The sequence below is a fragment of the Pseudomonas sp. LAMO17WK12:I10 genome, from assembly GCF_900215185.1.
GTDB classification, from domain to species: domain Bacteria; phylum Pseudomonadota; class Gammaproteobacteria; order Pseudomonadales; family Pseudomonadaceae; genus Aquipseudomonas; species Aquipseudomonas chlororaphis.
Genome location: NZ_OBDX01000023.1, coordinates 51240 through 105392, shown reverse-complemented (window position 1 = coordinate 105392; position 54153 = coordinate 51240). Strand labels below are relative to the sequence as shown.

At 63.6% G+C, this 54153-nt stretch carries 60 protein-coding genes and 1 pseudogene (2 of these 61 running past the window's edge); 35 read left to right on the top strand and 26 right to left on the bottom strand.

The features are described from left to right. Together CRO75_RS23215 and hpaA are read right to left on the bottom strand one after the other, a co-directional pair. Positions 1 to 298, bottom strand: the 5' portion of a protein-coding gene (locus CRO75_RS23215; protein WP_097138496.1) for a DUF1176 domain-containing protein. Its footprint begins 797 nt before the window's first position; 298 of the gene's 1095 nt are visible here — the first part of the coding sequence; the start codon lies at positions 296 to 298; the stop codon falls past the left edge of the window. Between the two features lie 71 nt (positions 299 to 369). Continuing rightward, the gene (gene hpaA / locus CRO75_RS23210; protein ID WP_085530647.1) at positions 370 to 1281 is read right to left on the bottom strand and encodes a 4-hydroxyphenylacetate catabolism regulatory protein HpaA; all 912 of its coding nucleotides are present in this window, start codon (positions 1279 to 1281) and stop codon (positions 370 to 372) included. A gap of 236 nt (positions 1282 to 1517) precedes the next feature. Here hpaA and CRO75_RS23205 point away from each other — a divergent pair, with 236 nt between their 5' ends. The 8 genes and pseudogenes from CRO75_RS23205 (at position 1518) to hpaI (ending at position 8995) form a co-directional block, all read left to right on the top strand. Further along, positions 1518 to 2192, top strand: coding sequence for a fumarylacetoacetate hydrolase family protein (locus CRO75_RS23205; RefSeq protein WP_097138494.1), 675 nt, complete (start codon positions 1518 to 1520; stop codon positions 2190 to 2192). A gap of 9 nt (positions 2193 to 2201) precedes the next feature. Next, on the top strand, positions 2202 to 3002 hold the full coding sequence (locus CRO75_RS23200; protein ID WP_097138493.1) for a fumarylacetoacetate hydrolase family protein: 801 nt from the start codon (positions 2202 to 2204) through the stop codon (positions 3000 to 3002). After that, positions 3003 to 4463: a 5-carboxymethyl-2-hydroxymuconate semialdehyde dehydrogenase gene (hpaE, locus tag CRO75_RS23195; protein ID WP_097138491.1), complete on the top strand. Its 1461-nt coding sequence runs from the start codon at positions 3003 to 3005 to the stop codon at positions 4461 to 4463. A 140-nt stretch (positions 4464 to 4603) separates the two neighbouring features. Further along, positions 4604 to 5461, top strand: a complete 858-nt coding sequence (gene hpaD, locus CRO75_RS23190; RefSeq protein WP_097138489.1) for a 3,4-dihydroxyphenylacetate 2,3-dioxygenase — start codon at positions 4604 to 4606, stop codon at positions 5459 to 5461. A 77-nt stretch (positions 5462 to 5538) separates the two neighbouring features. Further along, entirely contained in the window at positions 5539 to 5928 is a 390-nt protein-coding gene (locus tag CRO75_RS23185; RefSeq protein ID WP_009049318.1) for a 5-carboxymethyl-2-hydroxymuconate Delta-isomerase, read from the top strand. 145 nt (positions 5929 to 6073) lie between these two features. Further along, positions 6074 to 7377: pseudogene (locus CRO75_RS23180) on the top strand (MFS transporter). A 2-nt stretch (positions 7378 to 7379) separates the two neighbouring features. After that, positions 7380 to 8183 carry a 2-oxo-hept-4-ene-1,7-dioate hydratase gene (gene hpaH, locus CRO75_RS23175; RefSeq protein ID WP_097138487.1) on the top strand — a complete coding sequence of 268 codons (804 nt, stop codon included), beginning with the start codon at positions 7380 to 7382 and terminating at the stop codon, positions 8181 to 8183. Positions 8184 to 8194: 11 nt separating this feature from the next. Then, the gene (gene hpaI / locus CRO75_RS23170; protein ID WP_097138485.1) at positions 8195 to 8995 is read left to right on the top strand and encodes a 4-hydroxy-2-oxoheptanedioate aldolase; all 801 of its coding nucleotides are present in this window, start codon (positions 8195 to 8197) and stop codon (positions 8993 to 8995) included. 163 nt (positions 8996 to 9158) lie between these two features. Here the strand turns inward: hpaI and CRO75_RS23165 are convergent, their stop codons facing one another. Together CRO75_RS23165 and CRO75_RS23160 are read right to left on the bottom strand one after the other, a co-directional pair. Beyond that, complete coding sequence (locus tag CRO75_RS23165; RefSeq protein ID WP_097138482.1) at positions 9159 to 10301, bottom strand: glycerate kinase; 1143 nt, start codon at positions 10299 to 10301, stop codon at positions 9159 to 9161. Positions 10302 to 10571: 270 nt separating this feature from the next. Then, complete coding sequence (locus CRO75_RS23160; protein WP_009044204.1) at positions 10572 to 11699, bottom strand: sugar diacid recognition domain-containing protein; 1128 nt, start codon at positions 11697 to 11699, stop codon at positions 10572 to 10574. A 182-nt stretch (positions 11700 to 11881) separates the two neighbouring features. Between CRO75_RS23160 and CRO75_RS23155 the strand changes: the two genes are divergently transcribed. Together CRO75_RS23155 and CRO75_RS23150 are read left to right on the top strand one after the other, a co-directional pair. After that, on the top strand, positions 11882 to 13192 hold the full coding sequence (locus CRO75_RS23155) for an MFS transporter (protein WP_097138480.1): 1311 nt from the start codon (positions 11882 to 11884) through the stop codon (positions 13190 to 13192). 203 nt (positions 13193 to 13395) lie between these two features. Next, positions 13396 to 15297 carry an acyl-CoA synthetase gene (locus tag CRO75_RS23150; RefSeq protein WP_097138478.1) on the top strand — a complete coding sequence of 634 codons (1902 nt, stop codon included), beginning with the start codon at positions 13396 to 13398 and terminating at the stop codon, positions 15295 to 15297. A gap of 118 nt (positions 15298 to 15415) precedes the next feature. Here the strand turns inward: CRO75_RS23150 and CRO75_RS32890 are convergent, their stop codons facing one another. Further along, the gene (locus CRO75_RS32890) at positions 15416 to 15826 is read right to left on the bottom strand and encodes a hypothetical protein (RefSeq protein WP_097138476.1); all 411 of its coding nucleotides are present in this window, start codon (positions 15824 to 15826) and stop codon (positions 15416 to 15418) included. A 162-nt stretch (positions 15827 to 15988) separates the two neighbouring features. Here CRO75_RS32890 and CRO75_RS23140 point away from each other — a divergent pair, with 162 nt between their 5' ends. The 3 genes from CRO75_RS23140 (at position 15989) to rarD (ending at position 19066) form a co-directional block, all read left to right on the top strand. Continuing rightward, entirely contained in the window at positions 15989 to 16888 is a 900-nt protein-coding gene (locus CRO75_RS23140; RefSeq protein WP_097138474.1) for a LysR family transcriptional regulator, read from the top strand. 103 nt (positions 16889 to 16991) lie between these two features. Then, on the top strand, positions 16992 to 17999 hold the full coding sequence (locus tag CRO75_RS23135) for an aldo/keto reductase (RefSeq protein WP_097138472.1): 1008 nt from the start codon (positions 16992 to 16994) through the stop codon (positions 17997 to 17999). A 185-nt stretch (positions 18000 to 18184) separates the two neighbouring features. Next, complete coding sequence (gene rarD / locus CRO75_RS23130; RefSeq protein WP_062826093.1) at positions 18185 to 19066, top strand: EamA family transporter RarD; 882 nt, start codon at positions 18185 to 18187, stop codon at positions 19064 to 19066. Between the two features lie 169 nt (positions 19067 to 19235). On the opposite strand, the gene hpaR is transcribed toward rarD, so the two are convergent. The 3 genes from hpaR to CRO75_RS23115 all read right to left on the bottom strand — a co-directional run bounded on the left by hpaR (position 19236) and on the right by CRO75_RS23115 (position 22081). Continuing rightward, positions 19236 to 19658 (bottom strand): homoprotocatechuate degradation operon regulator HpaR, encoded by a 423-nt coding sequence (hpaR, locus tag CRO75_RS23125; protein WP_007921772.1) that lies wholly within the window; start codon positions 19656 to 19658, stop codon positions 19236 to 19238. 144 nt (positions 19659 to 19802) lie between these two features. Continuing rightward, positions 19803 to 20879, bottom strand: coding sequence for a 4-hydroxyphenylpyruvate dioxygenase (hppD, locus tag CRO75_RS23120; protein ID WP_007921770.1), 1077 nt, complete (start codon positions 20877 to 20879; stop codon positions 19803 to 19805). 254 nt (positions 20880 to 21133) lie between these two features. Continuing rightward, positions 21134 to 22081: an EamA family transporter gene (locus CRO75_RS23115; RefSeq protein WP_097138470.1), complete on the bottom strand. Its 948-nt coding sequence runs from the start codon at positions 22079 to 22081 to the stop codon at positions 21134 to 21136. Positions 22082 to 22160: 79 nt separating this feature from the next. On the opposite strand from CRO75_RS23115, the gene CRO75_RS23110 reads away from it, so the two are divergent. From CRO75_RS23110 to CRO75_RS23100, 3 genes are all read left to right on the top strand, one after another. Further along, positions 22161 to 23036: a LysR family transcriptional regulator gene (locus CRO75_RS23110; RefSeq protein ID WP_097138469.1), complete on the top strand. Its 876-nt coding sequence runs from the start codon at positions 22161 to 22163 to the stop codon at positions 23034 to 23036. 120 nt (positions 23037 to 23156) lie between these two features. Continuing rightward, positions 23157 to 24695 carry an EAL domain-containing protein gene (locus CRO75_RS23105; RefSeq protein WP_097138466.1) on the top strand — a complete coding sequence of 513 codons (1539 nt, stop codon included), beginning with the start codon at positions 23157 to 23159 and terminating at the stop codon, positions 24693 to 24695. 244 nt (positions 24696 to 24939) lie between these two features. After that, positions 24940 to 25305, top strand: a complete 366-nt coding sequence (locus CRO75_RS23100) for a histone-like nucleoid-structuring protein, MvaT/MvaU family (RefSeq protein WP_009044214.1) — start codon at positions 24940 to 24942, stop codon at positions 25303 to 25305. Between the two features lie 216 nt (positions 25306 to 25521). On the opposite strand, the gene CRO75_RS23095 is transcribed toward CRO75_RS23100, so the two are convergent. Further along, complete coding sequence (locus CRO75_RS23095) at positions 25522 to 26049, bottom strand: DUF4946 domain-containing protein (RefSeq protein ID WP_097138515.1); 528 nt, start codon at positions 26047 to 26049, stop codon at positions 25522 to 25524. Between the two features lie 194 nt (positions 26050 to 26243). On the opposite strand from CRO75_RS23095, the gene gloA reads away from it, so the two are divergent. Further along, entirely contained in the window at positions 26244 to 26765 is a 522-nt protein-coding gene (gene gloA / locus CRO75_RS23090; protein WP_097138464.1) for a lactoylglutathione lyase, read from the top strand. A gap of 167 nt (positions 26766 to 26932) precedes the next feature. Here the strand turns inward: gloA and ahpF are convergent, their stop codons facing one another. The 3 genes from ahpF to CRO75_RS23075 all read right to left on the bottom strand — a co-directional run bounded on the left by ahpF (position 26933) and on the right by CRO75_RS23075 (position 30275). Next, on the bottom strand, positions 26933 to 28498 hold the full coding sequence (gene ahpF / locus CRO75_RS23085; protein ID WP_085530631.1) for an alkyl hydroperoxide reductase subunit F: 1566 nt from the start codon (positions 28496 to 28498) through the stop codon (positions 26933 to 26935). Positions 28499 to 28621: 123 nt separating this feature from the next. Next, positions 28622 to 29185, bottom strand: a complete 564-nt coding sequence (gene ahpC / locus CRO75_RS23080; protein ID WP_007921754.1) for an alkyl hydroperoxide reductase subunit C — start codon at positions 29183 to 29185, stop codon at positions 28622 to 28624. Between the two features lie 151 nt (positions 29186 to 29336). Continuing rightward, positions 29337 to 30275, bottom strand: a complete 939-nt coding sequence (locus CRO75_RS23075; RefSeq protein ID WP_097138462.1) for a site-specific integrase — start codon at positions 30273 to 30275, stop codon at positions 29337 to 29339. Between the two features lie 178 nt (positions 30276 to 30453). On the opposite strand from CRO75_RS23075, the gene CRO75_RS23070 reads away from it, so the two are divergent. Further along, positions 30454 to 31488: a DNA-binding protein gene (locus CRO75_RS23070; protein ID WP_097138461.1), complete on the top strand. Its 1035-nt coding sequence runs from the start codon at positions 30454 to 30456 to the stop codon at positions 31486 to 31488. On the opposite strand, the gene gorA is transcribed toward CRO75_RS23070, so the two are convergent. Then, a complete protein-coding gene (gene gorA / locus CRO75_RS23065) occupies positions 31485 to 32843 on the bottom strand; it encodes a glutathione-disulfide reductase (protein ID WP_097138458.1) in 1359 nt (452 codons plus the stop codon). The two genes, CRO75_RS23070 and gorA, sit on opposite strands and share 4 nt — an antisense overlap. Before the next feature lie 131 nt (positions 32844 to 32974). Beyond that, the gene (galU, locus tag CRO75_RS23060) at positions 32975 to 33814 is read right to left on the bottom strand and encodes a UTP--glucose-1-phosphate uridylyltransferase GalU (RefSeq protein ID WP_011061681.1); all 840 of its coding nucleotides are present in this window, start codon (positions 33812 to 33814) and stop codon (positions 32975 to 32977) included. A gap of 362 nt (positions 33815 to 34176) precedes the next feature. Here galU and CRO75_RS23055 point away from each other — a divergent pair, with 362 nt between their 5' ends. Together CRO75_RS23055 and CRO75_RS23050 are read left to right on the top strand one after the other, a co-directional pair. Then, on the top strand, positions 34177 to 34365 hold the full coding sequence (locus CRO75_RS23055; protein WP_007921742.1) for a hypothetical protein: 189 nt from the start codon (positions 34177 to 34179) through the stop codon (positions 34363 to 34365). A gap of 154 nt (positions 34366 to 34519) precedes the next feature. Then, positions 34520 to 34801: a hypothetical protein gene (locus CRO75_RS23050; RefSeq protein WP_007921741.1), complete on the top strand. Its 282-nt coding sequence runs from the start codon at positions 34520 to 34522 to the stop codon at positions 34799 to 34801. A gap of 12 nt (positions 34802 to 34813) precedes the next feature. Here CRO75_RS23050 and CRO75_RS23045 read toward each other — a convergent pair whose 3' ends face one another. From CRO75_RS23045 to CRO75_RS23030, 4 genes are all read right to left on the bottom strand, one after another. Next, complete coding sequence (locus CRO75_RS23045) at positions 34814 to 35044, bottom strand: hypothetical protein (protein ID WP_007921740.1); 231 nt, start codon at positions 35042 to 35044, stop codon at positions 34814 to 34816. Between the two features lie 68 nt (positions 35045 to 35112). Next, a complete protein-coding gene (locus CRO75_RS23040) occupies positions 35113 to 36036 on the bottom strand; it encodes a c-type cytochrome (protein ID WP_097138456.1) in 924 nt (307 codons plus the stop codon). Further along, positions 36033 to 36704: a c-type cytochrome gene (locus CRO75_RS23035; protein WP_097138454.1), complete on the bottom strand. Its 672-nt coding sequence runs from the start codon at positions 36702 to 36704 to the stop codon at positions 36033 to 36035. The genes CRO75_RS23040 and CRO75_RS23035 overlap by 4 nt, the downstream gene beginning before the upstream one ends. A 184-nt stretch (positions 36705 to 36888) precedes the next feature. Further along, on the bottom strand, positions 36889 to 37239 hold the full coding sequence (locus CRO75_RS23030; RefSeq protein WP_053261499.1) for a hypothetical protein: 351 nt from the start codon (positions 37237 to 37239) through the stop codon (positions 36889 to 36891). A gap of 176 nt (positions 37240 to 37415) precedes the next feature. On the opposite strand from CRO75_RS23030, the gene CRO75_RS23025 reads away from it, so the two are divergent. The 5 genes from CRO75_RS23025 to ada all read left to right on the top strand — a co-directional run bounded on the left by CRO75_RS23025 (position 37416) and on the right by ada (position 40578). Next, a complete protein-coding gene (locus CRO75_RS23025; RefSeq protein WP_009044224.1) occupies positions 37416 to 37718 on the top strand; it encodes a DUF1883 domain-containing protein in 303 nt (100 codons plus the stop codon). Between the two features lie 34 nt (positions 37719 to 37752). Further along, on the top strand, positions 37753 to 37923 hold the full coding sequence (locus tag CRO75_RS33055; RefSeq protein ID WP_007921734.1) for a hypothetical protein: 171 nt from the start codon (positions 37753 to 37755) through the stop codon (positions 37921 to 37923). Between the two features lie 110 nt (positions 37924 to 38033). Beyond that, the gene (locus tag CRO75_RS23015) at positions 38034 to 38750 is read left to right on the top strand and encodes a 2OG-Fe(II) oxygenase (protein WP_097138452.1); all 717 of its coding nucleotides are present in this window, start codon (positions 38034 to 38036) and stop codon (positions 38748 to 38750) included. Continuing rightward, positions 38740 to 39414, top strand: coding sequence for a DNA oxidative demethylase AlkB (alkB, locus tag CRO75_RS23010; protein ID WP_097138450.1), 675 nt, complete (start codon positions 38740 to 38742; stop codon positions 39412 to 39414). The genes CRO75_RS23015 and alkB overlap by 11 nt, the downstream gene beginning before the upstream one ends. 87 nt (positions 39415 to 39501) lie before the next feature. After that, positions 39502 to 40578, top strand: coding sequence for a bifunctional DNA-binding transcriptional regulator/O6-methylguanine-DNA methyltransferase Ada (gene ada, locus CRO75_RS23005; protein WP_097138448.1), 1077 nt, complete (start codon positions 39502 to 39504; stop codon positions 40576 to 40578). Here ada and CRO75_RS23000 read toward each other — a convergent pair. Genes CRO75_RS23000 through CRO75_RS32625 form a run of 3 tightly spaced genes read right to left on the bottom strand, consistent with a single transcriptional unit; the run spans position 40542 to position 42302 of the window. Next, positions 40542 to 41030, bottom strand: coding sequence for a GyrI-like domain-containing protein (locus tag CRO75_RS23000; protein WP_097138446.1), 489 nt, complete (start codon positions 41028 to 41030; stop codon positions 40542 to 40544). The two genes, ada and CRO75_RS23000, sit on opposite strands and share 37 nt — an antisense overlap. 49 nt (positions 41031 to 41079) lie before the next feature. Then, on the bottom strand, positions 41080 to 42063 hold the full coding sequence (locus CRO75_RS22995) for an MDR family oxidoreductase (RefSeq protein WP_097138445.1): 984 nt from the start codon (positions 42061 to 42063) through the stop codon (positions 41080 to 41082). 44 nt (positions 42064 to 42107) lie between these two features. After that, positions 42108 to 42302, bottom strand: coding sequence for a hypothetical protein (locus tag CRO75_RS32625; RefSeq protein WP_143504015.1), 195 nt, complete (start codon positions 42300 to 42302; stop codon positions 42108 to 42110). Here CRO75_RS32625 and CRO75_RS22990 point away from each other — a divergent pair. The 7 genes from CRO75_RS22990 (at position 42301) to CRO75_RS22960 (ending at position 49323) form a co-directional block, all read left to right on the top strand. Further along, on the top strand, positions 42301 to 43365 hold the full coding sequence (locus CRO75_RS22990) for a nitronate monooxygenase (RefSeq protein ID WP_097138443.1): 1065 nt from the start codon (positions 42301 to 42303) through the stop codon (positions 43363 to 43365). The two genes, CRO75_RS32625 and CRO75_RS22990, sit on opposite strands and share 2 nt — an antisense overlap. Positions 43366 to 43559: 194 nt before the next feature. Next, positions 43560 to 44327, top strand: coding sequence for a molybdate ABC transporter substrate-binding protein (gene modA, locus CRO75_RS22985; RefSeq protein WP_097138441.1), 768 nt, complete (start codon positions 43560 to 43562; stop codon positions 44325 to 44327). After that, positions 44328 to 45008, top strand: a complete 681-nt coding sequence (gene modB, locus CRO75_RS22980) for a molybdate ABC transporter permease subunit (RefSeq protein WP_097138439.1) — start codon at positions 44328 to 44330, stop codon at positions 45006 to 45008. Positions 45009 to 45011: 3 nt separating this feature from the next. Further along, positions 45012 to 46100 (top strand): molybdenum ABC transporter ATP-binding protein, encoded by a 1089-nt coding sequence (gene modC / locus CRO75_RS22975; protein WP_097138437.1) that lies wholly within the window; start codon positions 45012 to 45014, stop codon positions 46098 to 46100. Between the two features lie 87 nt (positions 46101 to 46187). Further along, complete coding sequence (locus tag CRO75_RS22970; RefSeq protein ID WP_009044234.1) at positions 46188 to 47216, top strand: DNA topoisomerase IB; 1029 nt, start codon at positions 46188 to 46190, stop codon at positions 47214 to 47216. 186 nt (positions 47217 to 47402) lie between these two features. Beyond that, positions 47403 to 49043 carry an ABC-F family ATP-binding cassette domain-containing protein gene (locus CRO75_RS22965; RefSeq protein WP_097138435.1) on the top strand — a complete coding sequence of 547 codons (1641 nt, stop codon included), beginning with the start codon at positions 47403 to 47405 and terminating at the stop codon, positions 49041 to 49043. A 70-nt stretch (positions 49044 to 49113) separates the two neighbouring features. Continuing rightward, positions 49114 to 49323, top strand: a complete 210-nt coding sequence (locus CRO75_RS22960; protein WP_023965801.1) for a hypothetical protein — start codon at positions 49114 to 49116, stop codon at positions 49321 to 49323. 222 nt (positions 49324 to 49545) lie between these two features. Here CRO75_RS22960 and CRO75_RS22955 read toward each other — a convergent pair whose 3' ends face one another. Further along, positions 49546 to 49866 (bottom strand): heavy metal-binding domain-containing protein, encoded by a 321-nt coding sequence (locus tag CRO75_RS22955; RefSeq protein WP_009044236.1) that lies wholly within the window; start codon positions 49864 to 49866, stop codon positions 49546 to 49548. A gap of 210 nt (positions 49867 to 50076) precedes the next feature. On the opposite strand from CRO75_RS22955, the gene CRO75_RS22950 reads away from it, so the two are divergent. Next, the gene (locus CRO75_RS22950) at positions 50077 to 50403 is read left to right on the top strand and encodes an isochorismate lyase (protein ID WP_097138433.1); all 327 of its coding nucleotides are present in this window, start codon (positions 50077 to 50079) and stop codon (positions 50401 to 50403) included. Positions 50404 to 50466: 63 nt separating this feature from the next. On the opposite strand, the gene CRO75_RS22945 is transcribed toward CRO75_RS22950, so the two are convergent. Both CRO75_RS22945 and CRO75_RS22940 read right to left on the bottom strand, forming a co-directional pair. Next, a complete protein-coding gene (locus CRO75_RS22945) occupies positions 50467 to 50667 on the bottom strand; it encodes a DUF2188 domain-containing protein (protein WP_097138431.1) in 201 nt (66 codons plus the stop codon). A gap of 114 nt (positions 50668 to 50781) precedes the next feature. After that, positions 50782 to 50985: a DUF6021 family protein gene (locus CRO75_RS22940; protein ID WP_037004783.1), complete on the bottom strand. Its 204-nt coding sequence runs from the start codon at positions 50983 to 50985 to the stop codon at positions 50782 to 50784. Positions 50986 to 51390: 405 nt separating this feature from the next. Between CRO75_RS22940 and osmE the strand changes: the two genes are divergently transcribed. Beyond that, positions 51391 to 51759 carry an osmotically-inducible lipoprotein OsmE gene (gene osmE / locus CRO75_RS22935; protein WP_097138429.1) on the top strand — a complete coding sequence of 123 codons (369 nt, stop codon included), beginning with the start codon at positions 51391 to 51393 and terminating at the stop codon, positions 51757 to 51759. A 480-nt stretch (positions 51760 to 52239) separates the two neighbouring features. Here osmE and CRO75_RS22930 read toward each other — a convergent pair whose 3' ends face one another. After that, the gene (locus CRO75_RS22930) at positions 52240 to 52752 is read right to left on the bottom strand and encodes a fimbrial protein (RefSeq protein WP_097138427.1); all 513 of its coding nucleotides are present in this window, start codon (positions 52750 to 52752) and stop codon (positions 52240 to 52242) included. Between the two features lie 425 nt (positions 52753 to 53177). Next, on the bottom strand, positions 53178 to 53621 hold the full coding sequence (locus tag CRO75_RS22925; RefSeq protein WP_097138425.1) for an anti-virulence regulator CigR family protein: 444 nt from the start codon (positions 53619 to 53621) through the stop codon (positions 53178 to 53180). A gap of 115 nt (positions 53622 to 53736) precedes the next feature. Here CRO75_RS22925 and CRO75_RS22920 point away from each other — a divergent pair, with 115 nt between their 5' ends. Beyond that, on the top strand, positions 53737 to 54153 hold the 5' portion of the coding sequence (locus CRO75_RS22920) for a hypothetical protein (protein ID WP_097138423.1). The gene runs 21 nt beyond the window's last position; the window shows 417 of its 438 coding nt (coding positions 1-417); its start codon is at positions 53737 to 53739; its stop codon lies beyond the right edge, outside the window.

The window sequence follows — 54153 nt, the reverse complement described above, 5'->3', positions numbered from 1 at the left end:
GCGGCTGGCCATCAAGGCGCAAGGCCGTCAGCTCGGCGGGTTCGCCGCGCTGGTCCAGGCGTATCTCCAGCGGGCCGTCGGGGCCGGCGCGACGCTGGATATGCAGGGTCAGGCTGCTGTACTGCACACCGTGCTCGCCGTTGGGCGCGCTCAGGGCGTGGCAGCTGCGCAGGTTGTCGCAGCCGGTGATCCATTCCTTGGTCTGGCGCAGCAAGGGCACCTTTTCCGCGGCGTTCTGCGCCAGCGCCTGGGCGGCGCTGGCGGTCAGCAAAAGAACCATCAGGGTGCGCTGCAACATGGGACTTTCCTTGTCGGGTAAAAGCGCCGATTGTCCCACGCAGCGCGCTGGCGCTCCCAGCTTTTTTGCCCTCAGGGCGAGGGTTTCGCCGCGCCCTGGCGGGCCCGGTATTCCCCCGGCGTCATCTTCGCGTAGCGCTGGAAGAACCGGCTGAAATACGCCGGGTCCTTGAACCCCAGCTGGTAGCAGATTTCGTTCACCGAACTGGCGGTGAACAGCAGTAGGCGCTTGGATTCCTGCATCAGGCGCTCGTACACCAGGCGTTTCGACGGCAGGTCGGCGATGCGCCGGCAGACGTCGTTGAGACGCGCCTCGGTGACGCCGATCTGCCCGGCATAGCGCGACAGCGGCCAATGCTCCAGGTAACGGGCTTCGATCAGTTCGTTGAAGCGATGGAAGATGTGCAGGTCTTCATGCCGCGCCGGGCGGGCCTTGAGGGAATTGGCCGAGAGCCTGAGCAGGCTGATCATGATCAAGCGGGTCAGGGCCTCCAGCGCCGGCGCGTGCCCGGCGCCCTGCCCGGCGACTTCCTCCTGCAACTCATCGAACAGCAGCGCCAGGCGCCGCGCCTCGCCGGCGAACCCCGGGTCCAGGCGCGCCAGGGCCACGCAGGCCGGCGCCACCTGGGGGCCGCTGGCGAGGCGGCTGTCGGCTTCGATCAGCTCCCACACCAGCTGCTGGCGCACGGTCAGTACGTGGCCTTCGCTGTCGGCCTCGGTGACGAAGGAATGGGCAATGGTCGGAGGCGTGAGGAAAAACATCGGCCCCGATTCCAGGTATTGCTGGTCGTCGAGGTAGACCCGCACCGCGCCGCTTTTCACGTAGTGCACCTGGAAAAACCGGTCGTGGCGGTGCACCGGCATGTTGCGGCCGAAGAACCCGGCCAGGTTGCTCAGCTTGTCGTAATGCACCTGCGAGTCGGCGTAGCGCTGGTCGTAGACCTGGCCGATGTTGATGTTGGGGATCGGCTGGCGATCGCTCATGGTGGCGTGTCTCTTTTTTCGCTCGCGGTGCTTTTTATTTTCGCCCGCGGCGCTTTTATTTTTTACCTGCGGCAAGCGCCCACATCCTGCGTGATTCGCGGCCTGTTCACCAGCACGGGGCAGACAGTTGGTGATCGGCTCCTGGCCGGCGCTTGACGATCGTTAACATATTAAATATAACGTTAACACATTAACGAAATCACCTCGTCTTCCGCGATGCTCAGGAGAACAACACAATGAGCCGTGCACTGCATGAAGTCGCCACCGGCACCCTGTTCGGCGTCGCGCTGAACTACCAGGGCCTGTTGCGCAGCCACCTGGAATCCTTCACCCAGCCGCCCTACCAGAAGCCACCGGTCAAGCCGGTGCTGTTCATCAAGACCCCCAACACCCGCAATGTCCACGGCGGCGCCGTGATCTATCCGCAAGGCGTCGAGCGCCTGCAACCGGGCCCGGCGCTGGGCGTGGTGATCGGCAAGAGCACCAGCCGGGTCAGCGTGGAAAACGCCCTGCAGCATGTGGCCGGCTACACCATCGTCAACGAATTCAGCCTGCCGGAAGACAGCTACTACCGCCCCGCCGTCAAGGCCAAGTGCCGCGACGGTTTCTGCGCCTTCGGCCCGGAACTGGTGCCGGCGGCCCAGGTGCGCGATCCCCATGACCTGGAACTGAAACTGTGGGTCAACGGCGAACTGCTGCAACGCAACAGCACCGCCAACCTGGTGCGCGGTATTCCCCAGCTGATCGCCGAAATCAGCGAGTTCATGACCCTGCACGAGGGCGACGTGCTGATCACCGGCACCCCCGAAGGCCGGGTCGACGTCAAGCCCGGCGACCGCATCGAAGTGGAGATCAGCGGCCTGGGCCGTCTCGCCAATCACGTTGTCGCTGAAGAAATAGCCGACGAATAAGGAGCCGCCATGAAACACGCCCGCATCCGTTATCAAGGCCAGGTCCACGAGGTCGTGGTCAATGCGCCCAACAGCGTGAAACTGGCCGATGGCCGTGTGCTCGCCGAGGATCAGGTCGAGTGGTTGCCACCGGCCACCGGCAGCATGTTCGCCCTGGGCCTGAACTACGCCGACCACGCCGCCGAACTGGCCTTCAAGCCGCCGACCGAGCCGCTGGTGTTCATCAAGTCCCCCGGCACCTACACCGGCCACAACCAGGTCACCTGGCGCCCGGACAACGTCGCCTACATGCACTACGAGTGCGAACTGGTGGCGGTGATCGGCAAGACCGCGCGCAACGTCAAGCGCGAGGACGCCCTGGATTACCTGGCCGGCTACACGGTGTGCAACGACTACGCGATCCGCGACTACCTGGAAAACTACTACCGGCCCAACCTGCGGGTGAAGAACCGCGACGCCACCACCCCGGTCGGGCCGTGGATAGTCGACGTCGCCGACGTGCCCGAGCCGAACCGGCTGAAACTGCGCACCTGGGTCAATGGTGAGTTGCGCCAGGAAGGCAGCACCTGCGACATGATCTTCGACATCCCCTACCTGATCGAATACCTGTCCAGCTTCATGACCCTGCAACCCGGCGACATGATCGCCACCGGCACCCCAGAAGGCCTGTCCGATGTGGTGCCCGGCGATGAAGTGGTGGTGGAAGTCGAAGGCGTCGGCCGGCTGGTCAACCGCATCGTCAGCGAGGCGGAGTTCTTCAGGATCAAGGCGCAACACGACACGCAACGAGCGGCCAAGGAGCACGCATAAATGATCAAACACTGGATCAACGGCCGCGAGGTCGAAAGCCAAGACACCTTCGTCAACTACAACCCGGCCACCGGCGAAGCCATCGGTGAAGTGGCCAGCGGCGGTGCCGGGGAAATCGCCCAGGCGGTCGCGGCGGCCAAGGAAGCCTTTCCGAAATGGGCCAATACCCCGGCCAAGGAACGCGCGCGGCTGATGCGCAAGCTGGGTGAGCTGATCGACCGGAACGTGCCGCACCTGGCGGAGCTGGAAACCCTCGACACCGGCCTGCCGATCCACCAGACCAAAAACGTGCTGATCCCCCGCGCCTCGCACAACTTCGACTTCTTCGCCGAGGTCTGCACCCGCATGGATGGCCACAGCTATCCGGTGGACGACCAGATGCTCAACTACACCCTGTACCAGCCGGTCGGCGTCTGCGCGCTGGTGTCGCCGTGGAACGTGCCGTTCATGACCGCCACCTGGAAGACCGCGCCGTGCCTGGCGCTGGGCAACACGGCGGTGCTGAAGATGTCCGAGCTGTCGCCGCTGACCGCCAACGAACTGGGGCGCCTGGCGGTCGAAGCCGGCATTCCCAATGGTGTGCTGAACATCGTCCAGGGCTACGGCGCCACCGCCGGCGATGCCCTGGTGCGCCACCCGGACGTGCGGGCCATTTCCTTCACCGGCGGCACCGCCACCGGCAAGAAGATCATGCAGACCGCGGGGCTGAAAAAGTACTCCATGGAACTGGGCGGCAAGTCGCCGGTGCTGATCTTCGAAGACGCCGACCTGGAGCGCGCCCTGGATGCGGCGCTGTTCACCATCTTCTCGCTCAACGGCGAACGCTGCACCGCCGGCAGCCGGATCTTCATCCAGGAAAGCGTGTACCCGCAGTTCGTCGCCGAGTTCGCCGCCCGCGCCAAGCGCCTGATCGTCGGTGACCCGCAGGACCCGAAGACCCAGGTCGGCTCGATGATCACCCAGGCCCACTACGACAAGGTCACCGGTTATATCCGCATCGGCATCGAAGAAGGCGCCACCCTCCTCGCCGGTGGCCTGGAGCGCCCGGCCAACCTGCCGGCGCACCTCAGCCGTGGCCAGTTCATCCAGCCGACGGTGTTCGCCGACGTCGATAACCAGATGCGCATCGCCCAGGAAGAGATCTTCGGCCCGGTGGTCTGCCTGATCCCGTTCAAGGACGAGGCCGAGGCCCTGCGACTGGCCAACGACACCGAGTACGGCCTGGCTTCCTATATCTGGACCCAGGACATCGGCAAGGCCCATCGCCTGGCCCGTGGCATCGAGGCCGGCATGGTGTTCATCAACAGCCAGAACGTGCGCGACCTGCGCCAGCCGTTCGGTGGGGTCAAGGGCTCCGGCACCGGCCGCGAAGGCGGCGAGTACAGCTTCGAAGTGTTTGCCGAGATCAAGAACATCTGTATCTCCATGGGCAGCCACCACATCCCGCGCTGGGGCGTGTAAGGTTTTGCAATCCTGTAGCCGCTGCCGAAGGCTGCGCTCGTCTCGGAACGAGACGCCGCTCTTTGAAGTCCCTTCGGGGTCGATCGCAGCCTGCGGCAGCGGCTACGGGCCGAACAATAAGATGTTTCAGGAGAAGCACCATGGGCGAAGTCGTCATGGCCGCCAAGGTCTGCCACGTTCCATCAATGTACCTGTCCGAACTGCCGGGCAAGCACCACGGCTGTCGCGAAGCGGCGATCGCCGGGCACAAGGAAATCGCCCGTCGCGCCCGTGAGCTGGGGGCCGACACCGCCGTGGTGTTCGACGTGCACTGGCTGGTCAACAGCGGTTACCACATCAACTGCGGCGAGCACTTCAAGGGCACCTACACCAGCAACGAACTGCCGCACTTCATCAAGAACATGGACTACGACTACCAGGGCTGCCCGGAGCTGGGCGAGCTGATTGCCGCCCAAGCCAATGCCGCCGATGTGCGTACCCTCGCCCACAACATCCCCAGCCTGGAGCTGGAATACGGCACACTGGTGCCGATGCGCTACATGCACATGGACGTACCGCCGGAGCAGCATTTCCAGGTGATTTCCATCGCCGCCTGGTGTGCCTGGCACAAGCTCGAAGACAGCTTCACCTTCGGCGCCGCGGTGCGCCGGGCCATCGAGAAGAGCGACCGCAAGGTCCTGGTGCTGGCCTCAGGCTCCTTGTCGCACCGCTTCTCCGACGACCGCGAGGCCGAAGCCAACATCCACAACTGGACCCGCGAATTCGACAAGCAGGTGGACCTGCGAGTGGTCGAGCTGTGGCAACAGGGGCGCTTTCGCGAGTTCTGCTCGATGCTCCCGGACTACGCGGAGCACTGCTTCGGCGAAGGCCGGATGCACGACACCGCCATGCTCCTGGGCCTGCTCGGCGGCCCCGAATACAACCGGCCGGCGGAGATCGTCACCGCGCCTTTCGGCAGCTCCGGCACCGGTCAGATCAACGCCATTTTCCCGCTCTAGACGCCGCGCCAGCCTCGCCAACCCAACCCTGGATTTCCAGGGCTGGCCGCCGAAGGTTCGCCCGCAAGGAGGATCACATGCCGCATTTCATCGCTGAATACACCGACAACATCGAGCAAGCCGCCGACCTGCCAGGGCTGTTCGAGAAGGTCCACGACTACCTCGGGGCCAGCGGCGTGTTTCCGCTGGGTGGCATCCGCAGCCGCGGCGTGCGCCTGGACACCTGGCGCATGGCCGACGGCAAGCACGACTACGCCTTCGTCCATATGCGCCTGCAGGTCGGCGCCGGGCGCGACCTGGCCACCCGGCGCAAGGTCGCCGAGGGCCTGTTCGAGATCATCAAGGCGCACTTCGCCGAACTCCAGGCCCAGCGCCTGCTGGCGCTGTCGTTCGAAATGAGCGAGCTGGATGCCGAGCTGAACTTCAAGCACAACAACGTGCATGAGTTTCTCAAGCGGCAAGCCTGACCTGTAGCCGCTGCCGCAGGCTGCGATAAGGCCGAAGGCTTTCAGCGATCTGGAAACCGCAGCGGCCCTACGGGCCGATCGCAGCCTGCGGCAGCGGCTACAGAGTCCGTGCCCTATCGACAAGAACAATAAAAGAGACCCGCCCATGCCCAGCTCGACCCTTGCCCTGCCCAGCGTCGTGGAGACCAACGACACCTATCGCCGGATCACCTGGCGGCTGCCCCTGCTGTTCACCTGCTACATCTTCGCCCACCTGGACCGCATCAACATCGGCTTCGCCAAGTTGCAGATGACCCAGGACCTGGGCTTCAGCGACAGCGTCTACGGCTTCGGCGCCGGCCTGTTCTTCATTGCCTATGCGCTGTTCGGCGTGCCCAGCAACCTGGCATTGGACCGGGTCGGGCCGCGCCGCTGGATCGCCCCCCTGATGGTGGTCTGGGGCTTGTTGTCCAGCGCCATGCTGCTAGTGGACAGCGCCGCCGGTTTCTATCTGTTGCGCTTTCTGCTGGGGGTGGCCGAGGCCGGTTTTTTTCCCGGCATCCTGGTGCTGCTCAACCGCTGGTTCCCGGCCAGCCGCCGTGGTCAGGTGACCGCGCTGTTCGCCATCGCCGTGCCCATGGCCGGGGTGGTCGGCGGGCCGCTGTCGGGCTGGATTCTCGAAAGCTTCCACGACCTGGGCGGGATGCGTGGCTGGCAATGGATGTTCCTGATCGAAGGCCTGCCGGTGGTCTTGCTCGGCCTGGTGGTGCTCAAGGCGCTGCCGGAAAGCATCGACAGCGTCGGCTGGCTGAGCGTCCCACAAAAGCAGCAACTGCACGCCGCCCTGAGCCTGGAAGAACAGCACAAGCCGATCACCCGCTTCGCCGGCATCCTCCAGGACAAACATATCTGGCTGCTGGTGTGCATCTATTTCGCGGTGATGCTGGCGGTCAACACCATCGCCTTCTGGATGCCGACCCTGATCCACCACGCCGGCATCGCCCGCGACAGCCGCGTCGGCATGCTCAGCGCCCTGCCGTACCTGGCCGGCTGCCTGTTCATGATCGGTGTCGGCCGTTCCTCCGACCGCCTGCGCGAACGGCGCTGGCACCTCGGCGTGCCGCTGCTGATGTCCAGCCTCGGCCTGATCGTCGCAGGCGTCGCCCGGACAACGCCTGGCTGGTGATGGCCGGGCTGCTGGTGGCCGGCATGGGCGCCAGCGCCGCGCTGCCGATGTTCTGGCAACTGCCGCCGGCCTTTCTCGCCAGCAACACCCAGGCCGCGGGGATCGCCCTGATCAGTTCCTTCGGCAGCATCGCCGCCTTTCTCGCGCCCTACCTGATCGGCGTGGTCCGCGACGCCACCCAGAGCGCCAGCCTCGCCCTGTATGCCCTGGCCCTGCTGATCGCCTTCGGTGCCTGGCTGGTGCTGCGGGTGCCGGCCCTTATCGTCAATCCCCAGGAGAAGTAACCATGCTCAGCCTTTCGGACATCCAACAGGCCGCCGCCCGCCTCGACGCCGCCGAACGCAACCGGGAACAGATCGCCCAGCTGTCGCTGGAGTTTCCCGGCATCACTATCGAGGACGCCTACGCCATCCAGCGCAGCTGGGTGGAACACAAGATCCGCGCCGGGCGCAAGCTGGTCGGGCACAAGATCGGCCTGACCTCGCGGGCCATGCAGGTGTCGTCGAACATCACAGAACCGGATTTCGGCGCCCTGCTGGACGACATGCTGTTCGAGGAAGGCAGCGACATTGCGTTCCAGCGCTTTATCGTGCCGCGGGTCGAGGTGGAACTGGCGTTCATCCTCGGCAAGCCGCTCAAGGGCCCGAACTGCACGCTGTTCGATGTGCTCGACGCCACCGAATGGGTGATCCCGGCCCTGGAGATCATCGACGCGCGCATCCAGCAGGTCGACCCGCAAACCCAGGCCACGCGCAAGGTGTTCGACACCATCTCCGACAACGCCGCCAACGCTGGCGTGGTCATGGGCGGCCGCGCGGTGCGCCCCAACGATATCGACCTGCGCAAGGTGCCGGCGGTGCTGTACCGCAATGGGGTGATCGAGGAGTCCGGGGTGTCCGCCGCGGTGCTCAACCACCCGGCCAAGGGCGTGGCCTGGCTGGCCAACAAACTGGCGGCCTACGACGTCGGCCTGGAGGCCGGGCAGATCATCCTCGGCGGTTCCTTCACCCGCCCGGTGGCGGCCCGCCCCGGCGACACCTTCCACGTCGACTACGATCAGCTCGGCAGCATCGCCTGCCGTTTTGTCTGAGGAGAATGCTCATGCAACTGCCGATCAATCATTTCAAGCAACGCCTGCGCCAGGACGCGCCGCAGATCGGCCTGTGGCTGGGCCTGGCCAATGCCTACTGCGCGGAGCTGGCGGCCAACGCCGGTTTCGACTGGCTGCTGCTGGACGGCGAACACGCGCCCAACGACCTCAACAGCCTGCTCGGCCAGTTGCAGGCCATCGCGCCCTACCCGGTGCAAGGCATCATTCGCCCACCGGTGGGCGACACCGCGCTGATCAAGCAACTGCTGGACATTGGCGCCCAGACCCTGCTGATCCCCATGGTCGAAAGCGTCGAGCAGGCCCGGCAACTGGTGCGCGCCATGCGTTATCCGCCCGCGGGTATTCGTGGCGTCGGCAGCGCCCTGGCCCGGGCGTCGCGCTGGAACAGCATCCCCGGTTACCTGGACCAGGCCGACGAGCAGATGTGCCTGCTGCTGCAGATCGAGAACCTCGAAGGCCTGGCCAACCTGGATGCCATCGCCGCCCTTGATGGAGTCGATGGCCTGTTTATCGGCCCGGCCGACCTCTCGGCGGCCATGGGCCATCGCGGCAACCCGGGGCATCCCGAGGTGGTCGCGGCGATCGAGGACGCCATCGCGCGCATCCGCAAGGCCGGCAAGGCGGCCGGGATCCTCAGCGCCGACCGGACCCTGGCGCAGCGCTATATCGAGCTGGGAGCGAACTTCGTCGCGGTGGGGGTGGACACCACCGTGCTGATGAAGGGTTTGCAGGGGTTGCTGGGGCAGTACAAGGAGACTGCGGCGCCTACCTCGGGTGGAGGGGTCTACTGACCCCTGTAGCCGCTGCCGAGCCCGCGAGGCTGCGATCGACTGCGCAGCAGGCGCAAAACCTGAGATTCGCGTTGGGTCTGGATAACCGCGTTGGCCCCGTTGCGGCCGCTACGCGACCGATCGCAGCCTCGCAGGCTCGGCAGCGGCTACGGGGCTACGGGCCTCAGCCCTGGCGCGCCGCCAGACGCCAGACCCGGGCGATGTCCGCGGCCCTGTCGCGCAACAGGCGCGGCGCCTCGGCACAGGCCTGCTCCAGGGTCATGGGGCCGCTGGCCAGGGCAAAGGCCGCATCCACCCCGTGTTTATACATCTGCTCGTAGCCTTCGCCCAGGGTCCCGGCGATCACGATCACCGGCACCTGGTGCTGCTTGGCGATGCGCGCCACGCCAAAGGGGGTCTTGCCGCGCAGGGTCTGGGCATCGAAGCGACCTTCGCCGGTAATCACCAGGTCCGCGCCCTGCACGGCTTCGGCCAGCCCCACCAGCTCGGCCACCACTTCCACCCCTGGACGAAACCGCGCGCCGAGGAACGCCTTGGCGGCGAACCCCAGGCCACCGGCGGCGCCGCTGCCCGGCTCGTCGCGCACGTCCTTGCCCAGCACCCGCGCGGCCTGGTCGGCGAACTGGCCGAGGGCCCGGTCCAGTTGTTCGACCTGCTGTGGCGACGCGCCCTTCTGCGGGCCGAAAATCGCCGAGGCGCCGTGAGGACCACAGAGAGGATTGTCGACGTCGGCGGCGATCTCGAAACGCACCTCGGCCAGGCGCGGATCGAGGTGGCTCAGGTCGACCCGCGCCACCCGCGCCAGGGCCAGGCCGCCCAGGGGCAAGGCCTGGCCATCGCGATCCAGCAGGCGCACGCCCAGGGCCTGCAAGGCACCGCTGCCAGCGTCGTTAGTGGCGCTGCCGCCGATGGCCAGGATCACCCGTTGCGCGCCGGCATCCAGGGCCGCGCGGATCAGCTCGCCAGTGCCGAAGGTGCTGCTGGTGCAGGCATCGCGCTGGCCCGGCGGCACCAGTTGCAGGCCACTGGCCTCGGCCATTTCGATGATCGCGGTGTGGCTCTGCGGCAGCCAGCCCCAGCGCGCCTCCACCGGAGCGCCCAGCGGTCCCTGGACCCGGGTGGTGCGCAACTGGCCCTCGCAGGCATCGAGGATCGACTCCACGGTGCCTTCGCCGCCATCCGCCATCGGGCACTGGATCAGCTGCGCGTCCGGCCACACCCGCGCCAGCCCGTCGGCGATGGCGCTGGCCACGCCCGAGGCACTCAGGCTGTCCTTGAAGGAGTCGGGGGCGATGATGATTTTCATGGGCTATCTCCGGTTCTTATGGCGCCCATGCTGCCAGTTGGCCGCGACCTTGACCCCGGTCCGTTGCACAAGTGTGGGGCGGCTTTATTGTTCATTTCTACAATAGCTGCATCGCACGCGTCTGTAGCCGCTGTCGAGCCCTGGCGAGGCTGCGCACGACCGCGCAGCGGTCGCAGAACCGCGCCACACCGATAGACAGACATACCGCGTCGCCGGGTTTACGGGCGCTGCCCCGATCGCAGCCTACGGCAGCGGCTACAGGGCCTGGCATTACAACGGGGATGGCTCGGTCTGCGGCAACAGCTGCACCCCCAGGTACAGCGCCAGCATGCCGTCGAGCTTGAGCGGGTCGACGCCGCTGAGTTCGGCGATGCGTTCCATGCGGTAGCGCAGGCTGTTGCGGTGGATGCCCAGGGCGTCGGCGCAGGCCTGGCTCTGGCCGTCGTGGTCGCACCAGCTGCGCAGGGTCGCCAGCAGCTGGCCATTGGCATCCTTGGCGATGACTTTGCGCAAGGGGTTGAGCAACTCGTCGAGGGCATCGTCATTGCGGTGGCGCCAGAGCATCACCGGCAGGCGGAAACGATTGAGGGTCAGCAAGCGCGACTGGGGCAGCACGTCGCGGCCATAGGCCAGCAGGTCGCCGACCCGCCGGTAGCAACGGCGCAGCCCCGCCAGCCCGTCGGCCTGGCCGCCCACGGCGATGCGCAGGATGTTCCAGCCCAGGCTGTCGAGCTTTTCCAGCAGTCGCGGATTATCGACACTCAGGGTCGCCGGCCGGCACCACAGCAACGAGGACTTGGCCGAGCTGACGCACCAGCTGTCCGGGTAACGGGACATCAGCCAGGCACTCAGGGCCTCGACGGTCTGCGCCCCGCCCTCCTGGGGCTGGCCCAGCTCGAACAGATAAGGCGTGCGCGGCAGCTGCGGCTTGAGGCCCATCTGCTGCGCCTCATCCACCAGCCGCGGCGAATCCCCACTATCGCTGAGCAACAGCGCCAGCAAATCGTCGCAACGCTGGCGGCGCCATTGCTGTTCGGCCTGCTGGTGGCGCTGGCCCACCAGCATCTCGGCGGTCATGCGCACCAGCTCGGCATAGGTGCGCAGCAGTTCCGGCTCGCCGGTGATGCCCAGCACGCCGATCAGCCGCTGGTCGTGCAGCAGCGGCAGGTTGATCCCCGGTTGCACGCCCTTGAGGTGCTTGGCGGTCTGCGCGTCGATCTCCACCACCCGGCCGTTGGCCAGCACCAGTTGTGCGCCTTCATGGCGGGTATTGATGCGCTCGGGCTCGCCGCTGCCAAGGATCAGGCCCTGGCTGTCCATGACATTGACGTTGTAGGGCAGGATCGCCATCGTCCGGTCGACGATATCCTGCGCCAGGTCGTGATCCAGTTCGAACATAGCGGCGTGATCCTAGGAAAGCGGGCTCGGGAGCGATGGCAAAGGCTTGTTCACCGGCACAGGGGATGCCGGCAAAGCCTGTGCGCCGGCACAAAGACAGCGGCCCATGGGGTGACCGAGACTCTCGGGGCGATCAACGTTAACCTCGCATCGCAAAAAATCATAATAAAGAGAGACACGCCATGTCACAGAGCGCCGCTGCCACCCTGGCCACCGATGACGATAAAAACGCCGTCTACAAGCGCATCACCCTGCGCCTGATCCCCTTCATCTTCATCTGCTACCTGTTCAACTACCTGGACCGGGTAAACGTCGGCTTTGCCAAGCTGCAGATGCTCGATGCCCTGAAATTCAGCGAAACCGTCTACGGCCTCGGTGCCGGGATCTTCTTCATCGGCTACGTGCTGTGCGGCGTGCCGAGCAACCTGGCGCTGAACAAGTTCGGCCCGCGGCGCTGGATCGCGCTGATGATGATCGCCTGGGGCACGCTGTCGACCTGCCTGCTGTTCGTCACCACCCCGACCCAGTTCTACAGTCTGCGCCTGCTCACCGGCGCCGCCGAAGCCGGCTTCTTCCCCGGCGTGGTGCTGTACCTCTCGCAGTGGTTCCCGAGCTTTCGCCGCGGGCGCATCATGGCCCTGTTCATGTCGGCGATCCCGGTGTCCGGCCTGCTCGGCAGCCCGTTCTCCGGCTGGATCCTCAATCACTTCGCCGCGGGCCAGGGCGGCATGGCCGGCTGGCAGTGGATGTTCCTGCTGCAGGGCATCCCCACGGTGATCCTCGGCGTCCTGGCGTATTTCCTGCTCAATGACAACTTCGCCCACGCCAAGTGTCTGAGCCCGCAGGAACGCGCGCTGCTGGAAGCCGACCAGGCCGAAGACGCCGCGAGCAAGCCACGCACCAGCGGCGACTCCCTGGCGGCGGTGTTCAAGAACCCGGCCATCTGGGCCTTCGGCCTGATCTACTTCTGCATCCAGAGCGGTGTGTACGCCATCAACTTCTGGCTGCCGTCGATCATCAAGAACCTCGGTTTCAGCGACAACCTGGTGATCGGCTGGCTCAGCGCCATTCCCTATCTGCTGGCGGCGCTGTTCATGCTGATGGTCGGTCGCTCGGCCGACCTGCGCCAGGAACGCCGCTGGCATTTGGTGGTACCGATGCTGATGGGCGCCATCGGCCTGGTGATCGCGGTCAACTTCGCCGCCAACCCGACCCTCGCCATCCTCGGCCTGACCATTGCCACCATGGGCGCCCTCACCGGCCTGCCGATGTTCTGGCCGGTGCCGACCGCGCTGCTCAGCGCCGGCGCCGCCGCGGGCGGCCTGGCGCTGATCAACTCCATGGGTCAGATGGCCGGCTTCCTCAGCCCCTACATCGTTGGCTGGGTCAAGGACAGCACAGGCTCCACCGACGCCGCGCTGTACCTGCTGGCCGGGGTCATCGTCGCTGGCAGCCTGCTGGCGCTGCGCATGACCCGCACGCTGAAACGCTGACCGGCTTTACCGGGCTCACCTTCTGGTGGGCCCGGCTTCCCGGGACAAGCCGCGGGTTTGTCACCGCCTCGCTACAAAAAGCAACAGCCGACCTCAGCGCCCCCGTGGTATATCGGACAGACGTCCGGCCGCGGCAGTTTTCCATTGGCTGGATCGATTGATGACTCCCTCGCAGACCTTACCGAAGGAAGACCCACACGATCATGACCGCGCCCTTCTCCCTCGCCCGCCTGAGCGATATCCAAGCCCTCGAACAGCAGCAGCCCCTGGCCCAGCGCAATCTTCCCGCCAGCACCTATGAACTGTTACAACGCTCGGCCAGCCGTTTCGGCGAGCGCACCGCCCTGACCTTCCTGCCCCAGGGCAGCATCCAGGACCAGCCCTGGAACATCAGCTACGCCGAGTTGTTCGCCCAGGTCACCCGCACCGCCAACGCCCTGCACCGGCTGGGCATCCGCCCGGGCAAGGCGGTGTCGTTCCTGTTGCCCAATCTACCGCAGACCCATTACGTGATCTGGGGCGGCGAGGCCGCCGGGATCGTCAACGCCATCAACCCGCTGCTGGAGCCTGCGCACATCGCCGAACTGATCCGCGCCTCGCGCACCACGGTGCTGGTGACCCTGGCGCCCTTCCCCGGCACCGACCTCTGGCAAAAGGTCGCCCACCTGCGCGAACGCCTGCCGGAGCTGGAAGCCATCGTCACCATCGACCTGGCCAACCTGCTGCCCGAGCCGCAACGCAGTGCAATCCAGAGCCAGCGCCCGGCGATGCCGGAAGGCGTGCTGGACTTCGACAGCCTGCTCGCAGCCTGCCCCGCCGACCACCTGGAAAGCGGCCGGGCGATCCAGCCGGACGACATTGCCTCGTACTTCCACACCGGCGGTACCACCGGCACGCCGAAACTGGCGCCCCACAGCCACCTCAATGAAGTGGCGATGGCCGAGATCATCGGCCTGCACGGCGACTACGACAGCAGCGATGTGCTGCTCTGCGGGCTGCCGCTGTTCCATGTCAACGGGGTGATGGTCACCGGCCTGTCCGCCTTCCACCGCGGCGCCCGGGTGCTGCTGGCCGGCCCCCAGGGCTACCGCAACCCGACCCTGATCAAGGATTTCTGGCAGTTGGTGGAGCGTTATCGGGTCAGCTGTTTCAGCGGCGTACCGACCATCTATGCCGCGTTGCTGCAAGTGCCCAACGACGGCATCGATGTCTCCAGCCTGCGTTTTGCCGTATGTGGCGCCGCGCCCATGCCGGTGGAACTGATCCGCCAGTTCGAGGCGCGCTCGGGGCTGAAGATCATCGAGGGCTACGGCCTCACCGAAGGCACCTGCGCCACCAGTTGCAACCCCCAGGACGGCGAGCGCCGCCCCGGTTCCATCGGCCTGCGCCTGCCGTACTGCGAGGTCAAGATTGCCGTGCTCGACAGCGACGGCCATTACCTGCGCGACGCCGCCACCGACGAACCCGGCAACGTCTGCCTGCGCGGGCCGACAGTGTTCAAGGGCTATCTGCAGGCCGACAAGAACCAGGGCCTGTGGCTCGACGGCGGCTGGTTCAACACCGGCGACCTGGGGCGCATCGACCGGGATGGCTACATCTGGCTGACCGGGCGCAGCAAGGACCTGATCATCCGCGGCGGCCACAACATCGACCCGCAGATGATCGAAGAAGCCCTGCATCGCCACCCGGCCGTGGCCATGGCTGCGGCGGTGGGCAAGCCGGACATCAAGGCCGGCGAGCTGCCGGTGGTGTACATCCAGCTCAAGGCCGGCGCCAGCGCCGACCCGGGCGAATTGCTGGAGCACGCCGCGCGCCATATCCATGAACGGGCCGCAGTGCCCAAGGACGTCTGGCTGCTCGAGCAGATCCCCTTGACGGCCGTGGGCAAGACCTTCAAGCCGGCCCTGCGCCTGGACGCCATTCGCCGGGTGTTCGAGGATGAGGTGCGGCTGGTTGCCGAGGGCATCCGCGTCGAAGCCGTCAGCGACGAGCGCCACGGGCAACGGGTGGACATCCATGTGCCCGGCCTGGACGCGACCCGCCGCGCGGCCCTGGAGCAGCGCCTGAGCGGTTATGCGGTGCGCTACCAGTTGCATTCGGCCTGAATTGCCGGCGGCCCCGGCCATCGGGGTCGCCGCGCGGCAATGGGTTCGCCTGTAGCCGCTGCCACAGGCTGCGCACGACCGCGCAGCGGGCGCCGCCCTTGAGGCCGCAGCTACAGTCTCAAGCCGGCGCTCCGCCGTCGGCCTTGTAACGGTAATCGGCGTCCAGCTGCCCGCCCGCCGGCGCATCCAGTTCCAGCACCAGGCCACCCGGTATCCGCACGAAAATCTGCCAGGTGCCGTCCTGCGGTACTTGCGCCACCTGATGCGGCAGGCCGCTGGCCTGGACCCGCTGCAATACCTGCGCGGCATCCTCCTCGGTCCTGAAGGCGATATGGCTGAGCGCGGTCTCGGCGAAGGTCGGTTGTTCGATCACATGCACCAGCGCCTGCCCGTCCTGGTACAGCCAGCGCCCGGGAAAGGGAAACGGCGGACGCCGTCCAGCCTGCAGCCCGAGCAGGGCCTGGAATGCCTGCTGCAAAACGTCGCCCTCGGCGGTGTTGAAGGCCAGATGGTCGAAGTGCCAGGTCATGACACATCTCCGCCACCGATGACGGCGGTGCGATCCGGCAAGTACGTACTGAGCGATTTCATGGGGTTCACCCTGGTGCGATGGACGTGACTGCATATTCTCAGCTTGATAATCGAGGAAAAATCCCGGTAAAACGCAAGGATCTTTAAAGGATTTTTAGCAATGCGCTCGATTCTCGACCTTGAAGTCTTCGTCCGCACCGCCGATTCCGGCAGCATTTCCGCCGCCGCCCGCAGCCTGGAATTAACCCCCGCCGCCGCCAGCATCGCCCTCAAGCGCCTGGAAACCCGCCTGGGCATGCGCTTGCTGGCGCGTTCGACCCGCAGCATGCGCCTTACCGAAGAAGGCCGGCGCTACCTGGACAGCGTGCGCGTGGCGCTGGCGGCCCTGGCGGAGGGCGAACAGGCCCTGAAACAACAGAGCCAGGGCCTCAGCGGCGTGCTGCAACTGGCGGCGCCGTCGGACTTCGGGCGCAACCTGCTGCTGCCCTGGCTGGACGACTTCAAGCGCGAACACCCGCATATCCGCCTGCAACTGTTGCTCAACGACCGGCACAGCGACCTGTTCCGCGAGACCGTCGACGTTGCCCTGCGCTTCGGCGTACCCAGCGATTCCAGCCTGGTGGCCCTGCCGATCCTGCCGCGGCATCACCGGCTGGCCTGCGCCAGCCCCGACTACCTGGCGCGCCACGGCACCCCGCAGACGCCCGCCGAACTGGGCGAACACAGTGCCCTGATCTATCTGCGCAACGGTCGCCCCTACAACAGCTGGCATTTCAGCCGCGACGGCGAGGTGCAAGAGGTCCAGGTGCGCGGCGACTACCTCAGCGACGACGGCGACGTGGCGCGGCGCTGGGCCCTGGCCGGCCATGGCATCGCCTACAAGGCCTGGCTGGATGTGGCCAGCGATATCCGCGCCGGGCGCCTGGTGCCCCTGCTCGGCGACTGGCAGGGCGAAAGCGTACCGCTCAACCTGCTGTGCCCGCACCGTTTGCAGGTCTCGGAACGGGTGAAGGTGCTGCAAGGCTTTTTGCAGGCCCGCTGCCAGCTGCTGGCCGGATAATTCAGATTGCCCCCTACGCCCGTTCTGGTATTTGATGGGCGTCCCATAATCGGTCGCTGGCCGTTGTCGCGCCGGCTTTACCTCACGCACAAGGATTTCGTACATGAGCTATCGCATCCTCGGCCATTCCGGGCTGCACGTGTCCCCCCTGACCCTCGGCACCATGATGTTCGGCGAACAGACCAGCACCGAGGACTCCCTGCGCATCATCGACAAGGCCTGGGACCAGGGCATCAATTTCATCGACACCGCCGACGTCTACACCGGCGGCCGCTCCGAAGAAATCGTCGGCGAAGCCATCGCCAGCCAGCGTGACCACTGGGTGCTGGCGACCAAGGTCGGCTTCGGTCCCGCCGATGGCGTGCCCAACCGCAGCGGCCTGAACCGCAAGCACATCTTCAACGGCATCGACGCCAGCCTGACCCGCCTGGGCACCGACTACATCGACATCTACTACCTGCACCGCGAAGACCACAACACGCCGCTGGAAGTGACGGTGTCGGCCATCGGCGACCTGCTGCGCCAGGGCAAGATCCGCTACTGGGGCCTGTCCAACTACCGTGGCTGGCGCATCGCCGAGGTGATCCGCGTCGCCGACCGGCTCGGCGTCGACCGGCCGGTGATCAGCCAACCGCTGTACAACATCGTCAACCGCCAGGCCGAGACCGAACAGATCACCGCAGCCCAGGCCTACGGGCTGGGCGTGGTGCCTTACAGCCCGCTGGCCCGTGGCGTGCTCAGCGGCAAGTACGCGCCGGATGTCGCCCCCGACAGCAACAGCCGCGCCGGGCGCCAGGACAAACGCATCCTGGAAACCGAATGGCGCGTCGAGTCGCTGCGCATCGCCCAGCAGATCCAGCAGTACACCCAGGGGCGCGGGGTCGGCATGGTCGAGTTCGCCATCGCCTGGGTGCTGAACAATGCCGCGGTCAGCTCAGCAATCGTCGGCCCGCGCACCGAGGCACAGTGGGACGCCTACACCAAGGCGCTGGACGTGAAGATCAGCGCCGAGGATGAGGCCTTCATCGATTCGCTGGTCACTCCGGGGCATGCCTCGACCCCGGGCTTCAACGACGTCAGCCACTTCGTTTCCGGACGCACACCGCGCTGATCTCCCTCATAGCGGTGGCCCCTTCCGCGGGCCACCTGCTGCCGCGCTGCCCGTCAGTGGCGGCAAACGGGATATTTTCCCGTAACTTGCGATAAATCCGAGTAAACGTCTCGCGCCAAACCCTCTATATTCCCCGCAGTTTTCCCACCATCCCATTTGCCTGGTTCAGGTCACACGAGGACAGCTTGTCTAAAGGTATTGCTCTATCGGTCTTGGCGTCGGTGCTGTTTGCCGTCATGTATTTCTACACCTCCTTGCTGGCCCCGCTGACCGGGGTGGAGATTTTCGGCTGGCGCATGCTGCTGACCGCCCCATGCATGACCGTATTCATGCTGGTGAGCGGCGAATGGCGGCATGTCGGCGCCATCCTCAAGAGACTGCTGGGCCAACCGCTTCTGCTGCTGGCGCTGCCGCTGTCCGCGGCGCTGCTCGGGGTACAGCTGTGGCTGTTCATGTGGGCACCGTTGAATGGCTACAGCCTGGATGTGTCGCTGGGGTATTTTCTGCTGCCGCTGACCATGGTCCTGACCGGGCGTATCGTCTATGGCGAACAGCTGTCGCGGCTGCAGAAGATCGCCGCCGGCCTGGCGACCCTGGGGGTGCTCAACGAGTTGTATCAGGTGGGCAGTTTTTCCTGGGCGACCTTATTGGTGGCCATCGGTTATCCCGTCTATTTCGTGCTGCGCAAACGCCTGGCCGCCGACAACCTGGGCGGCCTGTGGCTCGATATGGCCCTGCTGCTGCCGATCGCGCTGTGGTTCGTGCAAAGCGGCGAGCAGGGTTTTGCCGTGGTCGATCAACACCCCTGGCTGTACCTGCTGATTCCGTTGCTGGGGTTGATCAGTGCTTCGGCGCTGGTGGCCTATATCATCGCCAGCCGCCTGCTGCCCTTCAGCCTGTTCGGCTTGTTGAGCTATGTCGAACCGGTGTTGCTGCTGGCCGTGGCCCTGCTGCTGGGGGAAAGCATCCAGGCCGGGGAATGGCTGACCTACCTGCCGATCTGGCTGGCGGTGCTGGTGCTGGTGTACGAGGGGTTCAAGCACTTGATGCGCCAGCGCAGAAGCTGACGCTAGACCTGTAGCCGCTGCCGCAGGCTGCGATCGGTCTGGGCGGCACTCCGTACGAAGCGACGGCGATAGAAGACGCGGACTCCCCGACAGATCGCATCAAGGCCGATGGCGAGTCCTGCGGCCTCGTTCGCAGCCTGCGGCAGCGGCTACCGGTCCGCGTTGGGCATCAGGGTTTGATCTGCTTCAGTTCGTTGAGCAGGGCCAGCAAGGCCTGCATCTTCTCCTCGCCGAACTGCTGCTGGATGCGCTGGTAGTTGATTTCCATGTCGCCGCTCATGGATTCGAAACAGGCCTCGCCCTTTTCCGTCAGGGTGATGAACAGGCGACGCTGGTCCTCGGGGGATTTGCGCCGGCTGACGTATTCGTCGCGCTCCAGGCGGGTCAGCACGCCGGTCATGCTCGGCGGCAGGATGCAGGCCATTTTCGCCAGCTGATGACTTTCCAGTTCGCCGTTCTGGCGCAGGATGCGGATCACCCGCCACTGCTGCTCGGTCAGGTCGTGCTGGTTGAGGGATGGGCGAAAAAACGCCATGGCCGCTTCGCGGGCCTGAAGCAGGGTCAATGTCAGGGAAGGTCTTGGGTTGGTCATGTGCGGGTCGTTCACAGGGCTGGATGGCGACGCGGAGCGCCACAAAGGCCGAACATTAACACATTCACAATCGCCAACCGACAGGCAAGAAAAAGCCCGGTCGAGAATGCCCCGACCGGGCTCGATTGTCAGGCAGCCTGCGGCTTAGTCGGTGGACAGCACGCCACGACGGACCTGGTCGCGCTCGATCGATTCGAACAGTGCCTTGAAGTTGCCTTCGCCGAAACCATCGTCGCCTTTACGCTGGATGAATTCGAAGAACACCGGGCCCATCAGGGTTTCCGAGAAGATCTGCAGCAGCAGGCGCTTGTCGCCCTCTTCCGAGGAGCCGTCCAGCAGGATGCCCCGCGACTGCAGCTCGTTCACCGGCTCGCCGTGGTTCGGCAGGCGGCCTTCGAGCATTTCGTAGTAGGTATCCGGTGGCGCGGTCATGAAGCGCATGCCGATCTTCTTCAACTGGTCCCAGGTCTTGATCAGGTCGTCGGTGAGGAAGGCCACGTGCTGGATGCCCTCGCCGTTGAACTGCATCAGGAACTCTTCGATCTGCCCGGCGCCCTTGGACGACTCTTCGTTCAGCGGGATGCGGATCATGCCATCGGGCGCGGTCATGGCCTTGGAAGTCAGGCCGGTGTATTCGCCCTTGATGTCGAAGTAACGGATCTCGCGGAAGTTGAACAGCTTCTCGTAGAAACCGGCCCAGTAAGCCATGCGCCCGCGGTACACGTTGTGGGTCAGGTGGTCGATGATCTTCAGGCCGGCGCCTTTTGGATGACGGTCGACGCCTTCCAGGAACACGAAGTCGATGTCATAGATCGAGCTGCCTTCGCCGAAGCGGTCGATCAGGTACAGCGGTGCACCGCCGATGCCTTTGATCGCCGGCAGGTTCAGCTCCATCGGGCCGGTTTCGATGTGGATCGGCTGGGCGCCGAGTTCCAGGGCACGCTTGTAGGCCTTTTGCGAATCCTTGACGCGGAACGCCATGCCGCACACCGACGGACCGTGCTCGGCGGCGAAGTACGAAGCGACGCTGTGGGGCTCGTTATTGAGGATCAGGTTGATCGCGCCCTGGCGATACAGGTGCACGTCTTTGGAACGGTGGGTCGCGACTTTGCTGAAACCCATGATCTCGAAGATCGGCTCGAGGGTATTGGGGGTCGGCGATGCGAATTCGATGAATTCAAAGCCCATCAGGCCCATCGGGTTTTCGAAGATATCTGCCATGGTTTGGCGCCTCATCATTGCTTTTGGAATTAACGGATCGTCAGTGGCTGGCAATGCTGAGGAAGGCAGGTGGCGCGCAGGAGATGCCCCGCACGCTGCGGGCGAGGAAATCACCATAAATCAGTTGAAACCCGAGAATCTTCATGTCGACCCTTGTCTTACCGGCTGGGGGGCGAGGCTTCTGCTGCCAGAAGACTTTATTATTGTATGCGTAACCAGATTCTACACAGCGTAAAACTGTTTGTCCGCACTCTCTATAAAATCCGCTTTTTTTCCAGGCTCGCAAGGGGTTTGTTGCACTGGTAAATGCCCCACAGGATCAGCCCGCCGCCCAGGCACATGGCCAGGCTCAGGCGTTCGTCCAGCAGCAATGCGCCAAGGATCACCGCGGTCAGCGGATTGAGCGCGATAAACACCCCCGAGCGGGTCGCGCCGATCTTGCGCAGGCCGTCGTAATACCAGATATACGCCAGGGCCGAGCCCAGCACGCCGAGGTACAACAAACTCAGGCCCTGTTCCAGGGTCAGGCTCGACAGCGCTTCGAGCCGTACCTCGCCGCGCAGGGCCGCGGTGCTGCAGAGCATTGCCGTGCCCAGCAGGATCGAATAGGTCACGGTCTGCAACGGGCCCAGGGCCTGGTTCAGGGTGCGCGAAAACAACGAATAGACGCCCCAGCCCAGCACGCAGCCGAAAATCAGCAGGTCCCCACGCCCACTGCCCGGCCCGCTGGACAAGGCCCCCGGGTCGCGGCTGAGGATCACCCCCCCCGCTCCACCCAGGCACAAGGCAATGCCGAACAGCTTGGCGCCACTCAAGCGCTCCTTGAACAGCGCCCAGGATGCCAGGGCGATCACCGCCGGATTGAGGGCGACGATCAACGAGGCACGCGAGGCATTGATCGACTGCAGGCCCTCGAAGAAACACAGGTTGTAGAAAAAGATCCCGAAAAACCCCAGCAGCGCCAGCTGGGCGAACTGCGCTAGGCTCGGGCGCACCAGGGCAATCCGGGCGATCGCCATGAACAGCAGCAAGGCCAGGCTGGCCAGGAGAAAGCGCAGGCTGGCGGCCAGCAAAGGCTCCAGGGTACCGGCCAGCAGGCGTCCGGCGACGAAGGTGCCGCCCCAGATCATGGTGACCGCCGCCAGTTTGCAATACACCGGCCAATCGGAAGGCCCGGCACAGGTTTGATCGACAGTTTTCATAAGACCCCGAGGCGCGGATAAAGGAAGGTTCGGGTATTCTTCGACTAATGCCCGATCATCGTAAAATGAGCTTTTACTCATGACCCTGAGCCAACTGCAGATCTTCTCCCTGGTGGCCGAGCTGCGCGGTTTCACCAGCGCCGCCAGCCGGCTGGGCATCAGCCAGTCCGCAGTGTCCCATGCGCTCAAGTCCCTGGAGCAGGAATTGGGGGTCGAGCTGATCCGCCGGCATCAGTCGCTGGTGGAACTCACCGATATCGGCCAGCAATTATTGCTGCGGGCCCGCGCCATTCTCGGCCTGGCCGCCACCATGGAACAGGAAGCCGCCGACGCCCGCGGCATGAAACGCGGCACCTTGCGCATCGGCTCGTTCGGCCCGACTTCGTCGATGAAACTGCTGCCGGCGATCCTTCAGCGTTACCGCCAGGCCCATCCCGGTATCGAGGTGCACATCGACGAGGGGCCCGACCGCCAGGTACTGCAATGGCTGGAGGAACGGCGCATCGATGTCGGTTTCGTGGTACTGCCCCAGGAACGCTTCGACTGCTTCGCCCTGGTGGAAGACCAGATGGTGGCGCTGATCCCCAGCCAGCATGCACTGGCCAGCAAGGACTCGGTGAGTCTCGCCGAGCTGTGCGACGACCCGTTCATCCTCAGCGAGGCCGGTTCCGCCGAACTGGTTTCCCGGCTGTTCCTCGCGGCCAGGCTCAGCCCCAACATCCGCTATCGCAGCTCGCAACTGCTCAGCACCCTGGAGACCGTGGGCCGCGGCGAGGCCCTGACCCTGGTCGCACAATTGTCGCTGCCCGAGGCCAGCGACCCGCGCTACCTGATCAAGCCGCTGTCACCTCCCGCCCGGCGCCAGGTAGGGCTGGCGGTGCTGGACCGGCGGCAATCGTCGCCGGCGACCCTGGCCTTTATCGAGCAGGCGTGCAGCCTGTATCGCGGTGACTGAGCGCAACCCGGGACCACCGTCTATCATGCCCATGGACCGGATGCCGCCGGACCTGCCGCCGTACCGCCCACCGGCTTTTGAGCGCTCTCAGGCCCCTACTTCGCCACAGGTTTTTCCTCCATGCCATTGACCGCCAAAGGCCCGTTGAAACGCTCCACCCGCAACCTGCGAACCTTGCTGATCGGCTTGCTGCCGGTGGTGCTGGGCGTGGCGATCCTTTATATGCAGGCCGAGCGCGCGCTGATTCACAGCAGCCAGCAGACCGCCGAGGAAGCGATCCGCCAGTTCGACCTGATGCTCGACAACGCCGATATCGCCGCCCGGGCGCTGCTGGCGCAAGTCGGCCAGCCCTGCGACGATTTCCGGCAACTGGCCCTGCGCGAGCAGGTCACCCGCCGCCCGTTCGTACGCTCGACCAATCTGGTGTGGCGCAATGACAACTATTGCAGCTCGCTGCTCGGCCCATCCTCGTTCGCCCTGGACCCGGCGGACTATGTCGACGGCAAGCTGTGGTTGATGGATGGCAACCCGGTCACGCCCAATACCGCGCTGCTGGTCTATCGCCTGCAAGAGGGCGAACGCGCGGCCCTGGCCACCATCGACGGTTATTACCTGAGCAATGTGCTGCACCTGATCAGCCACTATGCCCACCTGCAACTGCAAGTCGGCCCCTACTGGCTGGCCGACGATGGCCAGGTCCATGAATCCATCGCTCCGCCGCCCCCGGTCGCCCCTTATCAGATGGCTTCTTCGCGCTACCCCTACAGCGTCAACGCGGGGTTTCCCGAGGGCGATATCTGGCTCTACATGAAGTCCCAGTACCCTGCCCTGTTCAGCCTGCTGATCTTCTTCGGGGCGCTGGCGGCGGCCCTTGGCCACTGGCTGCAAAAACGCTCGTCGTCGCCCAGCCATGAACTGCAGCGCGCCCTGGAAGCGGCGGAGTTCATCCCGTACTTCCAGCCCGTGGTCCGCGGTGACACGAAACAGTGGGCCGGCATTGAAGTGCTGATGCGCTGGAAACATCCCCGGGAAGGCCTGGTGCGTCCGGACCTGTTCATTCCCTTCGCCGAGCACTCCGGCCTGATCGTGCCCATGACCCGTTCGCTGATGCAGCAGACCGCCCTGCTGCTGGCGCCCCACGCCCCGGCCTTCATCGACGACTTTCATATCGGCATCAATATCACTGCCAGCCATTGCCAGGACCTGGAACTGCTGGAGGACTGCCGGCAGTTTCTCGGCATGTTCCCGCCGGGCAAGGTGAGGCTGGTCCTGGAACTGACCGAACGCGAACTGATAGAACCGACCGCGATCACCCACAGCCTGTTCGAGGAACTGCACAAGTTGGGGGTGATGATCGCCATCGACGACTTCGGTACCGGCCATTCAAGCCTGGGTTACTTGCGCAAGTTCAATGTCGATTACCTGAAGATCGACCAGAGCTTCGTGGCCATGATTGGAGTCGACGCTCTGTCCCGGCACATACTCGACAGCATCATCGAACTCTCGGGCAAGCTCGAACTGGGGATAGTCGCCGAGGGCGTGGAAACAGTGGAACAACAGGACTATCTGGCCGCCCATGGCGTCGACTTCCTGCAGGGCTACTTATTCGGCAGACCAATGCCCGGGGAAGAGTTCCTACAAGCACTGGCGCGCCACTAAATAGCCATTTTCATGAAGATTTATTGAACTCGGTAATTGTTTCGCGCACCAATTTGAATCAGAAGATGACAAATTGTGTGCATCAACAACGACGTGATTTACTTGCGCCAGATTAACTACTACAATTTTTCAAGCCTGTACAAGATTCACAGGTGGGCCATTATAATCGAGTCGTACTAAGACTCTTGGCTTATAGCTTTGTTTGCGGTTGGTATCAGCCAAATACACTATTGGAGTAAAGATATTGTCCAGACTCGCTGAATTTCGTGCAGCAGAAAAGGCCCTTCAAGAACAGCTCGCCCAGCTGGAATCCCTGAAGAACGACGCCGGACTCAAGAAAGAAATCGAGTTCGAAGAAAAGCTCCAGGGCCTGATGAAGACCTACGGCAAAAGCCTGCGCGACATTATCGCCATTCTCGATCCTCATCCGGGCAAATCCGCTCTGCCGCTCTCGGGCGCGCCGAAAACCCGTCGTGCACGCGTGGTCAAGGTTTACCAGAACCCGCACACCGGCGAGTTGATCGAAACCAAGGGCGGCAATCACCGTGGCCTTAAAGCCTGGAAAGAACAGTACGGCGCCGCCACTGTAGATTCCTGGCTGCGCGGTTAAGCAACCGATGTATATAAAAGACCCTGCCAATGCAGGGTCTTTAGCTTTAAGCGAAGGCGCTTTGTTTCGAAATCGAATAAGTTGCAACCCCTGGATTGCCTGGGCGGCAATAAACACCCAGCTGGAACTGCAGCTACGTACCCAATCCCGCGCTCGACCCTACAACTTTGTACTTAGTTCAGATGCATGAGCTGTGCTGGCCGACGTAGCACCCCGCTAAAGTTTCAGGCTACTTCGCACCCCACGGATTTCCTCCTGACTTTCGGCATAAACCGCAGCCTGTCCGGCATAAGACAATACATAGGCCTTATCGCCATCGACAGCCGCCACCAGTGTTTGCGACAACACATGACGGCCGTTTTCGGTAATGGTGCAAGTGGTTTCCAGCGCCGCCAGGCGACTCAATGTCGTGTCATGAATGCGCGTGCATACACTTTGATAACCGCCGCGCCCGAAGTCCTTCTGCACCGACTTGCGCATTTCCAGCAAGACCGCCTGCAGATTGACCTGATGTCCGCTTTCAACCTGAGTCATGGTCAACTCCATGACCATCAGCGGCGTGCCGCCGGCATCGTTCTTCACTGCACGCTGGCGGAATACCTTGGCCGGTTGTTCTTGCGCCTGTGGCAACTCTTCGATCTGCCAGCCGCCGGGCCAGGTGATCACCGGGTCCGCCGCCTCGGCCAGGGCCGGAACCAGAAGCCAGGGGGCAAGCAGACACAGGTTTTTGAACGATAAGCGCATGGTCATGAACACGTAAGGGACGAGCCTTGAAGTCTGAGGCTGGCACGACTATCGGGCAACAGATTCGTAGCTTTGTGTTTGGTGCGCCCTGCCGCTCTTGCGTATCATTACCCGACCGCAAGGACGCCCGAAGCCCTGCAAGCCAGGGGCTCATTAGCATGAGTATTCTTGCCCACTTCTTTTCCGGAGGGCCCATGAGCCTGCACGAACTCAATACTTTCCCCGGCGTAACCGCCCAGTCTGACACCGCCACCGCCAACTTCGTGTTCAACCACACCATGCTGCGGGTCAAGGACATCACCAAGTCCCTGGACTTCTACACCCGGGTCCTGGGTTTCTCGCTGGTGGAAAAACGCGACTTCCCCGAAGCCGAATTCAGCCTGTACTTCCTCGCCCTAGTGGACAAGGCGCAGATCCCGGCCGACGCCGCGGCCCGTACCGAGTGGATGAAGTCGATCCCCGGCATCCTCGAGCTGACCCACAACCACGGCACCGAGAACGATGCGGACTTCGCCTATCACAACGGCAACACCGACCCGCGCGGCTTTGGCCATATCTGCATTTCGGTGCCGGATATCGTCGCCGCCTGCGAGCGCTTCGAAGCCCTGGGCTGCGATTTCCAGAAGCGCCTGAACGACGGTCGCATGAAGAGCCTGGCCTTTATCAAGGACCCGGATGGCTACTGGGTTGAAATCATCCAGCCGGCACCGCTGTAACTCGCGTTTTTCCTGCAGGAGCAAGACGTGCCTAGATAGGCAGCGGCTTGATTGATCCACCGCGTCATCGTTGATCGCGAGCAAGCTTCGCTCCTACAGAAGCGACGGGTGCAAATAAAAACCCCATGAGCCAAGGCTCATGGGGTTTTGTTTTTTCCGCGGTCGACTCAGGCCGGCGCGGAAGTGCGGATCAGGTGGTCGAAGGCGCTCAGCGAGGCCTTGGCGCCCTCGCCTACCGCGATCACGATCTGCTTGTACGGCACGGTAGTCACGTCACCGGCGGCAAACACGCCGGGCAGCGAAGTCTCGCCACGGGCATCGACAATGATCTCGCCACGGGGCGACAGCTCGACGGTGCCTTTGAGCCAGTCGGTGTTCGGCAACAGGCCGATCTGCACGAAGATACCTTCCAGGTCGACGGTGTTGAACTCGCCCGAATCGCGGTCCTTGTACACCAGGCCGGTGACCTTCTGGCCGTCACCCTTGACTTCGCTGGTCAGCGCGCTGGTGATCACGTTGACGTTCGCCAGGCTGTACAGCTTGCGTTGCAGCACGGCATCGGCGCGCAGCTTGCTGTCGAACTCCAGCAGGGTCACGTGGCTGACGATACCCGCCAGGTCGATGGCCGCTTCGACGCCGGAGTTACCACCACCGATCACCGCCACGCGCTTGCCCTTGAACAGCGGACCGTCGCAGTGCGGGCAGAAGCACACGCCCTTGGCCTTGTATTCCTGCTCGCCGGGCACACCCATCTCGCGCCAGCGGGCACCAGTGGCCAGGATCAGCGACTTGGCCTTGAGGCTCGCGCCGCTTTCGAAACGCACTTCGTGCAGGCCGCCGACTTCCTTGGCCGGTACCAGTGCGCTGGCACGCTGCAGGTTCATGATGTCGACGTCGTACTGGCGAACGTGCTCTTCCAGGGCACTGGCCAGTTTCGGCCCTTCGGTTTCCTGGACCGAGACAAAGTTCTCGATGGCCATGGTGTCCAGCACCTGGCCGCCAAAACGCTCGGCCGCGACACCGGTGCGGATACCTTTACGGGCTGCGTAGATCGCCGCCGACGCACCGGCCGGGCCACCGCCGACCACCAGGACGTCGAAGGCGTCCTTGGCACTGATTTTTTCCGCCTGTTTCTCGATGGCCCCGGTGTCGAGCTTGCCGAGGATTTCTTCCAGGCCCATGCGGCCCTGGCCAAAGTTCACGCCATTGAGGTAGACACTGGGGACCGCCATGATCTTGCGATCGTTGACTTCGTCCTGGAACAGCGCGCCGTCGATGGCGACGTGGCGGATGTTCGGGTTCAGCACCGCCATCAGGTTCAGCGCCTGGACCACGTCCGGGCAGTTCTGGCAGGACAGCGAGAAGTAAGTCTCGAAGTTGAACTCGCCTTTGAGGGCGCGGATCTGTTCGATCACTTCGACACTGGCTTTCGAGGGGTGGCCGCCGACTTGCAGCAAGGCCAGCACCAGGGAAGTGAATTCGTGGCCCATGGGGATACCGGCGAAACGCAGGCTGATATCGCTTCCCGGGCGATTGATCGAGAACGATGGTTTACGAACATCGTTACCGTTGTCGAGCAAGGTAATCTGGCTGGAAAGACTGGCAACGTCTTTCAGCAATTCGAGCATTTCCTGGGATTTCGCACCGTCGTCGAGAGAGGCAACGATCTCGATCGGCTGGGTGACCCGTTCCAGGTATGACTTCAACTGGGCTTTAAGATTGGCGTCCAACATACGGGCGATTTCCTTTTATTCAGATCGAAAAAAAACGCCCGAGCGAATCTCGCCCGGGCGTTCTTGGGGGCGGTGCAGCTGACTTAGGTGCGGCGGTCCGCCCTGCTGTAGCGAGTCACAGGCTTAGATCTTGCCGACCAGGTCCAGGGAAGGAGCCAGGGTAGCCTCGCCTTCTTTCCACTTGGCTGGGCAGACTTCGCCTGGGTGGGCAGCGACGTATTGAGCGGCCTTGATCTTGCGCAGCAGCTCGGAAGCGTCACGGCCGACACCGCCGTCGTTGATTTCAACGATCTTGATCTGGCCTTCAGGGTTGATCACGAAGGTGCCACGGTCAGCCAGACCGGCTTCTTCGATCAGCACGTCGAAGTTGCGGGAGATGGCCAGGGTCGGGTCGCCGATCATGGTGTAGCGGATCTTGCCGATGGCTGGCGAAGTGTTGTGCCAGGCAGCGTGGGCGAAGTGGGTGTCGGTCGAAACGCTGTAGATTTCCACGCCCAGTTTCTGGAATTCGGCGTAGTTGTCTGCCAGGTCTTCCAGCTCGGTTGGGCAAACGAAGGTGAAGTCAGCCGGGTAGAAGAACACGACGGACCATTTGCCTTTCAGGGTGGCGTCCGACACTTCGATGAACTCGCCATTCTTGAAGGCGGTTGCTTTGAACGGTTTGACTTGGCTGTTGATGATAGGCATCGGTGATTCTCCATCAGTGGGTAAAAACTTGGGTTGAAAACTTGATGGGGAGAATCCTAACCAATGCTCCCAGCCAAGGCTCATTGGCAAAGCTGATGCTGCTGATTAGGTTTGGCTATTAGCGCGCAGTATTAATAGAAGAAATGCGTATTTACTCGCCGACCGGCTTTTCCTGGCTCAGGGCCATGCCGAGAAATGGGCTGGCCTCAACGTAACGCATGGCCGACTTGATGTCCTTCCAGCCGACATAGCTCATCAGCGACTTGAGGTCCCAGCCGCTGCGGTGGGCCCAGGTGGCAAAGCCGCGGCGCAGGGAGTGGCTGGTGTACTGGTCTGCGGCGACCCCGGCGCGCTCCAGCGCCTGGCGCAATAACGGGATCACGCTATTGGCGTGCAGGCCCTCCTCGCCCAAATGGCCCCAGCGGTCGATGCCACGGAACACCGGCCCGCGCACCAGGGCCGCGGTGCTGATCCACTCGATATAGGCCTGGACCGGGCACAACCGGCGCAGCGCCGGAGTATGCCAGGTCTTGCCGAGGTTGTCGCGGTCGCTCTTGCTGCGGGGCAGATACAGGCTGATGCCGGAACCCGCCACCGCCTGCACATGCTCAATCCGTAGCCGGCACAACTCATCGCTGCGAAAGCCGCGCCAGAATCCCAGGAGAATCAGCGCGCTGTCACGCCGCGCCCGCAGCAGCGCCGGTTGATTGTCATCGAGCCGGGCCTGGATGGCTTCCTGCTCCAGCCAGGCGATTACCTGCTCCAGATGCTGCAACTGCAAAGGCTCGGCCTGTTTTTCCTGGGCCGGGTGCAGGGCGCGAATGCCCTTGAACACCTGGCGCACCACCGGCGCCTTGGTCGGGTCGGCGAAACCCTGGCTGTTGTGCCATTGCGCCAGGGCCGAGAGCCGCAACTTCAGGGTGTTGATCGACAGCTCCCCCGCATACGCCGCCAGATAACGCGCCACGCTGTCGCTGGTCGCCGGCAGGAACCCGCCCCAGGTCACCTCGAAATGCTCGATGGCCGCCCGGTAACTGCGCCGGGTGTTGTCGCGGGTCGCGGCATACAGATAACGATCCAGATCACTCATGGCTTGTTCGACTCGTCTTGCGTACGGAAATAGCGGATGGCAACAGGGCGTTCTGGCTATGACACGGGGTAATACCAGTATATCCCATGTCAATAATTAGAATATTTATCTTTGATTTTATTGTACAATTACACTTTATACATACCACGTAAAAAAGTACGTAATCGTAGGAGATCCCATGGCTCGTGGCGGCGTTAACAAGGCGGTGGTGCAAATTGCCCGTTCGGCAATCCTCGCTCGCGGCGAACACCCCAGCATCGATGCGGTGCGCATCGAAATGGGCAATACCGGCTCGAAAACCACCATTCACCGCTACCTGAAGGAGCTGGAGCAAAGCGAAGCCCGCCGCGCCGCGCCGCAGGAAGCCTTGGAAGAAGAACTGACGGAACTGATCCAGCGCATGGCCCAGCGCCTGCGCGAACAGGCTCAGGAGCCCGTGGCGCAGGCCCAGGCGCAAGTGGAGGAAATGAATCAGGAACTGGCGGCGCAGCAGGCCGCGGCCAAACAGGCGCAGGCCCAGCTGCAGCAGCAATTGCAGACCCAGGCTGCAGCCCTGGCCAGCGAAAGCAGGCTGCTGCAGGAAACCCGCGCCACCCTGCAGAGCGAACAGACACGCAATGCCGGACTGAACCAGGCCCTGGCCGACTTCGAATTGCGCCTGAAAGACAAGGACGAGCAGATTCGTTCACTGGAAGAAAAGCACCTGCACGCCCGGGACGCCCTCGAGCATTACCGCAGCGCGGTCAAGGAGCAGCGCGAACAGGATCAGCGCCGCCATGAAGGCCAACTGCAGCAGGTGCAACAGGAACTGCGCCAGGCCCAGCAAAGCGCATTGGTGCGCCAGGACGAGATCACCCAACTGCACCGCGACAACGAACGCCTGACCAGCGAGCAGCGCGCCACCCAGAAAGAGTTGCGCCAGGCACAGGAGCAGGCACAGAAAACCGACAGCAAGCTTGGCCAGTTGCTGGAGCAATCCACCCGCTTGAACAGCGAACACACCCTCCTCCAGGAACGCCTGCGCGTCGCCTTGCTGGAAAGTCATGAGTTCAAGCAGAACCTGGAGCAGCAGTTGCAGGACAATCGACAACTGGAACTGCGCGCTACCAAGGCCGAGGCCAGCCTGGAGGCCCTGCAACGGGCTGCCGCCGCGAAGGCCGAGGCGCAGCCAGAAACAGAAGAGCCGCGGCCGGAGCCGCCAGAGCAGGCTTAACCGGCGACCGGCGTGCGCATGGTGACAAACTCTTCGGCGGCCGTCGGGTGCACCCCGATGGTTTCGTCGAAGTCACGCTTGGTGGCGCCGGCCTTCAAGGCAATCGCCAGGCCCTGGACGATCTCGCCGGCGTCCGGGCCGACCATATGGCAGCCCAGCACCTTGTCGGTCTCGGCATCCACCACCAGCTTCATCAGCGTGCGCTCCTGGCACTCGGTCAGGGTCAGCTTCATCGGCCGGAAGCGGCTTTCGAAGATCTGCACCTTGTGCCCGGCTTCCCGCGCCTGCTCTTCGGTCAGGCCAACGGTGCCGATATTCGGCAGGCTGAACACTGCGGTCGGGATCATGTTGTAGTCCACCGGACGATACTGCTCCGGCTTGAACAGACGCCGCGCCACAGCCATGCCTTCGGCCAGGGCCACCGGCGTCAACTGCACACGCCCGATCACATCGCCAATCGCCAGGATCGACGGCTCGGCGCTCTGGTACTGCTCATCGACCTCGATGAAGCCACGCTTGTCGAGCTTCACCCCGGTATTTTCCAGCCCCAGGTTGTCGAGCATCGGCCGCCGGCCGGTGGCGTAGAACACACAATCGGTGGCCAGCTCGCGACCATCCTTGAGCGTGACCTTCAGGCTACCGTCAGCCTGCTTTTCGATGCGCTCGATATCGGCATTGAACTGCAGGTCGAGCCCACGCTTGGTCAGTTCTTCCTGCAAGTGCTTGCGCACCGCACCATCGAAGCCACGCAGGAACAGCTCGCCGCGATACAGCAACTTGGTGTCCGCGCCCAGGCCATGGAAGATCCCGGCGAACTCCACCGCGATATAACCGCCGCCCACCACCAGGATGCGCTTGGGCAGTTCCTTGAGGAAAAACGCCTCGTTGGAGCTGATGGCGTGTTCGCGCCCCGGAATATCCGGGATCTGCGGCCAGCCACCAGTGGCGATCAGGATGTGCCTGGCGGTGTAGCGCTGGCCATTGATCTCCACCTGGTGCGGGTCGATCAGCCTGGCGTGGCCTTCGTGCAGGGTCACGCCGCTGTTGACCAGCAGATTGCGATAGATGCCGTTCAGGCGATTGATCTCGCGATCCTTGTTGGCGATCAGCGTGGCCCAGTCGAAGTCGGCTTCGCCCAGGCTCCAGCCGAAGCCAGCGGACTGCTCGAAGTCTTCGGCGAAGTGGGCGCCGTACACCAGCAGTTTTTTCGGCACGCAGCCGACGTTGACACAGGTACCACCCAGATAGCGGCTTTCGGCGACCGCGACTTTCGCGCCAAAACCCGCGGCGAACCGCGCCGAACGCACACCGCCGGAACCGGCGCCAATTACATAAAGATCAAAATCGTAGGCCATTTCACTCTCCCAGGCAGGCTGACAGCATAACCGCAGATGCGTATCCGGTCAGCGCTAGAGGATTTACATAGAGGCATAAAACGAAAAAGCCACCCGAAGGTGGCTTTTCAGTACAAGGGCAAAGCGGGCTATCAGTAAGCCTTGCCGGTCTTGTAGAAGTTCTCGAAGCAGAAGTTGGTCGCGTCGATGTAGCCTTCGGCGCCACCGCAGTCGAAACGCTTGCCCTTGAACTTGTAGGCCATGACGCAGCCATTCTGGGCCTGCTTCATCAGGGCGTCAGTGATCTGGATTTCACCACCCTTGCCTGGCTCGGTCTGCTCGATCAGGTCGAAGATGTCCGGAGTCAGGATGTAACGGCCGATGATCGCCAGGTTCGACGGGGCATCTTCCGGCTTTGGCTTCTCGACCATGCTGTGTACGCGGTAGATGTCGTCGCGGATCATCTCGCCGGCGATTACACCGTACTTGTTGGTTTCCTGCGGATCGACTTCCTGGATGGCCACGATCGAGCAGCGGAACTGCTTGTACAGCTTGACCATCTGGGTCAGTACGCCGTCGCCTTCCAGGTTCACGCACAGGTCGTCCGCCAGGACCACGGCGAACGGCTCGTCGCCGATCAGTGGACGGCCGGTCAGGATCGCGTGACCCAGGCCTTTCATCTCAGTCTGACGGGTGTAGGAGAACGAGCACTCGTCCAGCAGCTTGCGGATACCGACCAGGTATTTTTCCTTGTCGGTGCCCTTGATCTGGTTTTCCAGCTCATAGCTGATGTCGAAGTGGTCTTCCAGGGCGCGCTTGCCGCGACCGGTGACGATGGAGATTTCGTTCAGACCGGCATCCAGCGCTTCTTCAACGCCGTACTGGATCAGTGGCTTGTTCACCACCGGCAGCATTTCTTTGGGCATGGCTTTAGTCGCTGGCAGGAAGCGAGTACCGTAACCGGCTGCTGGGAACAAGCATTTCTTGATCATATGAGTCCTTAAAAGGGCTGTACGTACGAATTTCGGCGCAGTCTAATCAGGCCGCGTGCGCCTTACAATGGGTCGCAGTGGCTAACCGCTGCCATCTAAGAGAAATATTGCCGCGGATAGTTCCCCACATAGTTCCCCGCCTTGTTCTGCACATAGCTGCGCACATTGTTCCGCGCGCTCCGCACATCGTTTCGAACCGGCTTGCCAACACGGCTTCGCAGCATCGTACAGATAGCCCGCGCCGTAAACCGCCATCTGGCTGCAAAGCCTTAATTTTCTGCGTCCCGCCCTTGTCCGCACGCTTACAGGAACTCGTTTACCGCTATCATGGCGCCCTTGAACCCCGCCAACGAGGCAGATAGATGTCGGCAACAAAAAGCGTAAACGGTTACCAGATCAAGCAGTTGAAAGACGGCCAGTGGTGGTTGGTCAGCGCCCAGGGCGAGAACGTCGCCGGACCTTTCGCCAGCGAAGCGATGGCGGTCGAAGTGGCATCGGTGTTCGAAGATTCCGCAGGCCACGCCTCGGCGCGTCGCAGCCCCAAGTCCTGAGACGGCCTCTGCACCGAAGAGCCCTGCCCCGCGCAGGGCTTTTTCATGCCGGCCTATACCGCAGTGGCGGTTCGCTATAGCATCTCGTCCCAGACGCTCGCCAAGGGTGTCCAGCCCTCCCCCGGGGCTCAACTTCTCGATGACGACCACACCCATGCACAAACTTCTGGCACTGACTGCGGTACTGGCCCTGAGCGGATGCGCCACCGTTTCCGATACCTACCTGGAGAACGGCGAGCAAGGCCTGAGCATCGATTGCTCCGGCGAAGCCAGCTCCTGGGCCAGTTGCTATGAAAAGGCCGACGCCTCCTGTGCTGGCACCGGCTATCGGATCATCGGCACCGACGGCACGCCGTCGCTCAAGGAAAGCGACAAGACCCTGGGGGCGGACGTTGGCAACTACAAAAGCCGCAGCGTCGTAGTGGTCTGCAAGTAACAGACGCCCTGCCTACATATGAATCTCGGCAAACTTGATGCCCAGGTTGCGAATGGTTTCGATCAGGTCGTCCAGTCGGTCGAATGACTCGACTTCATCGTTGTCATCCACCAGAAAATAGCTGCGCCCCGCGCTTTTCTTGAAGAACACGATCCATTCCCCGGAATTCGCCGGATTCTGAATCACATGGGTCGCAGAGATATGCCCCTCCGCATGCCTCTCCCGGACTGTTTCGCGCTTCATGCTTTCTCCCAAAAAACGATGCCGCCGAAACCTGGGTTTCGACGGCATCTTTGACGATGGCCGACAGTTTATCGGATGCCCTGGCCAATCAGCACGCCATCTACCGTCTGGCCATACAGATTGACCCCGTCGTTGGCGTGGAACTTGAGCCGGGTCTTCTCGATGGAGCCCTCCACCAGCCGCGGATCCTGCGGTCGTTCATGGCGATTGACGAACGCCGCCACGTCCCAGGCCTGTTGGTCGCTCAAGCTGCCGGCCTTGCCCAGGGGCATGTTGTATTTGATAAAGGACGCCGCCGTGTTGATCCGGTGCATGCCCGCGCCCCAGTTATACGAGTCCTTGCCCCAGAGCGGCGGCATAACATAGTCCGCGCCGACCTTCTGGCCCTGGCCGTTGTCACCATGGCAAACCGCGCATTGCGCCCGGTACACCTGCTCGCCACGCGCCAGGTCGTAGCCCTGGGCCGGCTGCGGCACCTCGGGGTAACCTCGCCCGGGCAACTCGACAGCGGTCGGCGCCTTGCTCGCCAGCCAGTAGGAATACACCGACAAAGCAGTGATCTCGTAGCTGTCGGCGGCCGGCGGCGTGCCGTTCATGCTGAACTGGAAACAGCCCTGCAAGCGTTCGGCGTAGGTGTTCACCTTGTCGTTCTTCTTGCGGTAGGCCGGGTACATCGGATAGGCGCCCCACAGCGGCGCGGAGTTGGCCAGTCGCCCCTGGTCCAGGTGGCAGTTGCTGCAATTGAGGCCATTGCCGACGAACTTCGGCGCCAGGCGCTTGGTATCGACGAACAGCGCATAGCCGTCGCGAACCATCTTGCCGTAGGCATTGTCCGGCAACTCGCTCTCCGCCGGTGGCTGGAAATACCCGGGATGGGCAGCGTTCACCGCCGGCTCCCGCAACTGTGACTGGTCCTCCATGGCGACCGCGGCGCCATAAGCCTGGGCCGTCAGCAAAGCGAGGGAAAAGCCCAATAGAAGATCACGCTTCATGGCTTGGACTCCTGGTTATCGGCCTTGGCCAACTGACTGCCGACCTTGGCGAAATAATCGGCCACCGCCGTGATTTCCTCGGGGCTCAGGGCTTTGGCGATGTGTCCCATCAGGTCGTTCGGATCGTTGCGGCGCGTGCCGTCACGCCAGGCATTCAATTGCCCGGCGAGGTACGCCGCGGGTTGCCCGGCCAACGGCGGAAAGGCGTCTCCCACGCCCACGCCACCCGGCCCATGACAGGTCACGCACTCCGGAACCTGCCGCTCCCAGGCGCCGCGCAAGGCCAGCTTCGCACCCACGCCTTCAGCCAGGGAACTGCGGTTGATCGGCGCTGGCGTCGCCGCCGGCATGGCCGCCAGGGTCTGGCTGACCGCGTCTATCTCGTCATCGCTCAGGGCCTTGGCCAGTGGCTGCATGACCGGGTTGCTGCGCGCACCACTGCGAAAATCTTCCAGCTGCTTGCGCAGATAACCCGCCGACAATCCCGCCACGCGCGGAAAGCCGGCGGCCGCCAGGCCCAGGCCATCGCCACCATGACAGGCCAGGCACGCCGTGGCGCCGGGCTGCGCGCCACCCTGGGCAAAGACTTTCTGCCCATCCACGGCCTGGGCATTGGCGACAAAAAACAGCATCAGGCTGCTCAGCAGTATTCGATCCACGGGGATCATGGCGAACTCCATTTTTCTAGTTATATTCTTAGGCTTATTTTATATAAGCCTACAAAGAGTAGGCCAATAGACCTTTGGCTACAACGCCAAACCCACCGGGCCTGCCTTGCCACCGGGCACAAAAAAACCCGCCCTCGCCACGGAAATCCGGGCCAGGGCGGGCTCTTGAAAAATCCCTCGGCTATCAGCCGGAAATGCAGTCCTCCGCCGCCTTGCGGATATCGCCCGGACGCATGGGCACATTGGACATGCTTTCATGCAGCTTGATGCTGCTGCCGCCGGAACGCTCCTCGATATCGAATACCGCGGTCGGGCCCGACGAGACTTTCTGCGGAACGATGATGCGCATGCCGTCCTTATGCGGTTCGACCTGCAGCTGGCCACGGCTGTCAGCCAGTTTGTCGCTGACGCACTTGGCGTACTCCTGTGGCTTTTTCCCTGAAATCACGTTCAGGGTGGGCAATGTCTGGTTAATATCCGAGACCGTCGCACAGCCACTGATCGCCAAGGCCAGAATCAACACACCCCACTTCATACATTTCCTCCGATAAAGACCGTCCGACCGCAGAAATGGCATTTTTCTCCGGATCAGTCAGATTTATCCTAAATAATCGGCAAATAACTGTTTTAAATTGTCAAAGCCGCCTGCCGCGGCCTGATAAACTGCGCCATCGTTTTGATTTTGTAGCAAAAGCCCTTCTGGAGGCGCCCATGAAATTTATCCACCAGCGCGAGCACCTCAACGAAGACGATATCGTCGTCATCGAATGCTCCCAGGTCTGCAACATCCGCCTGATGAACGACGCCAACTTCCGAAGCTTCAAGAACGGCGGACGTCACACCTATCATGGCGGCGCGTTCGACAAGTTCCCGGCCAGGATCACCGCGCCGAGCACCGGCTTCTGGAACATCACCATCGACACCGTCAACCGCCGGCCCATCAGCGTTACCCGCAAGCCGAACCTGACCCACTCGATCAAGATCATCCGCCGGTCCAGCTCGAAACTGCGCTGAACCCCGCCCCAGCCCGCGACAGACAGGTATCACCGTGGCCCAAACGACCAAGTACGTCATCAAATACAAACTCAACGGCGAGCGCCGTTTCGAGTTCGCCCAGCTGGAAAGCGGCACTCAGGAAGAAGCCAAGGCCGCGCTGGAAGCCCTGCATGGCCAGACCGACGACGTCATCAGCGACGTTAGCGTGAGCAAGGCGCTGTAAGTCCCTACTCGTAGAGCCTGTGACGAATTCGAACGCAAGCGACGGAGTGTGAGCGGCCCGCGCACTTCCCAGAATGGTGGACTTCAACCTCTACTCCGGGAACCGCCAGCATGTCCGCCTCCTCCCTCGAACAACGTCTTGCCTGCCTGGACTGGGCCTCGATCGAGCAGCAGCTCGACCAGGACGGCAGTGCGGTGATCGACAACCTGCTCAGCGCTGACCAATGTCATGAGCTCAGCGGTTTGTATCCCCACAGCGAGTTGTTTCGTTCGCGGGTGGTCATGGCCAGGCACGGTTTCGGCCGCGGCGAGTATCAGTATTTCGCCTACCCCTTGCCGCAACGGGTCGCCGAGTTGCGCGGCCAGTTCTATCCGTGCCTGGTGCCACTGGCCAATCGCTGGAACCAGCTGATGAATATCCCCGTGCAATATCCGCCCCGGCACGAAGATTTTCTCCAGCGCTGCCACGCCGCCGGTCAGCAGCGGCCGACGCCCTTGTTGCTGCAGTACGGCCCGCAGGATTACAACTGCCTGCATCAGGATGTGTATGGCGACAACGTATTCCCCTTGCAGGTCGCGATCCTCCTGTCCCGTCCCGGGATCGATTTCACTGGCGGCGAATTCGTCATCACCGAGCAACGTCCGCGCATGCAGTCGCGGCCGCAGGTCATCGGTCTGAAGCAGGGTGATGCGCTGATCTTCGCCGTGCATCATCGTCCGGTACCTGGCGTGCGCGGCCATTACCGGGTGACGTTGCGCCATGGCGTCAGCCGCTTGCACAGCGGTCGCCGCCATACGCTAGGAGTGATCTTCCACGATGCCCAGTAACGGTAACTTCACCGCCGAGCTGTTCGGCGAACCCGAGCTGCAACAGGCGCCCCGCACCGACCAGGTCGGCCCGCAGTCCTTTGTGCTGCGTGGCTTCGCCCTGCCCTGGGTCGAACGCCTGCTACCGGCCCTGCATGGCGTGCTGCGCGCCGCGCCGTTCCGGCAAATGGTCACGCCGGGCGGTTTCACCATGTCGGTGGGCCTGAGCAATTGCGGCCAGCTGGGCTGGACCACCGACCGCAGCGGCTACCGTTACACCGCCATCGACCCGCAGAGCGGCCAGCCCTGGCCGGCGATGCCCGAGGTGTTGCGCGAACTGGCCCGGGCCGCCGCGACCCAGGCCGGTTTTGCCGGGTTCGAACCGGACGCCTGCCTGATCAATCACTATGTGCCCGGTGCCCGCATGTCCCTGCACCAGGACAAGGACGAACGCGATTACGACGCACCGATCGTCTCCGTCTCCCTGGGCTTGCCAGCGGTGTTTCAGCTGGGTGGCGAGCGCCGCAGCGACCGCCCGTTGCGGGTGCCGCTGCTGCATGGAGATGTGGTGGTCTGGGGCGGTGTCGACCGCTTGCGTTATCACGGCGTGCTGCCACTCAAGGAAGGCACGCACCCGCTGCTGGGCCCACGACGCATCAACCTGACCTTTCGCCGGGCCGGTTGATCCCGCGGGAATTCAAGCGCAAGACTCGGAGTGCCAGGCACCCTGCCCTTGGTTAATCTGAGCGACAACCGCCACCGAATAGAGCCCATGACCATGGTCCAGCCCAAGCCCACCACCACCGCAAGCGATCCACGCTGGCTCGCCGTCCTGGCCCGTGATGCGCGCGCCGATGGCCAGTTCGTCTATGGCGTAAAAACCACCGGGGTCTACTGCCGCCCCAGCAGCCTGTCGCGCCTGCCACGGCCGGAGAATGTCGAATTCTTCGACACCGCGGAACAAGCCGAAGCCGCCGGTTACCGGCCGAGCAAACGCAGCGCCAGCGACCAGACCCAGGTGGCCGCGCAGCATGCCAGCCTGGTGGCCGCCGCGTGCCGGCAGATCGAGTCGGCCGAAGCGCCGCCCAGCCTGAAACAGCTGGCCGAGCAAGCCGGCATGAGCAGCTTCCACTTTCACCGGGTGTTCAAGGCCGCCACCGGACTGACCCCGAAAGGCTACGCCAGCGCCCACCGTTCGCGACGGGTGCGGCGCCAGCTGGAGCACGGCCACTCGGTGACCGACGCGCTGTACGACGCCGGCTTCAATTCCAACAGCCGCTTCTACGAAACCGCCGACCAGTTGCTCGGCATGAAACCCAGCGACTACCGCGCCGGCGGCCTGAACGCCGATATCCGCTTCGCCGTCGGCCAGTGCTCCTTGGGGGCGATTCTAGTCGCCCAGAGTAATCGTGGGGTCTGCGCGATCCTGCTGGGCGACGACCCCAATGCCCTGGTGCAGGACCTGCAGGACAAATTCCCCCGGGCCAACCTGATCGGCGCCGACCAGGGTTTCGAGCAACTGGTGGCCAAGGTGGTGGGGTTCATCGAAGCACCGGCCATTGGGCTGGACCTGCCGCTGGACCTGCAAGGCACGGCGTTCCAGGAGCGGGTGTGGCTGGCCCTCAAGGAGATTCCGCCGGGCAGCACCGCCAGCTACGCCGAGATCGCCCAGCGTATCGGCGCGCCGAAGTCCTTTCGCGCCGTGGCCCAGGCCTGTGGGGCCAATAGCCTGGCGGTGGCGATCCCTTGCCACCGGGTGGTGCGCAGCGACGGCAACCTGTCCGGCTACCGCTGGGGCGTGGAGCGCAAGCGTCAGTTGCTCGAACGCGAGAACTCGTCCGAGGCCTGAATGCCGATGTACACCGACACCGATTCCGGCCCGGTGTACACCTCGAAGTCCGTGGCGAAGCGCCGGCGGACCTGCGGGTTGTCCTCGAAGTAGGCCCAGACCAGGCCCCAGGTCTGGATCACCACGTCGGGCATCGGCCCCTTGGCGGAGAACGCCAGGTACTCGCCGCCCTGCACCTGCACCAACGGATAGTCGGCGTTGCCTTCGCCCACCGCCACGCCAGCGGTGACATCGAAGTGCCCCGAGGCATCGGACTCGTAGTTGGAGTACAGGCCATAGATGAACGAGTCCGACTGCCGATGACCGATGCTGTCGAACAAGCCTTCGACAAAAAACCGCTCCCACATCGGCCCGATCCGCGCGCTGTCCGTTTGTTGCTCGTCGGCATTGCAGGTGCGTACCTGCAAGCCCGAGACACAAAAAGGCTGAACCTCTCGCAGTTTGACATCCATGCTTGGTACTCCTGTCTGGCGTTTATCTGGGTGACCGGCGCGCACGGTATCAGCGATTCACATCCACCACCACGCGCCCGCGCAACTCGCCGGCCAGCAGGCGCGACGCGGCGGCGATGGCTTCGCTGAGGCCGATCTCATGACTGATCAACGGCAGCAGGGCCGGGTCCAGATCGCGGGTCAGGCGCTGCCAGGCCTCGATCCGCCGGGCCTTGGGCTGGGTCACACTGTTGATCCCGGCCAGGGTCACGCCCCGCAGGATGAAGGGCGCCACCGACGCCGGGAAGTCCATGCCCTGGGCCAGCCCGCAGGCGGCCACGGTGCCGTTGGCCTGGGTGCTGGCGCAGGCATTGGCCAGGGTATGGCTGCCCACCGAGTCGATCACCGCCGCCCAACGCTCCTTGGCCAACGGCTTGCCCGGCGCGGACAGGCTGGCACGGTCGATGATCTCGCTGGCGCCCAGGCGCTTGAGGTAGTCATGCTCGGAAGTGCGCCCGGTGGACGCCACCACCCGATAACCGAGCCGGGCCAACAGGGCTATGGCGAAGCTGCCGACCCCGCCATTGGCCCCGGTGACCAGCACCTCGCCCTGGTCCGGGGTCAGGCCATGGCGCTCCAGCGCCAGGATGCTGAGCATCGCCGTGTACCCCGCCGTGCCGATGGCCATGGCCTCGGCCGCGCTGAACGCCTGGGGCAAGGGAATCAGCCAGTCGCCGTCCAGCCGTGCCTTCTGCGCCAGGCCGCCCCAATGTCCTTCGCCCACGCCCCAACCGTTGAGCAGCACCGGGTCGCCGGGCTGGTAGTCCGGGTGGCTGCTGGACTCGACAATGCCTGCCAGATCGATCCCCGGCACCATGGGAAACTTGCGCACCACCGGGCTGCTGCCGGTGATGGCCAGGCCATCCTTGAAGTTCAGGGTGCTGTAGGCCACCCGCACTGTCACATTACCCTCGGGCAACTGCTCTTCGTCAATCTCGCGCAGCGCCGCGCGATAACCGGTGTCGTCTTTCTCGATCAAAATACCCTTGAACATCACTGCCTCCCGATAGACCCATGGCCGGGCCGTGAACTTGAGTTTCAGGTTACAAAGTCGCCACCTTCCCAGCCCAGGCGAGAAAAATCCACGCTCTTTTCGTCGTAGGCCGCCCACGCCCCGCTCCTGCCGGTGATCATGCCGCCCCAGCCAAAGTCGACTGGCCTTGATTGCCTGTCTCCTGATACAAACCCCGGATTGCCGTCCTTCTTTTTTGACGTCGGAGCATCATTCAACATGAGCCAATGGCCTGACACCCGTATTCTCGACCTGCTGGGCATCGAGCTGCCGATCATCCAGGCGCCGATGGCCGGAGCGACCACTACCGCCATGGTGATCGCCGCCGCCCAGGCGGGTGGCCTGGGTTCCCTGCCCTGCGCCATGCTGACGGCCGAGCAGATCCGCCAGGATGTCCAGAGCATCCGCCAGGCGACCCGCGCGCCGCTGAACCTGAATTTCTTCTGCCACCAGAACCCGACACCCGACCCGGAACGGGAAACCCGCTGGAAAAATACCCTGGAACCCTACTACCGCGAGCTCGGCGTCGATTTCGATGCGCCGACCCCGGTCAGCAGCCGCGCGCCCTTCGACACCGTCAGTTGCGAACTGGTGGAAGAACTGCGCCCGCAAATCGTCAGCTTCCACTTCGGCCTGCCGGCGCCGGCCCTGCTCGCGCGGGTCAAGGCTACCGGGGCGAAGATCCTGTCGTCGGCGAGCACCGTCGATGAAGCGATCTGGCTGGAACGGCACGGCTGCGATGCGATCATCGCCATGGGCTACGAGGCCGGCGGCCATCGGGCGATCTTCCTCAGCGAAGACCTCAACACTCAGGTCGGCACCATGGCCCTGGTGCCGCAGATCGTCGATGCGGTGCGGGTGCCGGTGATCGCCGCCGGCGGGATCGGCGACGCCCGTGGCATAGTCGCGGCCTTTGCCCTCGGCGCCTCGGCGGTGCAACTGGGCACCGCCTACCTGTTCACCCCGGAAGCCAAGGTCAGTGCCGCCCATCACAAGGCCCTGCGTACCGCCAAGGAGAGCGAAACCGCCCTGACCAACCTGTTCACCGGGCGCCCGGCGCGGGGCATTCTCAACCGGGTGATGCGCGACATCGGCCCGATCAGCCCCCTGGCGCCGGCCTTCCCCCTCGCCGGTGGCGCGCTGATGCCGCTGCGCGCCAAGGACGACGCCGACTTCGCCAGCCTCTGGTCCGGCCAGGCATTGCGCCTCGGGGTCGAACTACCGACCGCGGAACTGACCCGCACCCTGGCCGCCCAGGCCCTGGCCAAGTTGACCGGCCGCTAAACCCGGCACGCCGCGACTGCGGTCGCGGCGTTTTGCGCAAAACCTCCATTTGCCCTCAAGGCCGCGCGACCTTTGCAGTTTCGTTCGCTGGCGATTCGCTATATATTTCCGTATACAGCGTTTCACCCACCCCCGGTGCCGTCCATTTCCAATACCGCCAACCGCCCAACGTCCCTTCGCCAATGGAGCTGTTCATGAACCGTCGTCTCTCAGGTTTTGCCCCGACCTGCCTTGCCGCCTTGCTCGCCGCCTGCGCTTTGGGCCCGGCCCAGGCCGCTGAAGTGCAGGTGGCGGTCGCCGCCAACTTCACCGCGCCAATCCAGGCCATCGCCGCCGACTTCGAGAAAGACACCGGGCACAAGCTGGTGGCCGCCTATGGCGCTACCGGGCAGTTCTATACCCAGATCAAGAACGGTGCGCCGTTCGAAGTGTTCCTCGCCGCCGACGACAGCACCCCGGAAAAACTCGACAGCGAAGGCGCCACCGTCAAAGGCTCGCGCTTCACCTACGCCATCGGCACCCTGGCGCTGTGGTCGGCCAAGGATGGCTACGTCGACAGCCAGGGCCAGGTGCTCAAGGCCAACCAGTACCAGCACCTGTCCATCGCCAACCCGAAAGCCGCGCCTTACGGCCTGGCCGCCACCCAGGTATTGGCCAGGCTGGGCCTGAGCGAGCAGGTCAAGGGCAAGCTCGTCGAAGGCCAGAACATCACCCAGGCCTATCAGTTCGTCTCCACCGGCAACGCCGAACTGGGCTTTGTCGCCTTGTCGCAGATCTACAAAGACGGCAAAGTCAGCAGCGGCTCGGCCTGGATAGTCCCGGCGCAGATGCACGACCCGATCAAACAAGACGCGGTGATCCTCGACAAGGGCAAGGACAACCCGGCGGCCAAGGCCCTGGTTGACTACCTCAAGGGACCGAAAGCCGCTGCCATCATCCAGTCCTACGGTTACCAACGCTAAATGCCGCTATCGAGTGCCGACTTTTCCGCCATCTGGCTGACCCTGCAACTGGCGTCGCTGACGACCCTGATCCTGCTGATCGTCGGTACGCCGATTGCGTTATGGCTGTCGCGCACGCGCTCGTGGCTGCGGGGGCCGATCGGCGCCATAGTCGCCCTGCCCCTGGTCCTGCCGCCGACGGTGATCGGCTTTTACCTGCTGCTCGCCCTCGGCCCCAACGGCTCCATCGGCCAGCTCACCCAGTCCCTCGGCCTGGGCACCCTGACCTTCAGTTTCAGCGGCCTGGTGATCGGCTCGGTGATCTATTCCATGCCCTTTGTCGTGCAGCCGCTGCAGAACGCCTTTAGCGCGATCGGCACCCGTCCGCTGGAAGTGGCGGCGACCTTGCGCGCCAATCCCTGGGACACCTTCTTCAGCGTGATCCTGCCGCTGGCCAGGCCGGGGTTCATTACCGCGGCCATTCTCGGTTTCGCCCACACCGTCGGCGAGTTCGGCGTGGTGCTGATGATCGGCGGCAATATTCCCGAGAAGACCCGGGTGGTCTCGGTGCAGATCTACGACCACGTCGAAGCCCTGGAATACGCCCAGGCCCACTGGCTGGCCGGTACCATGCTGGTGTTCTCGTTCCTGGTGTTGCTGGCGCTGTACTCCAGCCGCAAAACCCGCGCTGGCTGGAGTTGAATCGTGAGTGCATCGATCCATGTGCGCCTCAAGCGCACCTATAAAGATTTCAGCCTCGACCTCGACCTGCAGCTGCCAGGCCGTGGCGTCACCGCGTTGTATGGGCATTCCGGCTCCGGCAAGACCACCTGCCTGCGTTGCATCGCCGGCCTGGAACAGGCCGAACAGGGCCTGGTGCGGATCAACGACGAAGTCTGGCAGGACAGCCAGCGCCAGTTGTTCGTGGCGCCGCACAAGCGTTCCCTGGGTTATGTGTTCCAGGAAGCCAGCCTGTTCGCCCACCTGTCGGTGCAGGCCAACCTGGCGTTCGGCCTCAAGCGCATCCCGCGCGCGCAGCGTCGTGTGGACATGGCCCAGGCCACCGAGTTGCTGGGCATCGGCCATCTGCTGCAGCGCCACCCGCACAACCTGTCCGGCGGCGAACGCCAGCGTGTCGGCATTGCCCGCGCGCTGCTCACCAGCCCGCGGCTGCTGCTGATGGACGAACCCTTGGCGGCCCTCGACAGCAAACGCAAAAGCGAGATCCTGCCGTACCTCGAACGCCTGCATGACGAGCTGGAAATCCCGGTGCTGTACGTCAGCCATTCCCAGGATGAAGTAGCGCGCCTGGCCGACCATATCGTCCTGCTGGAGAATGGCCGCGCCCTGGCCAGCGGGCCGATCGGCGAAACCCTGGCCCGCCTCGACCTGCCCCTGGCCCTGGGCGACGACGCCGGGGTGGTGATCGAAGGCCAGGTCAGCCACTACGACGCCGGTTACCAGTTGCTCGCCCTGCAACTGCCCGGCAGCCAGCTGCGGGTGCGGGTCGCCCATGCGCCGATGGCCATCGGCAAGCACTTGCGCTTCAAGGTCCAGGCGCGGGACGTCAGCCTCAGCCTGCAAGCGGGCGAGCACAGCAGCATCCTCAACCGCCTGCCGGTGACGGTCAGCGGCGAAATCCCCGCCGACAACACCGCGCATGTCCTGGTGCGCCTGGACGTCGCCGGCAACCCGCTGCTGGCACGGATCACCCGCTATTCCCGCGACCAGCTGGAGCTGCACCCGGGCCAGCAACTCTGGGCGCAGATCAAGGCGGTGGCCGTGCTCGCCTGACTCCCCGGCAAATCGGTTGGCACCCCGGCGCCGCACCGCGGTCAATCGCCAGACAGGCCTGATCGATTGATTGCCAAGGATTCCGCCATGCCCGATAGCCCACTGCGCCCGGACCTGCCACCTGACCTGCATTACGTCGACGATACCCAGCCGGGGATCAGCCGCAAGAAAGTGCGCGGCACGTTCGTCTATTTCGACCCGCAAGGCCAGCGTATCCGGGCACCCGACGAGATCCAGCGGATCAACGCCCTGGCCGTGCCGCCGGCTTATACCCAGGTTTGGATCTGCGCCGACCCGCGCGGTCACCTGCAAGCCACCGGCCGCGACGCCCGCGGGCGCAAGCAGTACCGCTACCACCCGCGCTGGCGGGAGGTGCGCGACGCCGACAAGTACTCGCGCCTGCTGGAATTCGGCAGCGCCCTGCCGCGCCTGCGCCAGCGACTGGAAGCCCTGCTGGCCACGCCCGGCTTCAGCCGCGACAAGGTCATGGCCACGGTCATCAGCCTGCTCGACGCCACCCTGATTCGTGTCGGCAACAGCCAGTACGCCCGCGACAACCGCTCCTACGGCCTGACCACCCTGCGCAACCGGCACGTGGCAATCAAAGGCAGCTCGATCCTCTTCCAGTTCCGCGGCAAGAGCGGCATCGAACACCAGATCAGCGTCAAGGACCCGCGCCTGGCGCGGATCCTCAAGCGCTGCCTGGAGCTGCCCGGACAGAACCTGTTCCAGTACCTCGACGAGAACGGCGAGCGCCACAGCGTCAGCTCCTCCGACGTCAACGCCTACCTGCAGGAGCTGACCGGTGCCGACTTCACCGCCAAGGACTACCGCACCTGGGCCGGCAGCACCCTGGCCCTGGCGGTGCTGCGCGAGCTGCACTGGGAACCCGAGGCCGAGGCGAAAAAGCACATCGTCGAGATGGTCAAGGACGTCGCCCGGCAACTGGGCAATACCCCCGCCGTGTGCCGCAAGTGCTACATCCATCCAGCGCTGCTCGAGGGCTTCGTACAGGGGCACCTGGCCGCCCTGCCGAGGCCGCGCAAACGCAAAGGGCTGCGGGCCGAGGAAGTCGGCCTGAGGATGTTTCTCGAGCGCCTGACGCAGCAGGCCTGAGGCTTTTGGCAATAGCCGCCCGGGTACCGCCGGGTTGTCATCCGGGACGCTGGCGCGTTAGGCTAGCCGCCCTTCCCCGTCACCGGACGATTGCCGACGTGAACAACTAAGCCTTCCAGAAATGTACTCGCGACAAGCCGCCTTGCAGCGCTTGTTGGCCTTTTTCGACATTTTCCGGAGGTGCTGATGACTCACGTCACACGGCTGCCTGCGCTGGTCTCCCTGAACCAGCTGACCTTCCAGTTCGCCCATGGCGAAACCCTGTTCGATTCACTCGACCTGACATTCGATGCCTTGCCTACCGGCATAGTCGGGCGCAATGGCACCGGCAAGAGCGTGCTCGCGCGCCTGATCGCCGGCGAGCTTTCGCCGTCCTCGGGCAGCATCACGCGCTTCGCCCGCGTGGCCTATGTCGCCCAGGAACATCTGGCGCAGGAGGGCCAGAGCGTCGCCCAGGTTGCCGGCATCGCTCCGGCCCTGGCCGCCCTCAAGCGCCTCGCCGCGGGCCAGGCCTCGATGGCCGACCTGGCGCAGGTCGACGAGCGCTGGGACCTTGGCGAACGCCTGCGCCGCCTGCTGGACGAGGCCGGTCTCGACAGGATCGGCCCCGACGATCCGGCCGCCCTCCTCAGCGGCGGGCAACGGGCGCGTATCGCGGTGATCGGCGCCCTGCTCAGCGATGCCCAGCTGCTGATACTCGACGAACCGAGCAACCACCTCGACGAGCCCGGTCGCCAGTGGCTGCTGGCGCAGCTTCGGCAGCGGCGCGGCGGACTGCTGCTGATCAGCCATGACCGCCAGTTGCTGGCGCAGATGCAGCGCATCGTCGAACTCACGCCCCAGGGCGCGCGGGTCTACGGCGGCAACTACGCGGCGTTCCGCGCCCAGCGCGAAGCCGAGCACGGCGCGGCGCGGGCCGCCCTGGAACACGCCCGAACCGAACGCAGTCGCGAACAGAAGCGCCTGCAACGCGAACATGACACTATCCAGCGCCACGCCGCTGGCGCCCGACGTTATGCCGACACCGCCAACATCGCCAGCTTTGAACGGATGAAGATAAAAGGCGCCACCCGGGACATCATGGGCCATGTGCGCAACCGCCAGCAGGGCCACAAGACCAATCTCGATCAGCAGGTCCGCGACGCCTATGCGCGGCTGGTGCCGCAGGCGCCCACCCTGGTGACGCTGCCCGGCACCGCGGTACCCCAGGGGCAACAGGTGTTCTGCCTGACCCAGGCGCAACTGCCCTGGCTGCCGCCCGAGGCCGCCGCCAGCTACCTCGACCTGACCGTCACCGGGCCCATGCGCATCGCGGTCAGCGGACCCAACGGCTGCGGAAAATCCACCCTGCTGAAGATGCTGGCCGGCGAGTTCCAGCCCTTGCGCGGCCAATGCGAAGTACGGGTGGCCAGCGCCTGCCTTGACCAGCGCCTGTCGCTGCTCGATCCGCAGCGCTCGATCCTCGACCACCTGGGAGCCCTCGACCGGCCACTGCAGGAAGGGCTGCTGCGCAGCCGCCTGGCCTGGCTGCAACTCGACGCCCGACGCGTGACCCAGCCCTGTGGCCGGCTCAGCGGCGGCGAACGGCTCAAGGCCGCGCTGGCGATGGCCCTGTGGCGCGACACACCGGCCAAGCTGCTGCTCCTGGACGAGCCGACCAACCACCTGGACCTGGAATCGGTGGAAGCCTTCGAAAGCGCGCTGCGCGGTTTCCCCGGCGCGATGCTGGTGGTGTCCCACGACCGCGAGTTCCTCGCCGCCATGGCGCCCAGCCACCGGCTGCAATGGACGCCAGCCGGCTGGAGGCTGGACGAGGAAAACCAATGAACAGGCTTTTGCACGAATTTCAAAGTTGCTTCTATAGTTGCTCTGAGCAGCTATCAACCAGGGAAGCGCCATGGAAGACATTTTTGTCGTAAAGCGCTGCAACAAGATCATCATCCAGGGTCGACGCGCCGGGGAAGCCGCCCACGGCGCGCCGATCGCCGCCCACTGGTACCGCATCGCCGACACCCGCACCGATGGTTTCATCGGCGATGGCTACGACCTGGAAGAGGACGCCGTGCGCGAATGCCGCCGGCTCAATGCCGCCAGCCGTCGCGCCTGAAACCGTGGACAACCGGGGCAACCACTCGCTGGCAATGATGAAATTTCTTTCACTGTGAACCCGCCAAGGCTTCGCTAAAGTGGCTCACGCTTATTGAAGACTCCCGACTGGCCCACCGCCCCCCGGTGGGTCTTTTTTATGGGCGATCGCCAAGGGCCGGGCAGCGGCTTGGCGGAGGATGCCGGGCATAAGCGGGGCCACATGATGCGGGCAAGACGCCGCTTACTTGAGCCGGACGGCGGTGCCAGTGACAAACACCACCACCATGCCGCCACGGCCGCTGGGCATGCTGATCTCGTAGTCCAGGCCGACCACCGCATCCGCGCGCAGATCGCGGGCGCGCTCCTTGATCTCGTCGGTCGCCTGCACCCGGGCTTCTTTCAGGGCCCGCTCCAGGGTCTGGGAACGCCCACCGAAAAAATCGCGCATCCCGGCGAAGACATCCCGCACGACGTTGATCCCCTGCACGGACTCGGCGCTTACGATATCCAGGTACTCGGCAATCTCTCGCCCCGCGATCGCGTGGGTGGTGGTGATAATCACGGCATTCTCCTTTGACCGGCGCGACCCGGCCCTGAACCCGGGCGGGGTCGCAAAAAAACGCGATGGTAGCAGACCCTCCGCGGGTGGCCATGGAGAGCATGTCGGGCGCGGTTGCCGCAGCAGCCTGCAAGGCGATGCCAAGGGCGAGCCTGTCCGTGGTTAAATCCGCCAGCGGATAACCGCAGATCCTTTCCCAGTTGGAGTTTTCACATGGATGTCATTCAGTCGCGAGCCCCCGAACAATGCGCAGGCATGGAGGATATCCGCCGCGAGATCGATCGCCTCGACCAGGCTGTCATCAAGCTTCTGGGCGAACGTTTCCGGTACGTCTTGGCCGCGTCGAAATTCAAGACCTCGGAAACCGCCATACGCGCCCCCGAGCGCTTTCGCGCCATGCTCCTGCAACGCCGGGAATGGGCCCAGGCCGAGGGCCTGAGCGCCGACGCCATCGAAAAGCTCTACAGCGACCTGGTGCAACACTTCATCGCAGAGGAGCTCAAGGGCTGGAAATCCGCCCAGGCCCAGTCACCGGCCTGAGGGCAAAAGAAAACCCGACAGCCAGGGAACAAGCCAGGCTGCCGGGCAGGGTCGTGGAGGGGGTTATCGGGTATTGGCCCCTCGCGCAGCCTTCTTGGCCTTCGCCTTGTAGGCCGGCAAGGCTGCCGCGTAGGCCAGGGCCTCCTCCCGGGTATCAAAGGAACCAAGACGGTCGCCCTTGGTGCAGACCCGCCAGGGGCCGCTGTTGACGCTGACCACGTCATAGCCGTTCATGTGCATCTTGTTCAGCATTGGAACGCTCATAATCGCCTCCCTTTCGGTAGAGATCGGCCGAGGTTGTCGCGAACACCTTACACCCGGCCCGCGCGGGTGGGGGTTCCATCCATCGCCACCGGGCGGGAACGCGCGGCCGGTCTTTCACTTGCGCTTCAGGTTTCCCAGAGGGTCATACGCCCGGGACTTGGGTTCTTTCTCCGGCCTGTTGTCCCTGGGCGCTTTCGCCGGACCTATCGGGTCCACCTGCGGATCGGCCAGATCCGGAGAGTCAGGGTCGAAGCCCAGTTCGTCCTTGCCGGAAGCGTGCTCGGATGAACGCGGGCCCGTTGGCCTGTTCGTACTCATGGGTACCTCCCGACCACGATGGAATGTCTTTCAATGAGAGGGCCATTCTCATGCAGGGTGCAAAACAGCTGACGAATGGTAATCGATCAAACAGCGTTTTCTGCCGTGCTTATGGCGTTTTGGCAGGTCTGCCGGAGCCGAATCATGAGCTGCGTTATCAGCCCATATCCAGGCCTGCGTTTCGTCGCCCTGTCGTTGCTAGGGCCATAGCGCAAGCGCACACTGGCTGCAGCTGACGGATCAGCTCCCCCTCTGCAAAAAGCCCGCCCATGCGGGCTTTTTGTCTATCCGCCCTCCCCGCGTCCCGTCCTTTGCGAATACGACCCGCTGCCCTCGTCGTTCGGCTTTACTTCAACTGATGCACCCAGGCGTCTCTTCATGACACTTACCATCGGGAGCCCTGCCATGAACAAAACACTTATCGTCATGACCGCTCTGCTGTCAGCCGTCGCCGGCTGCACCAGCGACGCTCATGTCTACCGCAATCAGCCGCTGGTGGCGAAGGTCGAGACCGGCATGACCCAGGAACAAGTCCGACAGATCGGCGGCGAACCGGTGGCCGTCACCCCTCGCACCGTGGAACTCGGCACCTGCTTCGACTATGTGTTGACCCAGGACGGCCATAAACAGCCGTTCAATGTCAGCTTCGACGGCAACGGCAAAGTCGATCACAAAAGCTTCCTCACCTGCGCCGAATGGAGCCACGCCCAGCAGAAAGCCAGGGCTCCAGGCAGCGGCACGGGAGGCATGGGCGGTATGGGTGGTGGCTATTGAGCTGCGCTGGCCAGAATTGGCGGCGATTGCGGGCGGGGCATGGCCAGATGAAATTTCTTTCACTGTGAGCCGAGCGCCAGGCGGGTAGATTCCACCCTGCTCATTCAACTATTGGCCCGCTCCCCGCGGGCTTTTTTTTGCCTTGCAGGGGGGCCTCGAGGAAGGAGCGAAAGTGGCATCGAGTGGCGGGAAGAACCGCCGAAGGCAAATTCCAGGCAAAAAAAAGCCCAAGTAGCTGATGGACACTTGGGGCTAAAAATGCATAAACCGTGGTAGGTGAACGCGGGGCTATCTTAACGTCCCGAAGAACATGTAACAATATATTTTGAGGTTATTTTTACCCTAAATATTTTCTAAGCCCTTAAATAACCACATGTTTTTTCAGGCTATGGCCGATTCGTCACCTTGTTGGCGCCAGCAAAAAAGCGCCGCCGCCCTTCTTTTCGCATGACTACGTCTGCGTGAATCGCTTGCCTGCCATCAGGCATACAGGATCACGCACTCCGAAAACGAAGAAAACTCACCGGCTTCCACTGGCCCGTTGGCGCTGACCAACCTTGCCGCGAAGGACAGCCTGAAACCCGGTGCCACCGGGTATTCGGCACGCCCTTCATGGCCCAGAAGCACGACTTTTCCCTCGCTGTCCAGCAGTTGAACGCCCACATTGCGTGCGGAGCCGGCCTCTTCATAGTCATTCATCAAGATCACACCATCACTGGTGATGCCATCAAAGTAGACCTGGACCTTGCTCGCCCCCTTGAGCCTGTCTTCGTTCAACTCGACACTGAAAAACTGCGGAAGACTGCCACCCGCCTGAAGCACATCAAGGCTCGATGTACCCAGTTCGACCACCTGCTCCATGCCGCTGGAGCGCCGACGTGAAGCGCCGGGAACAACACTCGCCCCCAGGCCATTATCAGGATCGATCGTCCACGTGGGAGCGGTAACCCTGGCGCGAAAATCAAAGAACTTACCAACATTTTGAGTGGGCATTATTTATTCCTTTAATTGAATGCAAACATGCGATCGGTTCAGTCCGGAGCAGCCACCCAGGCCGCTCTTCCTGCCTGTCGCCATGCGCTTTTTCAATGGGCGAAACGCAGCCGGCTCGATAGTCGATGCCAGTCAAAAAAGCGCACACGGCGAACGCTGAAACCTTAGAACGGCGCCAAATCGGCGTCCCTAGGACACTTCCGAAACTCTCCACTCAATTATCAGATCGCGCTGGAATGTTCCTGAAGAGGTGGCTCGGCAAAATCACCACCAAGGCGGTTTACCTGTATTTGAGCCCACGAAAAGCAGGAAAGCCGAGGTCAAACAGGATGTTTGGGAAAGGAATATCGGCGGGAATGCGCAACGCTGTATATCAGGCAAAAAGCCCGGTCTTGCACCGGGCTTGCTGGTGGGTCGGCCCGGAATCAGTCCAGGGCGTCGTGCAGAACTTCGTAGATGATGCCTGTGGCGATGGCGACCAGGATCAAGTCAGTGCCGGCCTGTTGCCACTCATAGCCGTCATAGTGCGGCAGCCGGCCGAGCATCCGGCCATCGAGTTTTTTCGCGATGCCCGGCGGCAGTGGTTTGCCTCGGGCCAGGTTTTTCTGGATGCCCGGCGGCAGGGCCGGCCCGGGTGACCAGTAGTCACGACTGTCGCCAATGATCACGCGAATACCGCCGACATCGACTTGAGGGCCGTCATACCGCCCGCCCTGCTTGTAGTTCTGGGATTTGTTGCCTTTATTGCCATGTCCGCCCTGATTGCCATGGGGGTTGCCCTTGCCGTTCCCTGGGTCCGCATACAAGGCAGTCGAGCCGAATAAAAACGCGGCGCTTGCTAAAACAGCTACAACCGAACGAGTCGTCATCTCTGCAGTCCTCTGCATGAATCCAGCCGTGGTGCCATTCGTCATGACTCCCGAACTATAGACAGCCGATTGCGTCTTAGTTCATGCAAACCTCTCCCTATCTATGGAAGCAATCATGCTTTTAAAGAAAAAAAATCTCGTGACTGCCGTGACCTGTGTACTGATGCTGGCAGCGGCTCCTCTGCTCCCCATGACGTCCGCTTATGCCAAGGACGGTGGTGGCCATGGTGGGGGAAATGGCGGTGGCAACGGCGGGGGGCATGGCGGCCAGGCAGGTGGTCACTCGGGAGGGGTCAGCAGCAAGGGCCATAACGGCGGCCTGAAAAGCGACCCAGCCGGCAAGTCGGTTCGCAATCTTGGAGAAAATGGCAACCATTACGGCAGCATTCGTAACGACAGCAACGGCCATGGCTCGACCACTTCCGGCGTGGCTCATTCCAAAGATACCCGCGGACTGTCAAAAGCCACCGCGATCTCGGACACCACGCCCGGGGACCACAACTCGAAAGGCCTGGGCAACGCCAGCGTCTCC

Excerpts from the sequence above, each read along its gene's own strand:
- hpaA (WP_085530647.1), bottom strand. The coding sequence starts at position 1,281 with ATGAGCGATCGCCAGCCGATCCCCAACATCAACATCGGCCAGGTCTAC.
- CRO75_RS23205 (WP_097138494.1), top strand. The coding sequence starts at position 1,518 with ATGAGCCGTGCACTGCATGAAGTCGCCACCGGCACCCTGTTCGGCGTC.
- CRO75_RS23200 (WP_097138493.1), top strand. The coding sequence starts at position 2,202 with ATGAAACACGCCCGCATCCGTTATCAAGGCCAGGTCCACGAGGTCGTG.
- hpaE (WP_097138491.1), top strand. The coding sequence starts at position 3,003 with ATGATCAAACACTGGATCAACGGCCGCGAGGTCGAAAGCCAAGACACC.
- hpaD (WP_097138489.1), top strand. The coding sequence starts at position 4,604 with ATGGGCGAAGTCGTCATGGCCGCCAAGGTCTGCCACGTTCCATCAATG.
- CRO75_RS23185 (WP_009049318.1), top strand. The coding sequence starts at position 5,539 with ATGCCGCATTTCATCGCTGAATACACCGACAACATCGAGCAAGCCGCC.
- hpaH (WP_097138487.1), top strand. The coding sequence starts at position 7,380 with ATGCTCAGCCTTTCGGACATCCAACAGGCCGCCGCCCGCCTCGACGCC.
- hpaI (WP_097138485.1), top strand. The coding sequence starts at position 8,195 with ATGCAACTGCCGATCAATCATTTCAAGCAACGCCTGCGCCAGGACGCG.
- CRO75_RS23165 (WP_097138482.1), bottom strand. The coding sequence starts at position 10,301 with ATGAAAATCATCATCGCCCCCGACTCCTTCAAGGACAGCCTGAGTGCC.
- CRO75_RS23160 (WP_009044204.1), bottom strand. The coding sequence starts at position 11,699 with ATGTTCGAACTGGATCACGACCTGGCGCAGGATATCGTCGACCGGACG.
- CRO75_RS23155 (WP_097138480.1), top strand. The coding sequence starts at position 11,882 with ATGTCACAGAGCGCCGCTGCCACCCTGGCCACCGATGACGATAAAAAC.
- CRO75_RS23150 (WP_097138478.1), top strand. The coding sequence starts at position 13,396 with ATGACCGCGCCCTTCTCCCTCGCCCGCCTGAGCGATATCCAAGCCCTC.
- CRO75_RS32890 (WP_097138476.1), bottom strand. The coding sequence starts at position 15,826 with ATGACCTGGCACTTCGACCATCTGGCCTTCAACACCGCCGAGGGCGAC.
- CRO75_RS23140 (WP_097138474.1), top strand. The coding sequence starts at position 15,989 with ATGCGCTCGATTCTCGACCTTGAAGTCTTCGTCCGCACCGCCGATTCC.
- CRO75_RS23135 (WP_097138472.1), top strand. The coding sequence starts at position 16,992 with ATGAGCTATCGCATCCTCGGCCATTCCGGGCTGCACGTGTCCCCCCTG.
- hpaR (WP_007921772.1), bottom strand. The coding sequence starts at position 19,658 with ATGACCAACCCAAGACCTTCCCTGACATTGACCCTGCTTCAGGCCCGC.
- hppD (WP_007921770.1), bottom strand. The coding sequence starts at position 20,879 with ATGGCAGATATCTTCGAAAACCCGATGGGCCTGATGGGCTTTGAATTC.
- CRO75_RS23115 (WP_097138470.1), bottom strand. The coding sequence starts at position 22,081 with ATGAAAACTGTCGATCAAACCTGTGCCGGGCCTTCCGATTGGCCGGTG.
- CRO75_RS23110 (WP_097138469.1), top strand. The coding sequence starts at position 22,161 with ATGACCCTGAGCCAACTGCAGATCTTCTCCCTGGTGGCCGAGCTGCGC.
- CRO75_RS23105 (WP_097138466.1), top strand. The coding sequence starts at position 23,157 with ATGCCATTGACCGCCAAAGGCCCGTTGAAACGCTCCACCCGCAACCTG.
- CRO75_RS23095 (WP_097138515.1), bottom strand. The coding sequence starts at position 26,049 with ATGCGCTTATCGTTCAAAAACCTGTGTCTGCTTGCCCCCTGGCTTCTG.
- gloA (WP_097138464.1), top strand. The coding sequence starts at position 26,244 with ATGAGCCTGCACGAACTCAATACTTTCCCCGGCGTAACCGCCCAGTCT.
- ahpF (WP_085530631.1), bottom strand. The coding sequence starts at position 28,498 with ATGTTGGACGCCAATCTTAAAGCCCAGTTGAAGTCATACCTGGAACGG.
- ahpC (WP_007921754.1), bottom strand. The coding sequence starts at position 29,185 with ATGCCTATCATCAACAGCCAAGTCAAACCGTTCAAAGCAACCGCCTTC.
- CRO75_RS23075 (WP_097138462.1), bottom strand. The coding sequence starts at position 30,275 with ATGAGTGATCTGGATCGTTATCTGTATGCCGCGACCCGCGACAACACC.
- CRO75_RS23070 (WP_097138461.1), top strand. The coding sequence starts at position 30,454 with ATGGCTCGTGGCGGCGTTAACAAGGCGGTGGTGCAAATTGCCCGTTCG.
- gorA (WP_097138458.1), bottom strand. The coding sequence starts at position 32,843 with ATGGCCTACGATTTTGATCTTTATGTAATTGGCGCCGGTTCCGGCGGT.
- galU (WP_011061681.1), bottom strand. The coding sequence starts at position 33,814 with ATGATCAAGAAATGCTTGTTCCCAGCAGCCGGTTACGGTACTCGCTTC.
- CRO75_RS23055 (WP_007921742.1), top strand. The coding sequence starts at position 34,177 with ATGTCGGCAACAAAAAGCGTAAACGGTTACCAGATCAAGCAGTTGAAA.
- CRO75_RS23050 (WP_007921741.1), top strand. The coding sequence starts at position 34,520 with ATGCACAAACTTCTGGCACTGACTGCGGTACTGGCCCTGAGCGGATGC.
- CRO75_RS23045 (WP_007921740.1), bottom strand. The coding sequence starts at position 35,044 with ATGAAGCGCGAAACAGTCCGGGAGAGGCATGCGGAGGGGCATATCTCT.
- CRO75_RS23040 (WP_097138456.1), bottom strand. The coding sequence starts at position 36,036 with ATGAAGCGTGATCTTCTATTGGGCTTTTCCCTCGCTTTGCTGACGGCC.
- CRO75_RS23035 (WP_097138454.1), bottom strand. The coding sequence starts at position 36,704 with ATGATCCCCGTGGATCGAATACTGCTGAGCAGCCTGATGCTGTTTTTT.
- CRO75_RS23030 (WP_053261499.1), bottom strand. The coding sequence starts at position 37,239 with ATGAAGTGGGGTGTGTTGATTCTGGCCTTGGCGATCAGTGGCTGTGCG.
- CRO75_RS23025 (WP_009044224.1), top strand. The coding sequence starts at position 37,416 with ATGAAATTTATCCACCAGCGCGAGCACCTCAACGAAGACGATATCGTC.
- CRO75_RS23015 (WP_097138452.1), top strand. The coding sequence starts at position 38,034 with ATGTCCGCCTCCTCCCTCGAACAACGTCTTGCCTGCCTGGACTGGGCC.
- alkB (WP_097138450.1), top strand. The coding sequence starts at position 38,740 with ATGCCCAGTAACGGTAACTTCACCGCCGAGCTGTTCGGCGAACCCGAG.
- ada (WP_097138448.1), top strand. The coding sequence starts at position 39,502 with ATGACCATGGTCCAGCCCAAGCCCACCACCACCGCAAGCGATCCACGC.
- CRO75_RS23000 (WP_097138446.1), bottom strand. The coding sequence starts at position 41,030 with ATGGATGTCAAACTGCGAGAGGTTCAGCCTTTTTGTGTCTCGGGCTTG.
- CRO75_RS22995 (WP_097138445.1), bottom strand. The coding sequence starts at position 42,063 with ATGTTCAAGGGTATTTTGATCGAGAAAGACGACACCGGTTATCGCGCG.
- CRO75_RS22990 (WP_097138443.1), top strand. The coding sequence starts at position 42,301 with ATGAGCCAATGGCCTGACACCCGTATTCTCGACCTGCTGGGCATCGAG.
- CRO75_RS32625 (WP_143504015.1), bottom strand. The coding sequence starts at position 42,302 with ATGTTGAATGATGCTCCGACGTCAAAAAAGAAGGACGGCAATCCGGGG.
- modA (WP_097138441.1), top strand. The coding sequence starts at position 43,560 with ATGAACCGTCGTCTCTCAGGTTTTGCCCCGACCTGCCTTGCCGCCTTG.
- modB (WP_097138439.1), top strand. The coding sequence starts at position 44,328 with ATGCCGCTATCGAGTGCCGACTTTTCCGCCATCTGGCTGACCCTGCAA.
- CRO75_RS22970 (WP_009044234.1), top strand. The coding sequence starts at position 46,188 with ATGCCCGATAGCCCACTGCGCCCGGACCTGCCACCTGACCTGCATTAC.
- CRO75_RS22965 (WP_097138435.1), top strand. The coding sequence starts at position 47,403 with ATGACTCACGTCACACGGCTGCCTGCGCTGGTCTCCCTGAACCAGCTG.
- CRO75_RS22960 (WP_023965801.1), top strand. The coding sequence starts at position 49,114 with ATGGAAGACATTTTTGTCGTAAAGCGCTGCAACAAGATCATCATCCAG.
- CRO75_RS22950 (WP_097138433.1), top strand. The coding sequence starts at position 50,077 with ATGGATGTCATTCAGTCGCGAGCCCCCGAACAATGCGCAGGCATGGAG.
- CRO75_RS22945 (WP_097138431.1), bottom strand. The coding sequence starts at position 50,667 with ATGAGCGTTCCAATGCTGAACAAGATGCACATGAACGGCTATGACGTG.
- CRO75_RS22940 (WP_037004783.1), bottom strand. The coding sequence starts at position 50,985 with ATGAGTACGAACAGGCCAACGGGCCCGCGTTCATCCGAGCACGCTTCC.
- osmE (WP_097138429.1), top strand. The coding sequence starts at position 51,391 with ATGAACAAAACACTTATCGTCATGACCGCTCTGCTGTCAGCCGTCGCC.
- CRO75_RS22930 (WP_097138427.1), bottom strand. The coding sequence starts at position 52,752 with ATGCCCACTCAAAATGTTGGTAAGTTCTTTGATTTTCGCGCCAGGGTT.
- CRO75_RS22925 (WP_097138425.1), bottom strand. The coding sequence starts at position 53,621 with ATGACGACTCGTTCGGTTGTAGCTGTTTTAGCAAGCGCCGCGTTTTTA.